Origin of the sequence: Streptomyces sp. NPDC093252 (assembly GCF_040683675.1) — a bacterium.
GTDB lineage: Bacteria > Actinomycetota > Actinomycetes > Streptomycetales > Streptomycetaceae > Streptomyces.
Genome location: NZ_JBFBEM010000011.1, coordinates 100188 through 157858, shown reverse-complemented (window position 1 = coordinate 157858; position 57671 = coordinate 100188). Strand labels below are relative to the sequence as shown.

44 protein-coding genes, 5 pseudogenes and 1 riboswitch are annotated in these 57671 nt (G+C 72.3%); of the genes and pseudogenes, 38 read left to right on the top strand and 11 right to left on the bottom strand.

Annotated features, from left to right (window positions below):
* Positions 1–30: 30 nt before the first annotated feature.
* From lepB (AB0O01_RS23585) to AB0O01_RS23480, 22 genes and pseudogenes are all read left to right on the top strand, one after another.
* Complete coding sequence (lepB, locus tag AB0O01_RS23585) at positions 31–795, top strand: signal peptidase I (RefSeq protein ID WP_365316172.1); 765 nt, start codon at positions 31–33, stop codon at positions 793–795.
* Positions 796–833: 38 nt separating this feature from the next.
* Entirely contained in the window at positions 834–1925 is a 1092-nt protein-coding gene (gene lepB, locus AB0O01_RS23580) for a signal peptidase I (protein WP_365316448.1), read from the top strand.
* The gene (lepB, locus tag AB0O01_RS23575; RefSeq protein ID WP_365316171.1) at positions 1813–2817 is read left to right on the top strand and encodes a signal peptidase I; all 1005 of its coding nucleotides are present in this window, start codon (positions 1813–1815) and stop codon (positions 2815–2817) included. The genes lepB (AB0O01_RS23580) and lepB (AB0O01_RS23575) overlap by 113 nt, the downstream gene beginning before the upstream one ends.
* 148 nt (positions 2818–2965) lie before the next feature.
* Positions 2966–3712 (top strand): signal peptidase I, encoded by a 747-nt coding sequence (gene lepB, locus AB0O01_RS23570; RefSeq protein WP_365316169.1) that lies wholly within the window; start codon positions 2966–2968, stop codon positions 3710–3712.
* The gene (locus AB0O01_RS23565; RefSeq protein ID WP_365316167.1) at positions 3702–4229 is read left to right on the top strand and encodes an NUDIX hydrolase; all 528 of its coding nucleotides are present in this window, start codon (positions 3702–3704) and stop codon (positions 4227–4229) included. The genes lepB (AB0O01_RS23570) and AB0O01_RS23565 overlap by 11 nt, the downstream gene beginning before the upstream one ends.
* A gap of 56 nt (positions 4230–4285) precedes the next feature.
* Entirely contained in the window at positions 4286–4594 is a 309-nt protein-coding gene (locus AB0O01_RS23560) for a DUF2469 domain-containing protein (RefSeq protein WP_003965949.1), read from the top strand.
* A 138-nt stretch (positions 4595–4732) separates the two neighbouring features.
* Positions 4733–5095, top strand: a complete 363-nt coding sequence (locus tag AB0O01_RS23555) for a YraN family protein (RefSeq protein WP_365316165.1) — start codon at positions 4733–4735, stop codon at positions 5093–5095.
* Position 5096: 1 nt separating this feature from the next.
* Positions 5097–6722, top strand: a complete 1626-nt coding sequence (locus AB0O01_RS23550; protein ID WP_365316163.1) for a YifB family Mg chelatase-like AAA ATPase — start codon at positions 5097–5099, stop codon at positions 6720–6722.
* 176 nt (positions 6723–6898) lie between these two features.
* A pseudogene (locus AB0O01_RS23545) lies at positions 6899–7588 on the top strand (DNA-processing protein DprA); the annotation flags it as partial.
* A 67-nt stretch (positions 7589–7655) separates the two neighbouring features.
* Entirely contained in the window at positions 7656–8852 is a 1197-nt protein-coding gene (locus AB0O01_RS23540) for a site-specific integrase (RefSeq protein WP_365316161.1), read from the top strand.
* Positions 8845–11328, top strand: a complete 2484-nt coding sequence (locus AB0O01_RS23535; RefSeq protein ID WP_365316159.1) for a site-specific integrase — start codon at positions 8845–8847, stop codon at positions 11326–11328. Before AB0O01_RS23540 ends, AB0O01_RS23535 begins: the two co-directional genes overlap by 8 nt.
* 35 nt (positions 11329–11363) lie before the next feature.
* Positions 11364–11867: pseudogene (locus AB0O01_RS23530) on the top strand (DNA-processing protein DprA); the annotation flags it as partial.
* A gap of 313 nt (positions 11868–12180) precedes the next feature.
* On the top strand, positions 12181–13026 hold the full coding sequence (whiG, locus tag AB0O01_RS23525; RefSeq protein ID WP_365316157.1) for an RNA polymerase sigma factor WhiG: 846 nt from the start codon (positions 12181–12183) through the stop codon (positions 13024–13026).
* Positions 13027–13178: 152 nt separating this feature from the next.
* Entirely contained in the window at positions 13179–13742 is a 564-nt protein-coding gene (locus AB0O01_RS23520) for a helix-turn-helix domain-containing protein (protein ID WP_365316446.1), read from the top strand.
* 636 nt (positions 13743–14378) lie between these two features.
* Positions 14379–14729 (top strand): annotated as a pseudogene (locus AB0O01_RS23515) (IS5 family transposase); the annotation flags it as partial.
* A gap of 267 nt (positions 14730–14996) precedes the next feature.
* Positions 14997–15302 (top strand): annotated as a pseudogene (locus tag AB0O01_RS23510) (transposase); the annotation flags it as partial.
* 544 nt (positions 15303–15846) lie between these two features.
* Complete coding sequence (locus tag AB0O01_RS23505; RefSeq protein WP_365316444.1) at positions 15847–16848, top strand: LacI family DNA-binding transcriptional regulator; 1002 nt, start codon at positions 15847–15849, stop codon at positions 16846–16848.
* Positions 16849–17414: 566 nt separating this feature from the next.
* A complete protein-coding gene (locus tag AB0O01_RS23500) occupies positions 17415–18704 on the top strand; it encodes an extracellular solute-binding protein (protein ID WP_365316155.1) in 1290 nt (429 codons plus the stop codon).
* A gap of 47 nt (positions 18705–18751) precedes the next feature.
* Positions 18752–19696: a sugar ABC transporter permease gene (locus AB0O01_RS23495; protein ID WP_365316442.1), complete on the top strand. Its 945-nt coding sequence runs from the start codon at positions 18752–18754 to the stop codon at positions 19694–19696.
* Positions 19693–20514, top strand: coding sequence for a carbohydrate ABC transporter permease (locus tag AB0O01_RS23490; RefSeq protein ID WP_365316152.1), 822 nt, complete (start codon positions 19693–19695; stop codon positions 20512–20514). The genes AB0O01_RS23495 and AB0O01_RS23490 overlap by 4 nt, the downstream gene beginning before the upstream one ends.
* A 238-nt stretch (positions 20515–20752) precedes the next feature.
* Complete coding sequence (locus AB0O01_RS23485) at positions 20753–23680, top strand: glycoside hydrolase family 2 TIM barrel-domain containing protein (protein ID WP_365316439.1); 2928 nt, start codon at positions 20753–20755, stop codon at positions 23678–23680.
* Positions 23677–26406, top strand: coding sequence for an alpha-mannosidase (locus tag AB0O01_RS23480; protein WP_365316151.1), 2730 nt, complete (start codon positions 23677–23679; stop codon positions 26404–26406). The genes AB0O01_RS23485 and AB0O01_RS23480 overlap by 4 nt, the downstream gene beginning before the upstream one ends.
* 108 nt (positions 26407–26514) lie before the next feature.
* Here AB0O01_RS23480 and AB0O01_RS23475 read toward each other — a convergent pair.
* Positions 26515–27096: pseudogene (locus tag AB0O01_RS23475) on the bottom strand (M23 family metallopeptidase); the annotation flags it as partial.
* Positions 27097–27369: 273 nt separating this feature from the next.
* Between AB0O01_RS23475 and rpsB the strand changes: the two are divergent.
* From rpsB to AB0O01_RS23415, 12 genes are all read left to right on the top strand, one after another.
* Positions 27370–28338: a 30S ribosomal protein S2 gene (rpsB, locus tag AB0O01_RS23470; protein WP_365316149.1), complete on the top strand. Its 969-nt coding sequence runs from the start codon at positions 27370–27372 to the stop codon at positions 28336–28338.
* A 200-nt stretch (positions 28339–28538) separates the two neighbouring features.
* Positions 28539–29375, top strand: a complete 837-nt coding sequence (gene tsf, locus AB0O01_RS23465; protein WP_365316147.1) for a translation elongation factor Ts — start codon at positions 28539–28541, stop codon at positions 29373–29375.
* A 222-nt stretch (positions 29376–29597) separates the two neighbouring features.
* The gene (pyrH, locus tag AB0O01_RS23460) at positions 29598–30356 is read left to right on the top strand and encodes a UMP kinase (RefSeq protein WP_355742704.1); all 759 of its coding nucleotides are present in this window, start codon (positions 29598–29600) and stop codon (positions 30354–30356) included.
* Between the two features lie 148 nt (positions 30357–30504).
* Positions 30505–31062 carry a ribosome recycling factor gene (gene frr, locus AB0O01_RS23455; protein WP_020128692.1) on the top strand — a complete coding sequence of 186 codons (558 nt, stop codon included), beginning with the start codon at positions 30505–30507 and terminating at the stop codon, positions 31060–31062.
* Positions 31062–32321, top strand: a complete 1260-nt coding sequence (locus AB0O01_RS23450; RefSeq protein ID WP_365316144.1) for a phosphatidate cytidylyltransferase — start codon at positions 31062–31064, stop codon at positions 32319–32321. Before frr ends, AB0O01_RS23450 begins: the two co-directional genes overlap by 1 nt.
* A gap of 103 nt (positions 32322–32424) precedes the next feature.
* Entirely contained in the window at positions 32425–33123 is a 699-nt protein-coding gene (locus tag AB0O01_RS23445) for a hypothetical protein (RefSeq protein WP_365316143.1), read from the top strand.
* Positions 33124–33201: 78 nt separating this feature from the next.
* Positions 33202–34308 (top strand): 23S rRNA (adenine(2503)-C(2))-methyltransferase RlmN, encoded by a 1107-nt coding sequence (gene rlmN, locus AB0O01_RS23440; protein ID WP_365316141.1) that lies wholly within the window; start codon positions 33202–33204, stop codon positions 34306–34308.
* A 37-nt stretch (positions 34309–34345) separates the two neighbouring features.
* Positions 34346–34466, top strand: a riboswitch (TPP riboswitch).
* A 99-nt stretch (positions 34467–34565) separates the two neighbouring features.
* Positions 34566–35663 (top strand): thiamine ABC transporter substrate-binding protein, encoded by a 1098-nt coding sequence (locus tag AB0O01_RS23435; RefSeq protein WP_365316437.1) that lies wholly within the window; start codon positions 34566–34568, stop codon positions 35661–35663.
* Entirely contained in the window at positions 35639–37312 is a 1674-nt protein-coding gene (locus AB0O01_RS23430; RefSeq protein ID WP_365316139.1) for an iron ABC transporter permease, read from the top strand. The genes AB0O01_RS23435 and AB0O01_RS23430 overlap by 25 nt, the downstream gene beginning before the upstream one ends.
* Positions 37313–37335: 23 nt before the next feature.
* Positions 37336–38457 carry an ABC transporter ATP-binding protein gene (locus AB0O01_RS23425; RefSeq protein WP_365316435.1) on the top strand — a complete coding sequence of 374 codons (1122 nt, stop codon included), beginning with the start codon at positions 37336–37338 and terminating at the stop codon, positions 38455–38457.
* Positions 38458–38673: 216 nt separating this feature from the next.
* Positions 38674–39483 (top strand): maleylpyruvate isomerase family mycothiol-dependent enzyme, encoded by an 810-nt coding sequence (locus AB0O01_RS23420; RefSeq protein WP_365316138.1) that lies wholly within the window; start codon positions 38674–38676, stop codon positions 39481–39483.
* Between the two features lie 27 nt (positions 39484–39510).
* Entirely contained in the window at positions 39511–40356 is an 846-nt protein-coding gene (locus AB0O01_RS23415) for a GNAT family N-acetyltransferase (protein WP_365316136.1), read from the top strand.
* Between the two features lie 70 nt (positions 40357–40426).
* Here the strand turns inward: AB0O01_RS23415 and AB0O01_RS23410 are convergent, their stop codons facing one another.
* The 5 genes from AB0O01_RS23410 to AB0O01_RS23390 all read right to left on the bottom strand — a co-directional run bounded on the left by AB0O01_RS23410 (position 40427) and on the right by AB0O01_RS23390 (position 45840).
* A complete protein-coding gene (locus tag AB0O01_RS23410) occupies positions 40427–41134 on the bottom strand; it encodes an LAETG motif-containing sortase-dependent surface protein (RefSeq protein WP_365316134.1) in 708 nt (235 codons plus the stop codon).
* Between the two features lie 476 nt (positions 41135–41610).
* A complete protein-coding gene (locus AB0O01_RS23405; protein ID WP_365316132.1) occupies positions 41611–42891 on the bottom strand; it encodes a hypothetical protein in 1281 nt (426 codons plus the stop codon).
* The gene (locus tag AB0O01_RS23400) at positions 42873–43697 is read right to left on the bottom strand and encodes an ATP-binding cassette domain-containing protein (RefSeq protein ID WP_365316130.1); all 825 of its coding nucleotides are present in this window, start codon (positions 43695–43697) and stop codon (positions 42873–42875) included. The genes AB0O01_RS23405 and AB0O01_RS23400 overlap by 19 nt, the downstream gene beginning before the upstream one ends.
* Before the next feature lie 251 nt (positions 43698–43948).
* The gene (locus AB0O01_RS23395) at positions 43949–45313 is read right to left on the bottom strand and encodes an aspartate aminotransferase family protein (RefSeq protein WP_365316128.1); all 1365 of its coding nucleotides are present in this window, start codon (positions 45311–45313) and stop codon (positions 43949–43951) included.
* A 20-nt stretch (positions 45314–45333) separates the two neighbouring features.
* Positions 45334–45840, bottom strand: coding sequence for an Lrp/AsnC family transcriptional regulator (locus AB0O01_RS23390; RefSeq protein ID WP_362758735.1), 507 nt, complete (start codon positions 45838–45840; stop codon positions 45334–45336).
* 193 nt (positions 45841–46033) lie between these two features.
* On the opposite strand from AB0O01_RS23390, the gene AB0O01_RS23385 reads away from it, so the two are divergent.
* Both AB0O01_RS23385 and AB0O01_RS23380 read left to right on the top strand, forming a co-directional pair.
* Entirely contained in the window at positions 46034–47470 is a 1437-nt protein-coding gene (locus AB0O01_RS23385) for a gamma-aminobutyraldehyde dehydrogenase (RefSeq protein ID WP_365316126.1), read from the top strand.
* Positions 47471–47668: 198 nt separating this feature from the next.
* Positions 47669–48856, top strand: a complete 1188-nt coding sequence (locus AB0O01_RS23380) for a spermidine/putrescine ABC transporter substrate-binding protein (protein WP_365316124.1) — start codon at positions 47669–47671, stop codon at positions 48854–48856.
* A gap of 16 nt (positions 48857–48872) precedes the next feature.
* On the opposite strand, the gene AB0O01_RS23375 is transcribed toward AB0O01_RS23380, so the two are convergent.
* From AB0O01_RS23375 to AB0O01_RS23355, 5 genes are all read right to left on the bottom strand, one after another.
* Complete coding sequence (locus AB0O01_RS23375; RefSeq protein WP_365316123.1) at positions 48873–49538, bottom strand: TetR family transcriptional regulator; 666 nt, start codon at positions 49536–49538, stop codon at positions 48873–48875.
* An 85-nt stretch (positions 49539–49623) separates the two neighbouring features.
* Positions 49624–50382, bottom strand: a complete 759-nt coding sequence (locus tag AB0O01_RS23370) for an SDR family NAD(P)-dependent oxidoreductase (RefSeq protein WP_365316122.1) — start codon at positions 50380–50382, stop codon at positions 49624–49626.
* Positions 50382–51563: an acyl-CoA dehydrogenase family protein gene (locus tag AB0O01_RS23365; RefSeq protein ID WP_365316120.1), complete on the bottom strand. Its 1182-nt coding sequence runs from the start codon at positions 51561–51563 to the stop codon at positions 50382–50384. The genes AB0O01_RS23370 and AB0O01_RS23365 overlap by 1 nt, the downstream gene beginning before the upstream one ends.
* A 210-nt stretch (positions 51564–51773) precedes the next feature.
* Positions 51774–52346 carry a TetR/AcrR family transcriptional regulator gene (locus AB0O01_RS23360; protein ID WP_365316119.1) on the bottom strand — a complete coding sequence of 191 codons (573 nt, stop codon included), beginning with the start codon at positions 52344–52346 and terminating at the stop codon, positions 51774–51776.
* Positions 52347–52667: 321 nt separating this feature from the next.
* On the bottom strand, positions 52668–53576 hold the full coding sequence (locus tag AB0O01_RS23355; RefSeq protein WP_365316118.1) for a LysR family transcriptional regulator: 909 nt from the start codon (positions 53574–53576) through the stop codon (positions 52668–52670).
* Positions 53577–53749: 173 nt separating this feature from the next.
* On the opposite strand from AB0O01_RS23355, the gene AB0O01_RS23350 reads away from it, so the two are divergent.
* Together AB0O01_RS23350 and AB0O01_RS23345 are read left to right on the top strand one after the other, a co-directional pair.
* Complete coding sequence (locus tag AB0O01_RS23350) at positions 53750–55048, top strand: MFS transporter (RefSeq protein WP_365316116.1); 1299 nt, start codon at positions 53750–53752, stop codon at positions 55046–55048.
* 146 nt (positions 55049–55194) lie between these two features.
* Entirely contained in the window at positions 55195–57426 is a 2232-nt protein-coding gene (locus tag AB0O01_RS23345) for a SpoIIE family protein phosphatase (RefSeq protein WP_365316115.1), read from the top strand.
* The last annotated feature ends 245 nt before the right edge of the window (positions 57427–57671 follow it).

Sequence of the window (57671 nt, the reverse complement as noted above, 5' to 3'; positions counted from 1 at the left end):
CACGGCCGGGCCGGATAGCATCTGGCCCCGATGGACACCGAAGCACAGCACACGGAGCGCGACCGCTCCTCCCGCCCCTCCGAGCCAGGGTTCACCACCCCGGACACCGAGGGACCGGAGGGACGGTCGCGTTTCGCGTTGCCCACCCGCCGGCGCCGGACCCCCGCCGCCGAGGACGAAGGCGTCCACACCGGTCTGTCGTACTGGCTCCCCGGCGGCCGGATCAGCCTCACCCTGCTGATCTGTCTGCTGTTCCTGCTGCTCCTGAACACTTTCGTGGTGCGGCCGTTCGAAATCCCCAGTGGATCCATGACACCGGAATTGAGGATCGGCGACCGCGTTCTCGTAAACAAGGTGGCGTACCGTTTCGGTGCCGGGCCGGAGCGCGGGGACATCGTCGTGTTCGACGGCACGGAGTACTTCGGGGACGCGGACTACATCAAGCGCGTCGTGGGCGTGGGCGGGGACCGCGTGGTCTGCTGCGACACGGAGGGGAGGATCGAGGTGAACGGCCGGCCGGTCGACGAGTCCGGGTTCCTGCACCCCGGTGACAGTGCCTCCTCGGTGCCCTTCGACGTGGTCGTGCCCGGCGGACGGCTGTTCCTCCTCGGCGACCACCGCAGCGCCTCCAGCGACTCCCGGGACCGGCTGGGCTCGCCCGGCGGCGGCATGGTGCCCGTGGACCGGGTCATCGGCCGGGCCGACTGGATCGCCTGGCCCGCCGCGCGCTGGACCCGGATCACCCGCCCCGACGCCTACGCGGACGTACCCGCGCCGGACGGTGCCCATGGGTGACGACGCCTACGCGGATCCACCCGCGCCGGGCGGTGCCCATGGGTAACCGCGGCAAACCGCGCGGGGCGTCCGGCGGTCCCGCCGACCATCTGCTGCCCACCGGCACCCGCCGCACCGCCGCCCCCGGCGCCGGACGGACCCGCGCGGAGCGGCGCAGGCTCCAGCGCAAGGTCAAGCGGCGCCGCCGCCGCTCGGCGATCAAGGAGATCCCGCTCCTCGCGGGGGTCGCCGTACTGATCGCCCTGGTGCTGAAGACGTTCCTGGTGCAGGCGTTCGTGATCCCGTCCGGCTCCATGGAGCAGACCATCCAGGTCGGCGACCGGGTGCTGGTGGACAAGCTCACGCCCTGGTTCGGCTCCCGGCCCGCGCGCGGGGACGTGGTGGTGTTCAAGGACCCCGGTGGCTGGCTCCAGGAGGAGCAGGCCGCCCAACCGGAGGACGACCCGATCGTCGTCAAGCAGGTCAAGGACGCCCTCACCTTCATCGGGCTGCTGCCCTCGGACGACGACAAGGACCTCATCAAGCGGGTCGTCGGGGTCGGCGGCGACCGGGTGCGGTGCTGCGACGCCCAGGGCCGGGTGACGGTCAACGGCGTCCCCCTCGCCGAGGGCGACTATCTGTATCCCGGGAACGCACCCTCCGAAACCCAGTTCGACATCACCGTCCCCGAGGGGCGGCTGTGGGTGATGGGCGACCACCGCTCGAACTCCGCCGACTCCCGCGCCCACCAGGACACCGACCACGGCGGCACCGTCTCCGAGGACGAGGTGGTGGGCCGTGCCATGGTCATTGCCTGGCCCTTCAACCACTGGTCGGCCCTGGACGAACCGAAAACGTACGCATCCTTGACCAACTCGGTGCCCGGGGCGACCGCCGCTCCACCGCTGTCGCATAGGGTTGCCTTCTACGATCCGAAAGCAATCCAGCTCCCGACCCCTGCGGAACTCCCGCTCGTTATGGGAGTGGTGGGCCTGCGCCGCGCATGGGGCAGGCGGCGGCACAGAGTGAGGAGTTGGCGTGGGGGATGTGGCGGTTGGCGCACGGTCCGGACACGACGGCGAGGAGCACCGCGGACATCCCGTGGAAGCGTCCGCCCAGGCCGACAGCGGCGCCGTGACCTCCGGGAATGAGGACGGCGCGGGCGCCCGGCAGCAGCCGCCCGGCCCCGCGGGCCCGGAGGGCCCCGCCGGACCCCCGGCCGGCGACCGGGAGGCGGACGGGACACCCCCGGCGCCCCGCAAGCCCCGTTCGTTCTGGAAGGAACTGCCGATCCTGATCGGTATCGCGCTGGTGCTGGCGCTGCTGATCAAGACCTTCCTGGTGCAGGCGTTCTCGATCCCCTCCGACTCGATGCAGAACACCCTCCAGCGGGGTGACCGGGTGCTGGTGGACAAGCTCACCCCCTGGTTCGGCTCCGAGCCGGAGCGCGGCGAGGTCATCGTCTTCCACGACCCGGACAACTGGCTGGCCGGCGAGCCGACCGCCGATCCGAACGCCCTCCAGACCTTCCTGAGCTGGATCGGCCTGATGCCGTCCGCCGAGGAGAAGGACCTCATCAAGCGGGTCATCGGCGTCGGCGGCGACACCGTCTCGTGCCAGGGCACCGGCCCGGTCATGGTCAACGGCAAGGCGCTCGACGAGCCCTATGTGTACCCGGGCAACACCCCGTGCAGCATGGACGACCAGGGCGGCCAGTTCTCGGTGACGGTCCCCGACGGCTTCGTCTGGGTGATGGGCGACCACCGCCAGAACTCCCGCGACTCGCGCTACAACACCGCCGACAAGCACAAGGGCATGGTGCCGGTGGACGAGGTCGTCGGCCGGGCCATCGTCAAGGCGTGGCCCATCAACCGCTGGGGCACCCTGCCGGTTCCGGACACCTTCGACCAGCCGAACCTCGGCGACCCGGCGCCCAGCGCCGCCGCGGGCCTGACGGCCGCGCCCGGCGCGCTGGCGCTCACCGGGGTGGTGCCGGTGGTGTGGTGGCAGCGCCGCAGGCACACGCCGGAGCCGACCCGCTGACCCGGACGCCGCGCACCGAGCCGACCGGCTGACGCGAACACCGCGCACCTGAGCTGTGCGGACGGGGCCCTCGTGAGCGTACGGGGGCCCCGTCGGCGTGTCCGGGACGGGCTGACCGGGGCCGGTACCGCGGGTAGGGTGCGGGTCCATGGGTGGCGAGAGCACGACAGGTACGGCCCCGGGAGCGGGCGGGCGGACCGGGCAGGTGCTGTCCGGGCTGGCCGTGGCGCTGGGGCTGGTGCTGTTCCTCGGCGGGTTCGGCTGGGCGGCGGTGGTGTACCGGCCGTACACCGTGCCCACGGGGTCGATGGCGCCGACCATCGGCGTCGGGGACCGGGTGCTCGCGGAGCGGGTCGACGGCGCCCAGGTACGGCGGGGCGATGTCGTGGTGTTCAAGGACGCCACCTGGGCGGACGCGCCGGTGCTCAAGCGGGTCGTGGCGGTGGGCGGGGACACGGTGGCCTGCTGCACCGACGGCAGGCTCACCGTGAACGGTACGGAGATCGAGGAACCGTATCTGCCCGACGACGGGCCCGCGGGGGCGGCGGACTTCCCGACCGTGACCGTGCCCGAGGGACGGCTGTTCCTGCTCGGCGACGAACGGCACAGCTCGCTGGACTCCACGGCCCATCTGACGGACGCGGCGAGCGGCACGGTGGCCCGGGACGCGGTCACCGCGCGGGTGGACGCCGTCGTCTGGCCCGTGGACGGGATGCTGGAGCGGCCGTCCGGGTTCGCGGCACTGGGCGCGCTGTCGGATCCCGGGCCGCTGCGGACGATCGTGATCCTGGCCGTGGGCGGGGCGGTGCTGGTGCTGGCGGGGGCGGCGTACGGGCCGGTGGCGAAACGGGTGGCGGGACGGTCGTCCTGGGCGGGGGCCGCGCGTGTCGGGTGAGGCTGCCGAGGACACCTACCGGGGCGGACTGCGCCGGGTCGCGCGGGTCGTGCTGCTGGATCCGCAGGACCGGATCCTGCTGCTGCACGGCCATGAGCCGGACGATCCCGGCGACGACTGGTGGTTCACCCCGGGCGGGGGTGTGGAGGGCGACGAGACCCGGGAGCGGGCCGCGCTGCGGGAACTCGCCGAGGAGACCGGGATCACGGAGGTCGAGCTGGGGCCGGTGCTGTGGCGGCGCCGGTGCTCCTTCCCGTTCGCCGGGCGGCGCTGGGACCAGGACGAGTGGTACTACCTGGCACGGACCGAGCGGGCCCTGGCACCGGCCGGGCGGGAGGGGCTCGCCCTCACCGAGCTGGAGCGGCGCAGTGTGGCGGGAGCGAGGTGGTGGACGTGTCAGGAACTGACCCGCTCCCATGAGACGGTGTACCCGACCAGACTCGCCGGGCTGCTGCGCAGACTGCTCGACGAAGGGCCCCCGCCCAGCCCCGAGATCCTTGACACGGAAATCGTCTAGAGGCTCCCGTGACTGGCGCACAATGGTGGGATCGCACGGCTGAAGGGGAACATGCCATGAGCGCCGAGGACCTCGAAAAGTACGAGACCGAGATGGAGCTGAAGCTCTACCGGGAGTACCGCGATGTCGTCGGTCTGTTCAAATACGTGATCGAGACCGAGCGGCGTTTCTATCTCACCAATGACTACGAGATGCAGGTGCACTCGGTCCAGGGTGAGGTGTTCTTCGAGGTGTCGATGGCGGATGCCTGGGTGTGGGACATGTACCGGCCGGCCCGGTTCGTGAAGCAGGTCCGGGTGCTCACGTTCAAGGACGTGAACATTGAGGAGCTGAACAAGAGCGATCTGGAGCTGCCGGGCGGGTGAGGCCGGGGTGGACTCGTGACGTCGGTGAGGTGGGTGTCCCTCGTGTGGGTGACGGAGATATCCACAACCGGCCGGTAACACACCAAGATCCACTTCTTGGGTGGCGGTGCGTGATCGTTGGCGCCAGGAGGTGCCGACATGAACGCACGAGACGCACTCGGCAAATACGGCGAGGACCTGGCCGCGCGGCGGCTGACCGAGGCCGGTATGACGGTCCTGGAGCGCAACTGGCGCGGTGGCAGGACCGGGGAGATCGACATCGTCGCGCGGGACGGGGACGTCCTGGTGGTCTGCGAGGTCAAGACCCGCAGGGCGGGTCCCTACGAGCATCCGATGGCGGCGGTCACCCCGGTCAAGGCCCGGCGGCTGCGCGGGCTCGCCCAGCGGTGGACGCAGGAGCACGGGGGAGCGCCGCCCGGCGGTGTCCGGATCGACCTCATCGGCGTGGTCCTGCCCGAGCGGGGCGCCCCGGTGGTCGAGCACGCGCGGGGGGTGGCCTGAGATGGGGTTCGCGCGTACGTGCTCGGTGGCCCTGGTGGGGGTGGAGGGCGTCGTCGTCGAGGTCCAGGCGGACCTGGAGCCCGGCGTCGCCGCGTTCACCCTGGTGGGACTGCCCGACAAGAGCCTGACGGAGAGCCGGGACCGGGTCCGGGCGGCGGTGGTGAACTCGGGCGGTGAATGGCCGCAGAAGAAGCTCACCGTCGGACTCAGCCCGGCATCGGTGCCCAAGGCGGGATCGGGCTTCGACCTGGCCGTGGCCTGCGCGGTGCTTGGCGCCGCCGAACGCATCGACCCCCGGGTCCTCGCCGACATCGTGATGATCGGCGAACTGGGGCTCGACGGACGGGTACGGCCCGTGCGGGGCATCCTGCCTGCGGTGCTGGCCGCCGCCGACGCCGGATACGAACAGGTCGTGGTGCCCGAGTGCGCCGCCGCCGAGGCGGCCCTCGTCCCCGGGATCTCCGTCCTCGGGGTGCGCAGTCTGCGGCAGCTCATCGCCGTCCTCGCCGACGAGCCCGTGCCCGAGGAGGCCCCGGACCAGCCGGGCCGCCCCGATCCGCTGTGGGCCGGGCTGCGGATGCCGGGGACCGGGGAGGCGACCGGTGTGCACAGCGTCGGCGCCGGTCAGCACGACGCCGGGCACGACCTGGCCGACGTCGTGGGCCAGACGTCGGCGCGCACGGCGGTGGAGGTCTCCGCCGCCGGGGGCCACCACCTCTTCCTGGAGGGCCCGCCCGGAGCGGGCAAGACCATGCTCGCCGAGCGGCTGCCCGCGATCCTGCCCCCGCTCGACCGGCAGGCGTCCCTGGAGGTCACCGCCGTGCACTCGGTGGCGGGACTGCTGCCGACCGGCAAACCCCTGGTCGACACCGCCCCCTACTGCGCCCCGCACCACTCGGCGACCATGCAGTCGCTCGTCGGCGGCGGACAGGGCGTCGCCCGGCCCGGAGCGGTCTCGCTCTCCCACCGGGGAGTTCTCTTCCTGGACGAGGCCCCGGAGTTCAGCGCACAGGCGCTCGACGCGCTGCGGCAGCCGCTGGAGGCCGGGCATGTGGTGATCGCGCGCAGCGCCGGGGTGGTGCGCTTCCCGGCGCGGTTCCTGATGGTGCTGGCCGCGAATCCCTGCCCCTGCGGTCGGTTCTCCGTCACCGGCGACCTGTGCGACTGCGCGCCGTCCGCGATCCGCCGCTACCAGGCCCGGCTGTCGGGGCCGCTGCTCGACCGGGTCGACCTGCGGGTCGAGGTCGACCGCGTCACCCGCGCGGAACTGCTCGACCGGGGTACGCGGGGCGAGTCCACGGCGACCGTCGCCGACCGGGTCCGGACCGCCCGGGAGCGGGCCGTGCTCCGGCTGGCCGGCACCCCGTGGCGCACCAACAGCGAAGTGCCGGGCCGCGAGCTGCGCACCCGCTGGCATCCCGCGCCGGGCGCGATGGACGAGGCCGAGCGCAGCCTGGACCGGGGCTCGCTGACCGCGCGGGGCCTGGACCGGGTGCTGCGGGTCGCCTGGACCGTCGCCGACCTGGTCGGCCACGACCGCCCCACCGCGATGGACGTCGCCCTCGCGCTGCAACTGCGCACGGGTGTTCCCCGGGGGGTGCCGATGGCGATCGGGGCGTTGACGTGAGCGCCGAGCCGGGCGCCTCTGGCGACGGTGGGGCGCCTGTGGGTGTCGACGGTGGGTCGAGTGCCGGAATTGCTGCCGCAGGGGCGGGTGTCGGTGGTGCTGAAGGGGCGGGTGTCGGAGGCACCGGGGAGCCGCTTCCCAGCGGTACCGGTCGCCTCACCCCCGCCATCGCACCCATCACCGTCCCCGAGGCTGCCCCCGAGGCCGTCCCCGAGGTCGCCCCCGAGCCGGACCCCGACCTTCTCGACCGGGTGTTTCTCACTCGGGTGGTCGAGCCGGGGGACGAGGTCGCCGGGCGGTGGGTGCGGGAGTTCGGGGTGCGGGAAGTGGCGCGGCGGCTGCGGAGCGGGCGGGCGTTGCCGGGGGTGAGCGCGCGGCGGTGGAGCGGGTTGCGGGCGCGGGCCGGACACGCCGAGCCGGAGCGGGATCTGGCGGTGGCGCGGGCCGCCGGGGTGCGGTTCGTGAGTCCGGGGGAGGGCGAGTGGCCGGGGCAGTTGGAGGATCTCGGTGACGCCCGGCCGCTGGGTCTGTGGGCGCGGGGACCGGCGAATCTGCGGATATGGGCGCTGAAGTCCGTCGCGCTGGTCGGCGCCCGCGCCTGCACCGGATACGGGGCGCACATGGCCGTCACCCTCGCCTCCGGGCTGGCCGAACGCGGCTGGGTCGTGGTCTCCGGCGGGGCCTACGGCGTCGACGGCGCCGCCCACCGGGGTGCGCTCGGCGCGGGCGGGGCCACCGTCGCCGTCCTCGCCTGCGGGGTCGACCGGCCCTATCCGCGCGGGCACACCGAGTTGATCACCAGGATCGCGGAACAGGGCCTGGTCGTGGGGGAGTTGCCGCCGGGCGACCATCCGACGCCGAGCCGGTGTGTTAACTGCACTAAGCATCTCTGATCATGAAGCGAGATGATCTCCGCTCGTAAGGAAGTGTGTGTTGCAAGACCTCCATCGCCAGCTGATCGAGGGCCAGGCCGATGTGCCCCGCGTCGGCTCAGTCGTCGAACTGGAATCCATACCTCGGTACGCCGTCGTGGATCCTGACGGGGCCCTCGTTGCCCCGGTCGTTCCGTACCTTCGGGGTCTCACCCTGGACGACAACCGGCCGCTGACCATCAAGAGCTACGCGTACGACCTCCAGCGCTGGTTCCGGCTGCTGTGGTTCCTCGGGGTCCCGTGGGACCGAGCGACCGAGGCAGAGGCGTCCGCGCTGGTGGGCTGGCTTCGAGTGGCCCCGAACCCGCAGCGGCGCCGCCGAAGCCCCGACGCTCCACGCCCCGGCTCGGTGAACCCCCGCACGGGCAAGCCCTACCTCGGGGCGGGATACGCGCCCAGGACGATCAACCACTGCTTGACCGTCGTCTGCAGCTTCTACGCCTACCACCGGCACTACAACCGGGGTCCGCTGGTCAACCCGGTGCCCGAGTCGGTGGCCCAGCGCCGGGCCCTTGCGCACAGAGCCCCGGACGGTGAGGTGCCCACGTTCCGGCGGGCCCGGCTGCGGCAGCGCGTCCGGCAGACCGATCCCCGGTCAATTCCCGACGCGATGTGGGACGAGCTCTTCGAGGCCATGACCTGCGACAGAGACAGAGCGGCCGTCCTGCTCTACGTCTCCAGCGGCTCCCGGGCCAGCGAACTCCTCGGGGTCACTCCCGGTGACATCGACTGGGCCAAGCAGCTGATCTACGTGGTCACCAAGGGCACCGACGAGCGCGAGGCCGTCCCCGCGAGCCCCCAGGCCCTGACCATTCTGGCCGCCTACCTCGACAGCATCGGCCTCCCGCTGGCCCACGAGCCGGTCCTCCGCACGCTGCGAGGACCGGACCGGCCGCTGACCTACTGGGCGATGCGGCGGGTCTTCCAGCGCGTCAACGAGAAGCTCGGCACGAACTGGACCCTGCACGACCTGCGGCACACGGCCGCGAACCGCATGGCCAACGACCCCAACCTGACCCTGGCCCAGGTCCGCGCGATCCTGCGGCACACCGACCTGGCGACCACCGGTGGCTACCTGAACGCCCGCGTCGAGGACCTCTTCGACGCCCTCCAGGCCCACTACAACCGGCCCCGGGTCCAGCGGATCTTCTCCGCGGGCTACGACCCCGACGACATCAAGGCGGTGTTCGGTGCCTAGCCGCACGACAGTCGAGACCTACACGGTCCGCAACCGACGCACGGACTACTCCGAAACGCCCAGGGAGAAGGTGCCGACGCGCTTCAGCAGTGCCTCGGTGAAGGCTGCGCCGGCGCCGCGGCCCGAGAAGCCCCCGGCGCCCTTCGGGGACCTGTCGAGGGCCGGCATTACCGAGTTGTGTGATCTTGCCGGGGTGGTCTGGCCGGGACAGTCACGGTCCGGGGCGGAGAAGCGCCGAGCCGGCATCCGGATGTTGTTCCGGCACTTGGCGGACCTGCCCGGGGACACCTGGCAGGAGCGTTGGGAGGCCAGCGGCTTCAACGACGAGAATGCGACACCGGTCAGAGTCCTGGGACGTCAGGAGGTCAGCTACGACAGCAGCAACCTGACCTCTGCACTGAGGATGGTGTTCGCGGCACGGATCGTCCAGCCCTCGCTCTCCGGGTTCCGGGCGAACAAGTTCCTCGACTACGCCGAGCCGTTCCGCCAGGTCCAGAAGGACCCTAGGCTGGACGAGTTCTTCAACACCGTCGACGCTCAGCGGCATCTCACGGCGGTGCACCGGCACCGGGCGAAGTACGACCTGGCCTGCGCATTGACCACGCAGGGCATCAATCTGGAGCATCTGACGCCTTCGGCTCTGCTGCACTACTCGCTGGAGAACAAGCGCCTGGGCCTGACGCACGGCGCGAACAAGGACAACACCAGGTTCGCGGCCCTGGGCGCCTGGGAGATCCTGCACAAGATGGAGCACTTCCCTCCCGGGACGGCCCCGACCCTGCGGACGTTCATCTACAACGGCCAGCGGAGCGTCGAGGAACTCGTCGATCTCTACGACATCAAGAACGCCGGGGTCCGCCAGCTCCTGATCGACTACCTGGTCCGGCGCCGATCGGACACGGACTACGTCACGCTCCAGGGTCTTGCCCGCCATCTGGCAGGCCACTTCTGGTCCGTCATCGAGGAGATCAGCCCCGATCAGCAGGACCTCAACATCGGCCAGGAGATCTACGACCAGTGGCGGGCCGAGATCCAGTACTGGCGCCGGAAGGGCAAGACCGACCGGACCAAGGTCCGCAAGGACACCGCATCTCTGCTGCTGGCCGTCCGCGGCCTCTATGTCGACCTCCACAGCTGGGCCGTCGCTGAGCCGGAATGCTGGGCCCAGTGGGTGGCCCCCTGCCCGATCCTGCCCCGGGACCTGAAGGGTTTCGGCAAGCGGCGCCGTGAGGTCAACCGGCGGATGGCAGACCGCACCCGGGTCCGTCAGCCCCTGCTGCCGGTTCTCGTCCGGCACGTCGAGGAGCGTTACGAGCGGCTGGCCAGCCTGCTGGAGGCTGCCACCCCGGTTCCGCTCGGCGAGTCCTTCGAGCACCAGGGCCGCCGCTTCACACGCACCAATTCCAGGGAGGACAGACGCCGGGCGAAGATCCTTGCTGAGCCGACCGTCCGCGTCACCGACGACGACACCGGCGAACTGATTCACGTGACCATGGCCGAGGACTCGGCCTTCTGGGAGTGGGTCGCCGTCGAGGTCCTGCGGCACAGCGGCATCCGCGTCGAGGAACTCGTCGAGCTCACGCACCTCAGCATCCGTCAATACGAGCGGCCCAACGGAGAGGTCATCGCCCTCCTGGTCGTCGCGCCCTCGAAGAGCGAACGCGAGCGCGTGATCCCGATGTCGGCCGAGCTGTTCCACGCGGTCGCCCAGATCGTCCGCCGGCACACCCGCAATGGCAGGGCGATTCCGCTCGTCAGCCGTTACGACGGACATGAAAAGACCTGGTCAGAAGCTATGCCGTTCCTCTTCCAACGGCAGATCGGCACCGTTCGCGGAGTCATCGCTCCCTCCACGGTCCTCAACATGATCGGACGCAGCTGCGAGGAGATCGCCGAAACGGACCCGGCCTTCGCCGGCACCAAGTTCACCCCGCACGACTTCCGCAGGCTCTTCGCGACCGACATCGTCAACGGCGGCCTGCCGATCCACATCGGCGCGGCCCTGCTCGGACACCTGAATCTCCAAACAACTCAGGGCTATGTCGCGGTCTTCGCCGAGGACATCGTCAAGCACTACCAGGAGTTCCTGAACCACCGCCGGGCTCTGCGGCCCGAGCACGAGTACGTCGACGTCACCACCAAGGAGTGGGCGGAGTTCGAGGAGCACTTCGACAAGCGCAAGGTCGAACTCGGCAACTGTGCTCGGCCTTACGGATCACCTTGTCAGCATGAACACGCCTGCATCCGATGCCCGATGCTGCAGGTCAACCCCAAGATGCTGCCGCGGCTCGCTGAGATCGAGAAGGACCTGATCCTCCGCCGGAAGCGAGCAGAGGACGAACAGTGGCTGGGCGAGATCGAGGGAATCGACATGACCTTGACCTTCGTTCGCACCAAGCAGGCCGACGCCGCCCGTCTCTCACACCGGCCACCTGTCTCCCTTGGAATCCCGACTACTCGTCCCCAGTCCGACTGACTGCCGTGATCGTCTCGCTTGACTTAGTGCAGAGAAGGTTCATCCTGCGCAACCGCGTGATCGCGGCCCTCACCCGGGGCACGGTCGTCGTGGAGGCGGCGTACCGGAGCGGGTCGCTGGTGACCGCGCGGGCCGCGGGCCGGCTGGGGCGGCATGTGATGGGGGTCCCCGGTCCGGCCACCAGCGCGCTGTCCGCCGGAGTGCACGAGTTGCTGCGCGGCGGGGCGGAGCTGGTGACCGACGCCGCCGAGGTGGTCGAACTGGTCGGCGACATGGGCGAGCTGGCTCCCGAGCGGAGCGGTCCGGTGCTGCCGCGCGATCTGCTGGCGCCCGCCACCCGCCAGGTCCTCGCGGCGCTGCCCGCCCGCCGGGCGGCCCCGGCCGGGGAGATCGCCCGCGGCGCGCAGACCACGCCGGACGACACGATCGCCAGACTGTACGAACTCAAGGCACTCGGGTTTGTCGAACGACACGGCGACGGCTGGAAGTTGACACGCCAGGCGGTGAGGTCCGTCGATGACGGTTCACGCCCCGGGTGACGGGAGGTGTTCGGCCGTCCGGGGGAAGGTGGAATTCCTTGGGAAAAGGCGCAGTTGACCGGATTTCATGATCGCGGTGAGTGATCGTGATGACCCCGTGGAGCGCCGAACGGAACGTCTCTGCGCACCGCGCGGGCCCCGCCCTTCGCACACCGCGACACTCCAGTCACGCTACGCTCACAAGGATCCGGTGCGTACCGGCCATCGACCGACATGATCCACGGCTGTCCCAGCCGCCCCGGCCACCCCCGGGCCGGCGGCACCCCAGGCACCCTCCGTACGAGCTTCACGGCAGAACGGCACAAGGCGACGAATGCCCCAGCACACCTCCGGGTCCGACCGGGCGGCGATCCCCCCAGCCGCCCGCGAGGGTGACGGCACCCGACCGCCCGCGCCCTCGACGCTCGACGAGCTGTGGCGCTCGTACAAGACGACCGGTGACGAGCGGCTGCGGGAGCAGTTGATCCTGCACTACTCGCCGCTGGTGAAGTATGTGGCGGGCCGGGTGAGTGTGGGACTGCCGCCCAATGTGGAGCAGGCGGACTTCGTGTCGTCGGGGGTGTTCGGGCTGATCGACGCGATCGAGAAGTTCGACATCGACCGGGAGATCAAGTTCGAGACCTACGCCATCACCCGGATCCGGGGCGCGATGATCGACGAGCTGCGGGCGCTGGACTGGATCCCGCGGTCCGTGCGGCAGAAGGCGCGCAATGTGGAGCGGGCGTACGCCACGCTGGAGGCGCGGCTGCGGCGCACCCCGAGCGAGGTGGAGGTCGCGGCGGAGCTGGGCATCGCGGTCGATGAACTGCACGCGGTGTTCAGCCAGTTGTCGCTGGCCAATGTGGTGGCGCTGGAGGAGCTGCTGCATGTCGGCGGCGAGGGCGGCGGCGACCGGCTGAGCCTCATGGACACCCTGGAGGACACGGCCGCCGACAACCCGGTGGAGGTGGCGGAGGACCGGGAGCTGCGGCGGTTCCTGGCGCGGGCGATCAACACCCTGCCCGAGCGGGAGAAGACCGTGGTGATGCTCTACTACTACGAGGGGCTGACCCTCGCCGAGATCGGCAATGTGCTCGGTGTCACCGAGAGCCGGGTCAGTCAGATCCACACCAAGTCCGTGTTGCAGCTCCGGGCGAAGCTGGCCGGATTCGGGCGCTGAAGCCGTTCGGGCACCGGCCGGGGCGGTGGCGGGGGAGGCTTCCGGGCGGGGCGGGTGCGCCGGTCGGGCCACCGGAGGGTGGGGTGAGCCACTCCCGAACCGGGGGGACCGTCCGTAAAGTGGATGCCGTGCCAAGGATTCGAGCGGCCTCCGTGGCCGAGCACCGGTCGATGCAACGAGCCGCCCTGCTGGACGCGGCCCGCTCCCTGCTGTCCGAGGGCGGTACGGAGGCGCTGACCTTCCCGGCCCTCGCCGAGCGCACGGGGCTGGCGCGGTCGTCCGTGTACGAGTACTTCCGGTCGCGGGCGGCGGTGGTCGAGGAACTGTGCGCGGTCGACTTCCCCGTCTGGGCGGCGGAGGTCGAGGCCGCGATGGCGGCGGCGGACGGGGCCGGGGTGAAGGTCGAGGCGTATGTACGCAAGCAACTGGAGCTGGTGGGGGACCGGCGGCACCGGGCCGTGGTCGCCATCTCGGCGAGCGAGCTGGACGCCGGGGCGCGGGAGAAGATCCGGGCGGCCCACGGCGGCCTGATCGCGATGATCGTCGAGGCCCTGGCCACCCTGGGCCACACTGAGCCCCGCCTCGCCGCGATGCTGCTCCAGGGCGTGGTCGACGCGGCCGTCCGCCGGATCGAACTGGGCGCGGCGGAGGAACCGGACGTGATCACGGAGGCGGCGGTGGGGATGGTGTTGCGGGGGGTGGTGGCCGGGGGGTGAGCCTCGCGGCAACCTGGCCGAGTCACGTGGGCCGGGCTGCCCTGGCCCGGAGCCACGCCCGCCGAGCCAGGCTGGCCGGGAGCCGGGAGCCGGGAGCCGGGAGCCGGGAGCCGGGAGCCGGGAGCCGGGAGCCGGGAGCCGAGCCATGTTGGCCGGGGGGCGAGTGATGCTGGCCGGGGGCCCAGCCGCGCTGGCCGTTGGACGGGGGTCGGGAGCGCGGGGCAGCCCTCAGCTTTCAGCGCCGGGCGTCGGATCGGGAGCCTCGGGTACCGAGACTCCAAGTTCCGGGGCTGAAGCCTTCGGGCCGCCGTGCTTAGGGGGCGAAGTCTTCGGACCTGCGGGTCCCAAGGCTGTGAGCGTCGGGTTCCCAGACTCCAAGCTCCGAGCCCCAAGCCTCCGGGCCCCAAGCTTCAGGGCCGAAGCCCTCGGGCCCCAGGTGTCAGGGCTGCGAGCCTCGGGTTTCCAGACTCCAAGCTCCGCAGCCGAAGCTCTCGGCCCCAGGTCAGGTCCCAGGGCCGCGAGTTCCGGGTCCCCAGATCCCAAGCTCCGGGGGTGGAGCTTCCGGGCCGCCTAGGCCGTGTCTGATGGCTCTTGTCCGGAGGGTGGATCTGCTGCTGTTCCGGGCAGGAGTCTGGCATGGTGCGTCGGCATGAACTGACCGATGCGCAGTGGGAGCTGGTTGCTTCGTTGCTGCCCGGAGTGGGTGCGCCGGGTGGGCGATGGGCGGACCACCGGACGGTGGTCAACGGGGTCCTGTACCGCACGCGGACGGGGATTCCCTGGCGTGACCTGCCCGAACGGTACGGGCCGGTGCAGACGGTGTACGAGCGTCACCGCCGATGGTCGGCCGACGGGGCCTGGTCGGGAGTGCCCGGTGTCCTGCAGGGCGGTGCCGATGCCACCGCCCTGGACAAGGACGGTTCGTGGGCGGTGAACGCCGATTCCACCACCTGCCGGGCCCACCGGCACGCTGCCGGAGCCCGCCACCGCCCTCCGTCCGACCACCCCGAAAAGGGGGAGGCGCGCGTGAGGACGGGGATGGCCGTGAGGCGTTGGGGCGCTCCCGGGGCGGGCTGACCTGCAAGGTCCATCTGCCGGCGGACGACCGCTGCCGTCCCCTGGTCTGGCTCACCTCGCCCGGCCACCGCGGGGACAGCCCGATGTTCATCCCGCTCATGGAGGCCCTGAAGGTGGCCCGCACCGGGACCGGACCGCCCCCGCACCCGGCCCGACCGGGCCCGCGGGGACAAGGCGTACTCCAGCCGCGCCAACCGCTTCTACCTGCGCAGACCCCATATCAAGGCGACGATCGCCCAGCCGGGGGACCAGCGGGCGAACCGCCGCCGACGCGGCTCGGCCGGAGGGCGTCCGCCGGCCTTCGACCGCGAGCAGTACCGCCGACGCAACATGGTCGAGCGCTGCGTCGGCAAACTGAAACAGCACCGCGCCGTCGCGACCGGATACGACAAACGCGACTACATCTTCCACGGCACCCTGGCCACCGCAGCCCTCGTCATCTGGCTCCGCGACCTCGCCAAAGAGCCGTCAGACACGGCCTAGTTCCAGGGCCGAAACCGCCAGGTCTCAGGGCCCTGGGCCTCGAGCCTTGGGCCCTGGGGCTCACATCCTGGAAGCCCCGGGGCACCACAGACCCCCGCCGCCCCACCCCTCGATCCGGCTCCGCCCGCCCTCCCCTCCGATCCGTCACTGGTGTCGAACGACCCCCGACGCCAGCCGCGTCCGGCGAACCCGGCCGTGAGGCGCCGCCTGGAATGCCCACCCGCCCCGGCGTCGCATCCCCTGGTACCGGCCCGGCGCGGACCGGACTCTGCCCACCCGCCCCGGCGTCGCATGTCCCGGTACCGTCCCGGCGCGGACCAGCCACCGCCTGCCCGCCCCCGCGTCGCATCTCCCGATACCGACCCGGCGCGGACCAGCCACCGCCTGCCCGGCGCAAGCCGCCCGCGCTCGCCCAGCCCGGTACCGGTCCAGGGCGCGGCGTCCCGGAGTGGCGCGATCTGCCCCGGCGCCGGATCGCCTCGTGGCACAGGCATACTCGATCCCCGGCGGGCGCACCGGCGTCGGCACGGTCCGGAGGTATGCGATGACGCAGTCGGGGGCGCAGGCCCGCAGGGTGACGATCGACGATGTCGCCCGGCATGCGGGAGTGTCCCGGCAGACGGTGTCCCGCGCGCTGAACGACAAGGGCGAGATCGGGGACGCGACCAAGCAGCGCGTGCTGGACTCGGCTCAGGAACTCGGCTACCGGCCCAGCCGGTTCGCGCGCGGGCTGGTGCGCCAGGACACCACCAGCATCGGACTGGTCATCCCGGATCTGCGCAACCCGTTCTTCACCGAGGTCGCCGCCGCCGCGCTGGAGGCGGCCCGCACCCGGGGCTGGCATGTCGTCGTCTACGACACCGCCGACAGCCCCGACGAGGAGCGCGGGACGCTGGAGGTGATCGGGTCGCAGGTCGACGCGGTCGTCGGGTACTTCAGCCGCCCCGAGGACGAGATCGACCGGCTGGTCCGAGGGGTGCCGGTGGTGCTCATCGGGCGGGAGGCGCCCGCCGCGAGGTTCAGCTCGATCGTGGTCGACGGCAGCGAGGGCGTCGAACGGGCGGTGGGGCATCTGGTGTCCGCCGGGCACCGCCGGATCGGCATGATCGACCATGCCGGGCGGGCCGAGCCGAGCATCCGGCACGCCTGGTACGAGACCGCGCTCGCCGCCCACGGGCTGGAGCCGGGGCCGGTACGGCGGGCCGCGCAGAGCGTGGCGGGTGGCGAACGGGCGCTGGAGGAACTGCTCGCCGAGCATCCGGACGTCACCGCCGTGTTCACCTTCAACGACATCATCGCCATCGGCGCGCTCAGGGCCGGGCGGCGGCTGGGGCGGCGGATTCCGCAGGACCTCGCGGTGGTCGGCTTCGACGGACTTCAGCTCGGCGCGCTGGTCGAACCCGCGCTCACCAGCGTCGCCCTCGACGCCCACCGCCTCGGCACGCTCGCCGTCGAGCAGGCGGCCCGGCTCCTCACCGCGACCGGCCCGCTCGACCCGGAGTCGGAGACCGTCCGGGCGGAACTGTGCGTGCGGGAGTCGGCGTAAGGGTTGCTGGCCGGGTTCGAACCGGGGGGAGGCGGAGGGGTCAGGCCGCCCGACGCGGGGCGCGGGCGGGCGCCCCCCGCCAGGCGCGTACCGGTGGCCATTCCCACCCCTGACCCCCGCAAGCAACCCCACACCCGCCCTCAAACACCCACACGCCCCCAGGTGACCCGCACCACAGCTCCTCATCCCTCTTCCCTCATACGCTCACCAGGCGGAGCAGCCCATTCCGGATCCCCTGCACCAACCCCGCCCCGCCGCCTCACCGCCCCGCCTCCCCACCGCTGCCAGTGCCACCCGCCGCCCCGGCCGCCAACCCGCCCCGCCGCCTCACCGCCCCCGGCGCCAGCACCAACCCCGCCCCGCCTCTCCGCCGCCCCCGGCGCCACCCCCGCCCGCCTCCGCCCCTCCCCGGCACCAACCCCGGCCGCGACTCCCAACCCCACCCCCTCACCCACCCCCCCTGTGAATCACCCCCCCACCCTTGACACACCCCCCACCCCAGAAACAGACTCCAACGCAATTCGTGAGCGCTCACGGGAGCGCTCACGGCTTTCGGAAGGGTCCCGATGACGCTGACTCGACGAAGGCTGCTGGCCGGCGCGGGCGCCCTGGGCGCGACCGCGTTCGGGGCCAGTGCCTGCGCAAGCCCGGCCACCGCCAGATCGGGGCACATCACGCTCTGGTACACCTACAACGGCCTGTCGGACCAGGTTCTCACCGCCGCCACCGAGCGCTTCGCGGCGGACCGGTTCGCCCTCTCGCAGGTGAGCGGCGATCTCACCCAGCGGCTGCTGGCCGCGCTGGCCGGGAACGCCTACGTGCCCGACATCACCATGATCGGCGACAACATCTCCCGCTACTTCGCCGACAGCGACCGCTTCGTCGATCTCAACGGGCTCGGCGCGCGGGATCTGGCCGACCGCTATCTGCCCTGGAAATGGCAGGCCGGAGCCACCCCGGACGGCTTCCAGCTCGGCTTCCCCATCGACATCGGGCCCGCCGCTCTCTACTACCGCGAGGACGTCTTCGCTCAGGCCGGGCTGCCCAGCGCTCCGGAGGAGGTGGCCGCCGCGGCGCCCACCTGGGAGGCGTACTTCACGCTCGCCGAGGAGCTGAAACGGCGGCTCCCGGGGCGGTATGTGATCACCGACACCAAGATGGTGTTCACGTACTCGATGGCCCAGCAGTCGCGGAAGTACTTCGACCCCGAGAACCACTACCTGGACGACCAGTCCCATGTCCGCGAGGCGTGGGACCGGTCGGTGGAGGCGTACCGGCGGCGGCTGACGGCCGGGTTCGCCGGGTCGCAGAGTGCCAACGGGCAGTCCGTGGACCGGCACGCGGCCTGGGTCGGCGGTCAGGAGGCCGGTTTCGTCAGCGCCTCCTGGATCACCGGGGAGCTGAAGCAGTCCGCGCCGGACACCGCCGGGAACTGGCGGGTGTGCCCGCCGCCGGGCGGGCCCGGCAACCAGGGCGGCTCGTTCCTCGCGATCACCCGCGCCTGCCCCGATCCGGGGGCCGCCTTCGCCATCCTGAGCTGGCTCCAGAACCCGGCCAACCAGACCACCAACTACCTCGACATCGGGCTGTTCCCGTCCAGTCCCGAGGCGGTCCGGGACCCGGGGATCACCGCCGGTGACCCGTTCTTCGGCGGGCAGTCGGCGGTCCAGGTGTTCGCCGGTATCGCCGACCGGGTGCGGTACGCGTACTTCAGCCCCTGGGACATCACCATCAGCGACACCTACACCGACGAACTGACCAACGTGGAGCTGGGCGGCAAGGACCCCGAGCAGGGCTGGAACGACGCCCGGACCCGGATCGAGCGGCTGCTCAGGCGGCAGGGGGTGCTGTCGTGACAGCGTTGTCCGAGTGGTCCGGGCTGCCCGAGCCGGACCCGACCGTCGTGGGCCGGGGTGCCTCCGCCGACGCCGCCGCCGCCGCGCGCAGGCGCCGCCGCCGGCGGTATCTGCCGCAGTACGTCGCCGTCTCCCCGTTCTTCCTGCTCTTCGCCGCCTTCGGGCTCTACCCGGTGCTCTACTCGCTCTTCCTCGCCTTCCAGCGATGGGACGGGGTCGGGCCGATGGAGTACGTGGGGATCGAGAACTTCCGGTTCCTGCTCACCGACGATCTGTTCTGGACGTCGATCGGCAACACTCTGATCATCTGGGTGATGTCGACGGTCCCGATGACCGTCCTCGCGCTACTGATCGCGCTCGGCCTGAACTCCTCCATCCGCTTCAAGGGCGCCCTGCGCATCGCGTACTTCATGCCCAATGTCACCTCGATCGTGGCGATGTCCCTGGTCTTCGGGTCGGTCTTCAGCGGGCAGTTCGGCGTCCTCAACTGGTTCCTCGGGCTGTTCGGCATCGACGGGGTGCCCTGGCTGACCGACCCCTGGGCGATCCGCTGCGCCATCGCCCTGATGATCATCTGGCGCTGGACCGGCTACAACGCGATCATCTTCCTCGCCGGACTCCAGTCCCTGCCCGGCGAGGTGTACGAGGCGGCGCGGATCGACGGGGCCGGTCCGGTCCGGACGTTCTTCGCCATCACCCTGCCGCTGCTCCGCCCGGTGCTGCTGTTCTCGCTGGTCATGTCGGCGATCGGCGGGATGCAGACCTTCGCCGAGGCCCAGGTGCTGCTCGGCGACCGCGGCGGCCCCGGCTCCGCCGGACTGACCATGGTTCTCTACTTCTACGGCACCGCCTTCGCCGACAACGACTTCGGCTACGGCGCCGCCATCGCCTGGGGCATCTTCGTGGTCGTCGTCCTCTTCTCCATCCTCAACTGGCGACTGGTGACCCGGTCCGAGCGCGGCCAGGTCACCCCCAAGGAGGGCGGCCGATGACCACCCGCGGACGGATCCTGACGTACGCCGCCCTGCTGACCGGCGCGCTGATCACCCTCTTCCCCTACTACTGGATGGCCGTCATGGCCTCCAACACCACCGGGGACATCTACTCCGCACCGCCCAAGCTGATCCCCGGCGACCGGCTCTTCCACAACGTGGGCGAGGTCTTCTCCCGGATCGACTTCTTCGGCTCGCTGCTGAACACCCTGATCGTGGCGATCGCGACCACCCTCGCCGTGCTGTTCTTCGACTCGCTCGCCGCGTTCACCTTCGCCAAGTACACCTTCCCCGGCAGCAAAGTGCTCTTCGGGCTGCTGCTGGCCACCTTCGTGGTGCCGACCCAGCTCGCCGCGATCCCGCAGTTCTCACTGATGGCCGAGCTGGGCTGGGTGGGCAGCCTCAAGGCGCTCATCGTGCCCGCCGCCGCCAACGCCTTCGGCATCTTCTGGATGCGGCAGTACATCTCCGGCGCCCTGCCCGACGAGATCCTGGAGGCCGCCCGGATCGACGGCTGCGGCTTCTTCCGCACCTACTGGTCCGTCGCCCTGCCGATGCTCCGCCCCGCCCTCGCCTTCCTCGGTATCTTCGCTTTCGTGAACGCCTGGAACGACTTCCTGTGGCCGCTGGTCGTCCTCATCGACTCCCGGCACATCACGCTCCAGCTCGCCCTGGCCCAGCTCAACGGCCTGTACGTGACCGACTACAGCGTCGTCATGGCGGGCACCCTCGTGGCCGTCGTGCCCCTGCTGATCGTCTTCCTCTTCGGCGCCCGGCACTTCGTCCGGAACATCGCCGCGGGCGCCCTGAAGGGCTGAAGGGAATCCTGTGCCACCGCCCCTGTTCTCCCCGTCCGGTTCCTCCCCCGCCCCCAGCGGTACGCCGACCGGCCCCGAGCCCCCGCACGTCCCCGCCCCCGAGCCCCCGCACCTCCAGGACCCCGAGCCCCCGCACCTCGACAACCCCGAGCCTCCGCATCTCCGCCACCCCGAACCCCCGCACCTCCCCGCCCCCGAGCCCCCCTACCTCCACGACCCCGCGCCCGGACGGGGAGCGCTGCCGCCGCGGGCTGCCTTCCGCTCCGACGCCGCCGCGCTCAGCCTCAACGGCCCCTGGCGCTTCCGGCTCTCCCCCTCCGCCGCCGCGGCACCGGACGGCATCGAGCACGACTCCTACGACGACTCCACCTGGCACGCCCTGCCGGTCCCCGGCCACTGGCAGCTCAACGGCCACGGCCGCCCCGCCTACACCAACATCCGCTACCCCTTCCCCGTCACCCCGCCCGCCCCGCCCTCCGACAACCCCACCGGCGACCACCGCCTCACCTTCGACCTCCCCGACGACTGGCCCGCCGGCCCCGCCGTGCTCCGCTTCGACGGCATCGACTCCTGCGGCCGGATCTGGCTCAACGGCACCGAACTCGGCATCACGACCGGCAGCAGGCTGCCCTCCGAGTTCGCCGTCGGCCCGCTGCTGCGCCCGCGCGGCAATGTGCTCGCCGTCCGCGTCCACCAGTGGTCCGCCGGAAGCTATCTGGAGGACCAGGACATGTGGTGGCTGTCCGGGATCTTCCGGGACGTCACCCTGCTGGCCCGCCCCGACGGCGGCGTCCGCGACTACACCCTCCAGGCGGACTACGACCACACCACCGGCCTCGGCACCCTCCGCCTCGACGCCGACCCCGGCGTCCGCGTCACCGTCTCCGCACTCGGCATCGACGCCCTGCCCGCCGGGCAGCCTGCCGAGGTGCCCGTACAGCCCTGGAGCGCGGAGAGCCCCCGCCTCTACGACGGCGAGGTCCACACCGCCGCCGAACGCGTCCCCGTGCGCGTCGGCTTCCGCACCGTCGCCATCGAGGACGGCGTCCTCAGGGTCAACGGACGGCGGATCGTCTTCCGGGGCGTCAACCGGCACGAGTTCCACCCCGAGCTGGGCCGGGCGCTGCCCCAGGCGTGGGCCGTCGCCGACATCGAGCTGATGAAACGGCACAACGTCAACGCCGTCCGCACCAGCCACTACCCGCCCGACCCCGGGTTCCTCGACCTGTGCGACCGGTATGGGCTGTGGGTGATCGACGAATGCGACCTGGAGACCCACGGCTTCTCCGAACTCGGCTGGCGCGACAACCCCAGTGACGACCCGCGCTGGGCCGCCGCCTACCTCGACCGCATGACCCGGACCGTCGAACGCGACAAGAACCACCCCTCCGTCATCATGTGGTCGCTCGGCAACGAGGCCCACACCGGCCGCAATCTCGCCGCCACCGCCGACTGGACCCGCCGCCGCGACCCCGGCCGTCCCCTGCACTACGAGGGCGACGCGGACTGCGCGTACGTCGATGTGCACAGCCGGATGTACACCCCGCACGAGGACGTCGACCGGATCGGGCGCGGCGAGCTGGGCTCCCCGCGCAGCCGGGAACTCCCCTTCATCCTCTGCGAGTTCGCGCATGCCATGGGGACGGGGCCGGGCGGCCTGGTCGAGTACCGCGACCTCTTCGAACGGCACGAGCGCTGCCAGGGCGGCTTCGTCTGGGAGTGGCTCGACCACGGCATCGCCCGCCACGACGACCGGGGCCGCCCCTACTTCGCCTACGGCGGCGACTTCGGCGAGCCGCTGCACGACGGCAACTTCGTCATCGACGGCATGCTCCACCCCGACCGCACCCCCTCACCCGCGCTCATCGAATTCGCCAAGGTCTTCGAACCGGTCCGGATCACCGCCGCCCCCGGCGGACTGCGGATCACCAACCTCCACGACTGCGTCCCCCTCGACCACCTCACCTTCGACTGGACCCTGGAGGAAGAAGGCACCGAGATCGCCGGGGGCACCCTCGACGTCCCCGCGCTCCCGCCCGGCGCCGCCGCCGATCTCGCCCCGCCCCCGCTCCCGGCCACCACCGCCGAGAGCTGGCTCACCGTCCGCGCCCGGCTCGCCGGGGACACCGCCTGGGCGGCGGCCGGACATGTGGTCGCCTGGGGCCAACTCCCCATCACCCCCGCCCCGCCCCCGCCCCCACCCGCCTCCGACGCCCCCGTCCGCACGGCCGACACCGAAGAGACCTCCGGCCCCGCCAAGACCTACGGCACTGCCAAGACCCCCGACACCCCCGGCACCGAGCGGCCCGCGCTGCGGCCCGCGCCGCGGCCCGCCCTGCGGCTAGGCCCCGGCCGCTTCGACGCCCGCACCGGACACCTCACCGCCCTCGGCGCCCTCCCCGCCGACGGCCCCCGCCTCGACCTGTGGCGGGCCCCCGTCGACAACGACCGGGCCGCCGACGCCCCCGAGGAGCAGACCTGGCGGGCCGCCGGACTCCACCGGCTCCAGCACCGCCTTCTCGACCTCGCCACCGACGGCACCACCCTCCTCGTCCGCACCCGCGTCGCCCCCGCCGGACTCGCCTTCGGCATGCGCGCCGACTACCGCTGGAACGCCGACCCCGGCCGGCTGCGGCTGCGGCTCGACGTCGAACCCGAGGGCGACTGGCCCTGTACCCTGCCCCGGCTCGGCCTCAGGATGGCCCTGCCCGGCACCCTCGGCACCGCCGAGTGGTTCGGCCGCGGCCCCGGCGAGGCGTACGCCGACTTCCGGCAGGCCGCCCGCGTCGGCCGCTTCACCACCACCGTCGACGCCCTCCAGACGCCCAATGTCTTCCCCCAGGAGAACGGCAACCGGCTCAACGTCCGCCACCTCCTCCTCACCGGCCCCGACGGCACCGGGCTGCGGATCGACGGCGAACCCCACTTCGCCTTCACCGCCCGCCGCTGGACCTCCGAGGACCTCGACGCCGCCCGCCACACCACCGATCTCGTCCCCTCCGACCACCTCCACCTCAACCTCGACATCGCCCAGCACGGCCTCGGCACCGCCGCCTGCGGCCCCGGCGTCCTGCCCCACCACCGGCTCCACCCGCACCGGGCGAGCCTCGTCCTCACCTTCACCCCGCTCCCCGCGCCCCACGACAGCGAGGCCCCCACGCCATGACCGACACCCCCGACGTCCGCCTCGTCCCCCACACCCACTGGGACCGCGAGTGGTACGAGCCCTTCCAGCGGTTCCGGCTGCGCCTGGTCGACCTCCTGGACGAGGTCCTCGACCGCGCCGAGGCCGACGACCGCTTCCGCTTCACCCTCGACGGCCAGATGGCCGCCGTCGACGACTATCTGGAGGTCCGCGGCGAGCACCGCGACCGGATCGCCGCACTGGTCCGCGCGGGCCGCCTCGCCGTCGGCCCCTGGCAGATCCTGCTGGACGAGTTCCTCTGCTCCGGCGAGAACATCGTCCGCAACCTGGAACTGGGCCTGCGCCGCGCGGATGAACTCGGCGGCTCCATGGCCGTCGGCTACCTCCCCGACATGTTCGGGCACTGCGCCCAGATGCCGCAGATCCTCGCCGCCGCCGGCCTCGACCACGCCTGCCTCTGGCGCGGCGTGCCCGACGGGGTGCCCGGCCACGCCTTCCGCTGGCGGGCCCCCGACGGCAGCTCCGTCCGCACCGAGTACCTCGCCGGGGGATACGGCAACGCCGCCTATGTCTTCGCCGACCCCGGGCACTTCGCCGAGCGGATGACCGCCCTCGGCCACCGCCTCAAGCCGTCCTTCGGCACCGACCCCGTCCTCGCCATGTACGGCACCGACCACTCCGCGCCGGTCGGCTCCCTGGTCGACCTGGTCGCCGGACTCGACCCGACCGAGGTCGACGTACGGATCGTCACCCTGGACGACTACATCCGGGGCCGCGACCCGCACGACCGGGCGCTGCCGGTCGTCGAGGGCGAGCTGCGCAGCCACGCCCGCGCCAACATCCTGCCCGGCGTGCTCTCCGTGCGCCCCCACCTCAAGCAGGCCATGGGCCGCGCCGAACGGCTGGTCGAGCGGTACGCCGAGCCGTTCGCCGCGCTCTGGTCGCACGAGTGGCCCGAGCGCTTCCTCGACCTGGCCTGGTGGCGGCTGATCGACGCCTCCGGGCACGACTCCGTCACCGGCTGCGGCGTCGACGAGACCGCCGTCCAGGTCCACGCCCGGATCAGCGAGGCCGAGCACCTCGGGCAGGCCGTCCGCGACCGGGTCGCCGCGGGACTGGCCCGCCGGGTCGCCCGGGACGCCGTCCTCGTCCTCAACCCCACCCCGGCCGAACGCGAGGACCTGATCACCGTCGACATCGAGGTCCCCGGCGACTGGGACGCGATCGGTGTCGAACTCGCCGACGGCACCCGGCTCCCCGCCCAGACCGAGCACCGCGCCCCGCGGGTCCTGCTGGAGGAGCGCCACCCCGGCGCCGCCCTGCCCGCCTTCCTCCCCCGCATCCACGGCCGGGAACTCTTCGGCGCCGAGATCACCCACTGGACCTGCGACCCCGGCCGCCGCATTCTCGCCTTCACCGTCGCCCGGTACGGCGGCGACACCCCCTTCGACGTGGCCGCCGTCCGCACCGCCGTCACCGGCGCCGACGGCGAGTGGACCGTCCGCATCCTGCGCGCCCCCCACCGCACCCTCACCTGCGCCGCTCGCGTCCCCGCGCTCGGCTGGACCTCCCTGCGGGTGACCCGGGGCGAGGTCCCGGTCCCCGCCCCCGTCCACCGCGACGGCCGCACCCTCAGCAACGGCCTGGTCACCGTCACCGTCCGGGACGACGGCACCCTCCGGGTGGTCTCCCGCGACGGCACCGTCCTGGACGGCGTCGGCCGCCTCACCGACGGCGGCGACCGCGGCGACACCTACAACTACGCCCCGCCCGCCACCGACACCCTGGTCGACACCCCCCGCGCGGTCCGCGTCACCCCGCCCACCGCCGAGGGCCCCCTGCGCACCGCGCTCACCGTCGAACGCGTCTACGACTGGCCCGCCGCCGTCGACCGCGACGCCGACCGGCGCACCGCCGACACCCGGCCCGGCACCGTCCTCATGGACGTCGAGCTGCGGGCCGGTGAGCCCTTCGTCCGGCTCGGTCTCACCCTCGACAACGCCTCCCTCGACCACCGGGTCCGGCTCCACATCCCGCTGGCCCGCCCCGCCGCCACCTCCAGCGCGGAGGGACAGTTCGCGGTCGTGGAACGCGGCCGGACCGCCGAGGGCGGCTTCAGCGAACACCCGCTGCCCACCTTCCCGGCACACGGTTTCGTCGCCGCGGGCGGCGCGGGCCTGCTCCTCACCCAGGCGTCCGAGTACGAGCTGCTCGACCGGGAACTCGCCCTCACCGTGCTCCGCGCCACCGGCTGGCTCAGCCGCAACGTCCACCCCTACCGCGAGGAGCCCGCGGGCCCGCAGATCGCCACCCCGGCCGCCCAGATGCCCGGCGTCACCACCGTCTCCCTCGCCGTTCTCCCGCACGCGGGCGACTGGCGGTCGGCCGCCCTGCCCGACGCCGCCGAGCGCTTCCGCCACCCGCTGCACGCCACCCCGGGCACCGGCGACCCCTCCGCGCCGCCCGCCCGCGCCGAGGGCCTCACCGTCGAGGGCGCCACCCTCACCGCCCTGCGCCGCCGGGGCGACGCCGTCGAGGCCCGGATGGTCGCCCTGAACCCGGAACCCGGCCGCGCCCTGCTGCGGGGCCCCTTCACCGATGCCCACCGCACCGACCTCCTCGGCCACGCCACCGGCCCCGACACCGGTCCCGTCCCGGGCGCCGCACCGGGGTCGGCGGAGCTGGCGCTGCGCCCGTGGGAGATCGCCACGGTCCGGCTGACCGGGCTGACGACCACGCGTGCCTGACGGGGCACGCCGTCCGGCGGGCGCCCCGCCCGGTTCCCCGCCCGGTTCCCCGCCCGGCGGGGCTTCCCCTTCCGGGGCCCCGGGGTGACCGGCGCGCCCAGGGGTGTCCCCGGGCCCCGCCACCGGCACTCCGTGCACCGGCAGCAGCCGTGGCCGGATTCCGCCCTTGAGGTGGGCGGGCAGCAGCGACAGGGGGTTCAGATAGGTCTCCGCGCGGCGCAGCCCCCAGTGCAGACAGCGGGCCGCGCAGTGCGAGGGGCCGGTGGCCTCCAGGGTGCCCAGCGGGGTGCCGGCCGCCACCCGGTCGCCCGCGCGGAGCGCCGCCCGCACCGGCTCATAGGTGGTCCGCAGCGGCGGGACCCCCGTGCCCGGGTGCTCCACCGTGATCACGCCCTTGCCCCCGACCCGCCCGGCGAAGGCCACCCGCCCCGGGACCGGGGACCGCACCGGGGTACCCGCGGGCGCCCCCAGATCCACCCCGCGATGGCCTCCCCCGTACCGCGTCAAGGGCGGATCCCAGCCACGCAGCACCCGGGGCGGGTCGCCCACCGGCCAGCCGGCCGCGCGCACCGGAACCGGCGTCGGCGGGCTCGCCCCGGCCACGCCGGGCAGCAGCACCGGCGCCAGGGCCAGGGCCAGGGCCAGCACCATCAGCAGCAGGGCGCCGACCGGGCGCCGGGAGGCGGTCATGCCTCCACGCTCGCCGATCTCCGCGATCCCCGCCGGGACCTGTGCACAACTCCGGGGTTGTGGACAACGGCGTCACCCGGTGCCTCGCGGGTCCCGTACACTTCTGGTGGCGACCCGGGCCACCGGGTCGACTTCGCACGCCCCGGCACGGCGACCGGAAACGGTCCCGGTCAGCGCCCCTCGGTCCCTCGTGGCACGGCGCGTCAGCGGGCGTCAGGCGCGGAAGCCGTCCGGCATCCGCGGCACAACCGAGAAATCAAGGAGAACACGGCCATGGCCGTCGTCACGATGCGGGAGCTGCTGGAAAGCGGCGTCCACTTCGGTCACCAGACCCGCCGTTGGAACCCGAAGATGAAGCGCTTCATCTTCACCGAGCGCAACGGCATCTACATCATCGACCTGCTCCAGTCGCTGTCGTACATCGACCGCGCCTACGAGTTCGTCAAGGAGACCGTCGCCCACGGCGGCACGGTCATGTTCGTCGGTACGAAGAAGCAGGCGCAGGAGGCCATCGCGGAGCAGGCCACCCGCGTCGGCATGCCCTTCGTCAACCAGCGCTGGCTGGGCGGCATGCTCACCAACTTCTCGACCGTCTACAAGCGCCTCCAGCGCCTCAAGGAGCTGGAGCAGATCGACTTCGAGGACGTCGCCTCCTCCGGTCTGACCAAGAAGGAGCTTCTCGTGCTCTCGCGCGAGAAGGCCAAGCTGGAGAAGACCCTCGGCGGTATCCGCGAGATGTCCAAGGTGCCCAGCGCCGTCTGGATCGTGGACACCAAGAAGGAGCACATCGCGGTCGGCGAGGCCCGGAAGCTCAACATCCCGGTCGTCGCCATCCTCGACACCAACTGCGACCCCGACGAGGTCGACTACAAGATCCCGGGCAACGACGACGCGATCCGCTCCGTCACCCTGCTCACCCGGGTGATCGCCGACGCCGTCGCCGAGGGCCTCATCTCCCGCTCCGGTGTCGCCACCGGTGACAAGGGCGAGAAGGCCGCCGGTGAGCCGCTCGCCGCGTGGGAGCGCGAGCTGCTGGAGGGCGAGAAGAAGGCCGACGAGGCAGCCCCCGCCGCCGCTGAGGCCCCTGCCGCCGCTGAGGCCGCCGCTGCCGACGCCCCGGCCGAGGCCGCTGCCGAGGCCCCCGCCGAGGACGCGCCGGCCGCCGAGGCCCCCGCCGCCGAGGAGGCGCCCGCCGCCGCCGAGGCCCCCGAGGCTCCCGCCGCGGACGCCGAGCAGGGCTGATCCCCCAGCCATGTCGACGGTGGGGGCGGTGCTCATGAAGTCCGCCCCCGCCGTTCACCCGTAGGCCGGCACACCGTTCGCGGGCCCCTGCACCCGGGGAACCGGTTCCCCGCGCACCAGGGCGCCGCGGACCGTGCGGACCTTCGATCTTCCAGACGTTCGAGAAGATCTCCCAGACTTCGAGAAAGACTCACAGACTCATGGCGAACTACACCGCCGCCGACGTCAAGAAGCTCCGTGAGCTGACCGGCGCCGGCATGATGGACTGCAAGAAGGCCCTCGACGAGGCCGACGGCGATGTCGACAAGGCCGTCGAGGCCCTGCGCATCAAGGGCCAGAAGGGCGTCGCCAAGCGCGAGGGCCGCTCCGCCGAGAACGGCGCCGTGGTCTCGATCATCGCCGACGACAACTCCTCCGGCGTCCTGGTCGAGCTGAAGTGCGAGACGGACTTCGTCGCCAAGGGCGAGAAGTTCCAGGCCGTCGCCCAGACCATCGCCGAGCACGTCGCCAAGACCTCCCCGGCCGACCTGGCCGCGCTGCTCGCCTCCGAGATCGAGGCCGGCAAGACCGTCCAGGCGTACGTCGACGAGGCCAACGCCAACCTCGGCGAGAAGATCGTCCTGGACCGCTTCGCGGTGTTCTCCGACGGCTTCGTCGCCGCGTACATGCACCGCACCATGCCCGACCTGCCCCCGCAGATCGGTGTCCTGGTCGAGCTGGACAAGCCGAACGCCGAGGCCGCCAAGGGCGTCGCCCAGCACATCGCCGCGTTCGCGCCGCAGTACCTCTCCAAGGAGGACATCCCGGCCGACGTGGTGGAGAACGAGCGCCGCATCGCCGAGGAGACCACCCGCGCCGAGGGCAAGCCCGAGGCCGCGATCGCCAAGATCGTCGAGGGCCGCGTCAACGGCTTCTACCGGGACGCCACCCTGCTCGGCCAGGCGTACGCGCTCGACCCCAAGAAGTCCGTCCAGAAGGTCCTGGACGAGGCCGGTGTCACCCTGAAGCGCTTCACGCGCATCAAGGTCGGCATCTGAGTCCGTCCGCGTCCGTAACCGCGATCGACGCGCGATCCCCGGCGGAATCCCGCTAGGGTCGACGGGAGCCGTCCGCGCCACCCGCGCACTGCGTCCCGCACGCGCGCGTCGCGGACGACGGCAGATCTGACGAGGAGGCCATTGCCGCGCATGGGAGCCACCACCCCCCACCGGCAATGGCCTTCTTGGTATGTGCACCATGTGAAAGAGGCGGGATAACCGATGACCACCAAGGCCCAGAAGAGCGACGACGGCAAAGTACGCGGCCGGTTTCTGCTGAAACTCTCCGGAGAGGCATTCGCCGGTGGCGGGGGCCTCGGTGTCGACCCGGACGTGGTGCACAAGATCGCCCGCGAGATCGCCGCGGTCGTCCGGGACGGCGCCCAGATCGCCGTCGTCATCGGCGGCGGCAACTTCTTCCGCGGCGCCGAACTCCAGCAGCGCGGCATGGACCGGGCCCGCTCCGACTACATGGGCATGCTGGGCACCGTCATGAACTGCCTCGCCCTCCAGGACTTCCTGGAGAAAGAGGGCATCCAGTCCCGGGTGCAGACCGCCATCACCATGGGCCAGGTCGCCGAGCCCTACATCCCGCTGCGGGCCGTGCGCCATCTGGAGAAGGGCCGGGTCGTGATCTTCGGCGCCGGTATGGGCATGCCGTACTTCTCCACCGACACCACCGCCGCCCAGCGCGCCCTGGAGATCGACGCCGAGGCCCTGCTGATGGGCAAGAACGGCGTCGACGGGGTGTACGACTCCGACCCGAAGACCAACCCGGACGCGGTCAAGTTCGACGCGCTCGGCTACGGCGAGGTCATCACCCGCGACCTCAAGGTCGCCGACGCCACCGCCGTCACCCTGTGCCGTGACAACAAGCTGCCGATCCTGGTCTTCGAGCTGCTGACCGAGGGCAATATCGCGCGGGCCGTCAAGGGTGAGAAGATCGGCACGCTGGTGGGCGACCAGGACAGCCGGGCCTGACCGGGGGACGACCCCGCCGGGCACGGACCCCGACCGGAGGATGGACAATGACCGGACCCTCGGGAACCGTGCAGCAACAAGACGCGACGCAGCCGGCCGCCCACTCGCGGACGCGGCCGGGCCGACTCTCAACACGCAGGAGCAAGTGGTGATCGAAGAGACCCTCCTCGAAGCCGAGGAGAAGATGGAGAAGGCCGTCGTCGTCGCCAAGGAGGACTTCGCCGCGATCCGCACCGGCCGGGCCCACCCCGCGATGTTCAACAAGATCGTGGCGGACTACTACGGGGCGCCCACCCCGATCAACCAGTTGGCCTCGTTCTCCGTGCCGGAGCCGCGGATGGCTGTCGTCACCCCGTTCGACAAGACCGCCCTGCGCAATATCGAGCAGGCGATCCGCGACTCCGACCTCGGGGTCAACCCCAGCAACGACGGCAACATCATCCGGGTGGTGTTCCCCGAGCTGACCGAGGAGCGCCGCCGCGACTACATCAAGGTCGCCAAGGGCAAGGGCGAGGACGCCAAGGTGTCCATCCGCGCCGTGCGCCGCAAGGCCAAGGACGCCATCGACAAGCTGATCAAGGACGGCGAGGTCGGCGAGGACGAGGGCCGCCGCGCGGAGAAGGAACTCGACGACACCACCGCCAAGTACGTCGCCCAGGTGGACGAGCTTCTCAAGCACAAGGAAGCGGAGCTGCTCGAAGTCTGATGGACAACTCTTCCTGGGGGGCACCGACCGGGCCCGGACAGACCGGGTACTGGGGGCCCACCGAGCACGGACCTGTCCAGGGGGCTGCCCCGGCGGGTCCCGCGTACGATGCGCAGCAGGCGCAGCACACTCGCCCCATGCCCATCGTGCCCGACCTGCCCGCGTACGGCGGTGACCAGGATGAGGACCGGGGGACCGCTCGACTGGGCGGCCCCCTGTTCCGTGACCAGATGTACCGCGACGACCAGACCCCTCGCGACGGCCGGCCGTACCGCGACGAGCCGTACCGCGACCAGATGCTCCACGACCAGATGCTTCACGACCCGACGTCCCGCGACCCGATGTTCCGCGACGAGACCCCGTCGGCGCAGCCCCCTGCGGCGGTGCCGCAGAATCCGGAGCCCATGCCCGACGCCCCGCAGCCGGCGCCCGCACCGCAGAAGAAGAACGCGGGCCGGGACCTGGGTGCGGCCATAGGGGTCGGGGTCGGGCTCGGCGCGGTCATCCTGGCCTCGCTGTTCTTCGTCAAGGCCGCGTTCATCGGGGTGATAGCGGTCGCCGTGGTGGTCGGGCTGTGGGAACTGACCCGGCGCCTGGACGAGCGCAAGGGCATCAAGGCGCCGCTGGTGCCGCTGGCGGTGGGCGGCGCGGCCATGGTCGTCGCCGGGTATGTGCGGGGCGCCGAGGGCGCCTGGGTGGCGATGGCGCTGACCGCGCTCGCGGTGCTGGTCTGGCGGATGACCGAACCGCCGGAGGGCTATCTCAAGGACGTCACCGCGGGCGTCTTCGCCGCGTTCTACGTGCCGTTCCTGGCGACCTTCGTGGCGATGCTGCTGACCGCCGACGACGGCCCGCAGCGGGTGCTGACGTTTCTGCTGCTCACCGTCGTCAGCGACACCGGGGCGTACGCGATCGGCTGGCGGTTCGGCAGCCACAAGCTCGCCCCGCGGATCAGCCCCGGCAAGACCCGCGAGGGCCTGCTCGGCGCGGTCGCCTTCGCCATGGTGGCGGGCGCGCTGTGCATGGAGTTCCTGATCGACGGCGGCGCCTGGTGGCAGGGCCTGCTCCTCGGCCTCGCGGTCGCGGCCAGCGCCACCCTCGGTGACCTGGGCGAGTCCATGATCAAGCGGGACCTGGGCATCAAGGACATGGGCACGCTGCTGCCGGGTCACGGCGGGATCATGGACCGGCTGGACTCGCTGCTGCCGACGGCGCCGGTGGTGTGGCTGCTGATGGTGGTGTTCGTCGGCTCCGGCTGAGTCCCGGGCGGCGTCTTCGGCTGCTTCCTGAGTGAACGTTTGCTCCACCCCTCCGGGTCCTCCCTATGATCGCCGTCACGGGGACCGGGAGGGGTGGAGCCGTATGTGGGCCAGACGCCGGGCGGCGCGGCAGGAGCGGCTGGAGCGGGCGGCGGCCGAGGCGCTCCAGGAGTTCGATCAGAGTCTGCGCACCACCCTGGCCTCCGTCGACGACGCCCACCAGGGCCTGCTGGAACTGCGCGAGGAACTCGCCCGCGAGGTGGCGGACACCAGGGCGATGCTCGGCCGCGACGACGGACTGCCGGCCGAACCGGCCCAGGACGATCTGGCGGCGGGCGACGAGGCCCTCACCCTGCTGGACGAGGTGTCCGCGCAGTACACGGGCGTCCGGGTCCGGGTCGTCGGCAAGGGCTTCGAGGACCGGGCCACACTCATCCCCCTGATGGAGGAACTGGTCGACTTCGTGGAGACCATGCCGGACATCGGCGACCGGGTGGTCGGCGCCGCCGAGGCGGTGATCGCGCTGCGCGAGGGGCTGACGCGGACCCGGGCGGACCTGGCGCCGCTGCGGGCCCGGATCCACCCCGCGCACCGGGCCGCCGAGGACGAGCTGGCGGCGACCCGCGGCACCCCCGGCTGGCATGTCCGCCAGGTCGCCCTCGCCACCCTCGGCGACCGCCTCACGGCCCTGGAGCGGGGCCGGGTCCGGCCGACGGCGGACGAGACCGTAACCGACCACTACCGCCGCCTCGAACGCGATCTCGCGGCCCTGCGCGACGAGATCGCCCAGGCACCCTCCTGACCTGCGGCGATACCGCCCGGCCGGAGTTATCCACAGGCCGCCTGGGGCGGCCCGGGAGTCTGCGACACTGGTAGGGCCATGCCTAAGCCCGGAGAACTCACCTTTGTCGCGCCGCGCGGAGCCAAGAAGCCGCCGCGGCATCTCGCCGATCTCTCGCCCGCCGAGCGCAAGGAGGCGGTGGCGCAGATCGGGGAGAAGCCCTTTCGCGCCAAGCAGCTCTCGCAGCACTACTTCGCGCGGTACGCGCACGAGCCCGAGCAGTGGACGGACATCCCCGCCGGGTCCCGTGAGCGGCTGCGCGAGGCGCTGCTGCCGGAGCTGATGACCGTCGTCCGGCATCTGTCGACGGACGAGGGGACGACCCGCAAGACCCTGTGGCGGCTGTTCGACGGGACGCTGGTGGAGTCGGTGCTGATGCGGTACCCGGACCGGGTCACCATGTGCATCAGCTCGCAGGCCGGATGCGGGATGAACTGCCCGTTCTGCGCCACCGGACAGGCCGGGCTGGACCGGAACCTGTCGACCGCCGAGATCGTGCACCAGATCGTCGACGGCATGCGGGCGCTGCGGGACGGGGATGTGCCGGGCGGGCCCGCGCGGCTGTCCAACATCGTCTTCATGGGCATGGGCGAGCCGCTCGCCAACTACCGGCGGGTCGTCGGGGCCATCCGGGCGCTGACCGATCCGGCGCCGGACGGTGTGGGGCTGTCCCAGCGCGGGATCACCGTGTCGACGGTCGGGCTGGTGCCCGCCATCCACCGGTTCGCCGACGAGGGCTTCAAGTGCCGTCTGGCCATCTCGCTGCACGCGCCCGACGACGAGCTGCGCGACACCCTGGTGCCGGTGAACACCCGCTGGAAGGTCCGCGAGGTGCTCGACGCCGGGTTCGGATACGCGGAGCGGTCCGGGCGGCGGCTGTCCATCGAGTACGCGCTGATCCGGGACATCAACGACCAGGCGTGGCGGGGCGACCGGCTCGGGCGGCTGCTCAAGGGGCGGCCCGTGCATGTGAACCTGATCCCGCTGAACCCGACACCGGGGTCCAAGTGGACCGCCTCCCGGCCCGAGGACGAGAAGGCGTTCGTGGAGGCCATCGCCGCCCATGGGGTGCCGGTGACTGTCCGGGACACCCGGGGGCAGGAGATCGACGGGGCGTGCGGTCAGCTCGCGGCCACCGAGCGGTAGAGTCTGACGTCGTACATCCGTACATATCTTCATACTCGTAATCCGGCAGGGGAGCGCCACAGCGCTGAGAGTGCGGCAGCCGTCAGGACACGGTGGGCCGCAGACCCTCTGAACCTCGCCCAGGTCATTCTGGGTAGGGAGATCGGTCGTCACTCATGCTGTTGCGCCCTGCCCGGGAACCCGTCTCGTCGGTCCCGGGCGGGGCCGCGTCTCTTCCTGGTCACCCAGGAGGACATTCAGTGAGCATCACTCGTCAGATGAGCAGCAGGGTCAGAACGGTGGCCGCGGTCGGCGCCGGGCTCGGGATGGTCACGCTGGCCGCCTGCGGTTCGGGGGCGTCCGGCTCCGATGCCGGGTCGGCATCGGGCGGCGGATCGAAGACCGTCACGCTGATCAGCCATGACTCCTGGGCCGTGTCCAAGGAGGTCCTCGCCGACTTCCGGGAGCGGTCCGGGTACACGGTCAAGGTCCTGGAGGACGGGGACGCCGGTACGGCGGTCAACAAGGCGATCCTCACCAAGGACAACCCGCAGGGCGATGTCTTCTTCGGCGTCGACAACACCCTGCTCTCCCGCGCCCTGGACAACGGCCTCTTCCAGCCGTACGAGGCCAAGGGCGCCGACACGGTCGAGCCCGCCTTCCGCGCCGACGCCACCGGAAACCGGGTCACGCCCGTCGACACCGGCGACATCTGCGTCAACTACGACAAGGCGTACTTCGCCGAGCGCGATCTCGACCCGCCCCGCACCTTCGACGATCTGGTGAAGCCGCAGTACAAGGACCTGCTGGTCACCGAGAACGCCTCCACCTCCTCGCCCGGCCTCGGCTTCCTGCTCGGCACGGCGGCGAAGTACGGCGACGACGGCTGGCAGGGGTACTGGCAGAAGCTCACGGACAACGGCGTCAAGGTCGTCGACAGTTGGGAGACCGCCTACAACCAGGAGTTCTCCGGCTCGGCCGGTGGCAGGGCGGCGGGCGGTGACCGGCCGCTGGTGGTGTCGTACGCCTCCTCGCCGCCCGTCGAGGTGGTGTACGCGGATCCGCAGCCCAAGGACGCGCCGACCGGGGTCGCCGACGGCACCTGCTTCCGGCAGATCGAGTACGCGGGGCTGCTGAGCAACGCGGAGAACGCCGAGGGCGGCAAGGCGCTGCTGGACTTCCTGATCGGCAAGGAGTTCCAGCAGGACATGCCGCTGAACATGTTCGTGTACCCGGTGGTCGAGGGCGCCCAGGTGCCCGAGGTGTTCAGCCGGTACGGGCCGCGGATCGCCGACCCCGAGACCATGGACGCGGCGAAGATCGCCGACCACCGGGACGACTGGGTCAAGGCATGGACGTCGCTGGTACTGAAGTAGCGCGCTCCCCGAGGGCCCGGCGGGGGCTGGTCCGGCTCGCGCTGCTGGTCGTGCCCGCCGGGTTCTTCGGGGTCTTCTTCGCCTATCCCGTCGCCGCGATCCTCACCCGGGGGCTGCGGGTCGACGGGGTCTGGCAGGCGGGGCGGGTCTGGGAGGTGCTGGGGGAGTCCGGCGTCCGGCAGGTGCTCTGGTTCACCACCTGGCAGGCGCTCGCCTCCACCGCGCTGACTCTGCTGATCGCCCTGCCCGGCGCCTATGTCTTCGCCCGCCTCGACTTCCCCGGCAAGCAGGTGCTCCGGGCGGTGGTCACCGTGCCGTTCGTGCTGCCGACGGTGGTGGTCGGCACGGCGTTCCTGGCGCTGCTCGGGCGCGGCGGGCTGCTGGACGAGTGGTGGGGCGTCCGGCTGGACACCACCGTGTGGGCGATCCTGCTGGCGCATGTCTTCTTCAACTACGCGGTCGTCGTCCGGACCGTGGGAGGGCTGTGGGCGCAGCTCGATCCCCGGCAGGAGGAGGCGGCGCGGATGCTCGGGGCGTCGCCCCTGGCCGCCTGGCGGAGGGTGACCCTGCCGGCGCTGGGACCGGCGGTGGCCGCCGCCGCGCTGATGGTGTTCCTCTTCACCTTCACCTCGTTCGGGGTGGTGCAGATCCTCGGCGGGCCCACCTTCGCCACCCTTGAGGTGGAGATCTACCGGCAGACCTCGCAGCTCTTCGATCTGTCCACGGCGGCCGTGCTGACGGTCGTCCAGTTCGCGGCGGTGGGCGGCATCCTCGCCGTGCACGCCTGGACCGTGCGGCGGCGGGAGAGCGCGCTGCGGCTGGTCGACCCGGCCGGGACCGCCCGGCGTCCGCGCGGCGCCGGGCAGTGGGCGCTGCTCGCCGGGGTGCTGGCGGTCGTCGTCGCGCTGATCCTGCTGCCGCTCGGGGTGCTGGTGCGGCGCTCGCTGGAAGGGTCCGGGTTCGCCTACTACCGGGCGCTGGCCTCGGCGGAGTCCGAGGTGTTCCTGGTCCCGCCGATCCACGCCATCGGCAACTCGCTGGCGTACGCCGCCGTCGCCACCGTCATCGCGCTGCTGGTCGGCGGGCTGGCCGCGGCGGCGCTGGCGCGGCGGGACGCGGGGCGGCTGGTGCGCGGGTTCGACGCGCTGCTGATGCTGCCGCTCGGGGTGTCCGCGGTGACCGTCGGCTTCGGGTTCCTGATCGCGCTGGACGAACCCCCGCTGGATCTGCGGGCCACCTGGATCCTGGTGCCGCTCGCCCAGGCCCTGGTGGGGGTGCCGTTCGTGGTGCGGATCATGCTGCCGGTGCTGCGGGCGGTGGACGGGCGGCTGCGGGAGGCGGCGGCGGTGCTCGGGGCGTCCCCGTGGCGGGTGTGGCGGGAGGTGGATCTGCCGCTGGTGCGGCGGGCGGTGCTGGTCGCGTCGGGGTTCGCGTTCGCGGTGTCGCTGGGCGAGTACGGGGCGACGGTGTTCATCGCGCGGCCGGACCAGCCGACGCTGCCGGTGGCGGTCGCCAAGCTGGTGGCCCGCCCCGGCGAGCTGAACTACGGCCAGGCGATGGCCCTTTCGACGATTCTGATGCTGGTGTGCGCGGTGGCCCTGGTGGTGCTGGAGCGGCTGCGGACCGACCGGAGCGGGGAGTTCCTGTGATGTCGGCGCGGAAGGGGGCGGCGGTGCCGCTGCTCGGGGTGGAGGGCGTGACCGTGCGGCTCGGGGGGCGGGCCGTGCTGGACGCGGTGGACCTCGCGGTCGCCGGGCACGAGGTGGTGTGTGTGCTGGGGCCGAGCGGGAGCGGGAAGTCGACGCTGCTGCGGGCGGTCGCCGGGCTCCAGTCGCTGGACGCCGGGCGGGTGCGGCTGGAGGGGCGCGACCAGTCGGGGGTGCCGGCGCACCGGCGGGAGATCGGGCTGATGTTCCAGGACCATCAGCTCTTCCCGCAGCGGGACGTGGGCGGCAACGTGGCGTTCGGGCCCCGGATGCGGGGCGCCTCGCGGGGGGAGCAGCGGGCGCGGGTGGCGCGGTTGCTGGAGCTGGTCGGGCTGCCCGGGGCCGCCGGGCGGGCGGTCGCCGAGCTGTCCGGGGGCGAGCAGCAGCGGGTCGCGCTGGCGCGGGCGCTGGCGCCGGACCCCCGGCTGCTGATGCTGGACGAACCGCTCGGGCAGCTCGACCGGTCGCTGCGGGAGCGGCTGGTGGGGGAGTTGCGGGAGCTGTTCGGGCGGCTGGGGACGACCGTGCTGGCCGTCACCCACGACCAGGGCGAGGCGTTCGCCCTGGCCGACCGGGTGGTGGTGATGCGGGACGGGCGGATCGCCCAGTCGGGGACGCCGCTGGAGGTGTGGCAGCGGCCCGCCGACGCCTTCGTGGCCCGCTTCCTCGGCTTCGAGAACGTGGTGGCGGGGACCGTGAGCGGGGAGATCGCGGCCACGCCGTGGGGGAAGCTGCCGGTGGGCGCGGGGGCGGCGCAGGGGGAGGTGGAGCTGCTGGTGCGGCCGGGGGGTGTGCGGCTGGTGGGGGCTGCGGGGGGCGGCGGGCGGTTCGGGCGGGCGGGGGATGTCCCGGGGGAGCGGCCCGGGATCGGTGGAGCCGCCGGGGACGGTGGGGACGCCGGGGGCGGCGGGCTGCGGTGCGCGGTGGTGGCGCGGACCTTCCGGGGCACCCATGTCGCCGTACGGCTGCGGCCGGAGGGGGTGGACGCGCCGGTGCTGGAGGCGGCGTGCGCGCTGCGGGACGCGCCGGGGGTGGGGGAGGCGGTGGGGGTGGAGTTCGACCCGGAGGATGTGGTGGTGCTGGGGTGAGGTGCCGGGCCGGGCTTGCGGTGTTGGGGTGAGGTGCCGGGCGGGATGTGTGGTGCCTGGGGGAGTGCTCGGCGGATGTCGTGGTGCCGGGGTGAGGCGCCGGGCCGGGTTGGTGGTGCCGGGGTGACGTGCTCGGTCGGGTTGGTGGTGCTGGGTGGGGGGCGGTCGGCTGAAATCGTGGTGAGCGGTCGGGCTGCCCGGTCGTAGGGTGCGCGCATGACGCTTCTCGCCTTTGACCGGTATTGCGATGAGATCGCCCTCCAGGTGGCGCGGTTCGCGGAGCTGGTGACCGCGCCCGGCACGGATCTCACCGCCACCGTCCCGACCTGCCCCGACTGGACCGTGGAGGAGCTGACCCGGCACATGGGCGAGGCCCTGCGCTGGGTCGAGGTGACCGTACGGACCCGGGCGGAGCGGGAGGTGGAGTCGCAGGACGTGCCGGACGGGGCCGGGCCCGCGGCGCGGGGGGACGCGGCGGCGCTCGCGGCGTGGTTCACCGAGGGCGGGGAGAAGACCGTACGGACCCTGCGCGAGGCCGGGCCGGAGGCGGGGGTGTGGGGGTGGGCCGGGGTGCACACGGCGGCGTTCTGGGCGCGGCGGATGACCCATGAGATCACCGTGCACCGGGCCGACGCGGCGTTGGCGGTGGGGGCGCCCTACGAGGTCGCCGGGGAGGTGGCGGCGGACGCGATCGACGAGTGGCTGGAGATCGTGACGTTCGTGCAGCGCACCGATCCGCACGACGCGGCCCGGGAGTTGCGCGGCGCGGGGCCGGACGGGACGCGGTCGATCCATCTGCACGCCACGGACGCGCCCGGCCTGGACGCGGAGTGGCTGATCGAGCTGGGCGCGGACGGCGTGGCGTGGCGGCGCGGGCACGAGAGGGCGACGGTGGCGGTGCGGGGCCCGCTGACCGCGGTGCTGCTGGCGTTCTACCGGCGGGCGCCGCTGGACGGGGGAGAGGTCGAGGTGCTGGGGGACCGGGCGGTCCTGGACTTCTGGTTGGAGCGCGCCACTTTCGGATGACGGCGGTCTGGGGAATGATCTCCGCCCATGGGTCTGGACGCATGGCACACGGCAGAGGGCATTGATCACTTCCTGGCGCGGACGGGAGACTTCCTGCGCTCGCGCCCCGGGATGCACACCACGGCGCTGACGGTCACCGAGAAGATGCGGGTCGAGGGCGACGAGGGCGCCTCCCTGGGCTGGCTGGAGAGGGACGGCGAGGTCCGCGGGATCTACTACCGGGTCTCCCCCGAGCGCGGGGTCAGCCTCACCCCGCTGGCCCCCGAGGACACCGAGGGCCTCGCCGAGCACCTCCTCGGACTCGGCCGTCCCCTCCCGTACGTCACCGCCGAGCGCGCCACCGCCCGTGCCTTCACCGAGGCGTGGGGGCGGCGGACCGGGGCTGCGGCGGACATCCGGGTCGAACTCGGGCTCTACCGGCTCGGCACGCTGACACCGCCCGACCCCTTCCCCGAGGGGAGCGCCCGGCCCGCAGGCGACGCCGATCACGAGCACGTCATGCAGTGGTGCCGGGAACTGGCCGCGTACTTCGGCGAGGAGGTCACCATCAACGCCGAGACCTGGGCGAGCACCCGCTTCGGGGAGAAGACGTACCTGTACTGGGTGGACCCGGACGGTGTCCCGGTCTCCATGGCCGGGGCCAATCCCCTGATCGGGGGTCAGGTCCGGGTCGACCCCGTCTACACGCCCGAGCATCTGCGCGGCCGGAGCTACGGCGGCGCGGCGACGGTGGCGGTGAGCCGGGCCGCGCTGGACGCCGGTGCCGAGGAGGTCGTCCTCTACACCAATCTGGCCAACCCGACCAGCAACGCGCTCTACCAGCGGCTGGGTTACCGGTCGATCGCCGAGTTCGCGGTGTACGACTTCGCCTGACCGGCGCAGGCGCGGCCCGCTCCCCGGTGGCTCGGGGGAGCGGGCCGCGCCCGTTCGGCGGGTGTGCGGATCAGCGGCTGTCGCCCGCTCCCCGGCGGCGGAAGCCGAGGAAGACCGCGCCACCGCCGACGACGACCAGCGCCGCGGCGATCCCGGCGATCATCCCGGTGTTGGAGTCGGCGCCGGTCTCGGCGAGGTTGGACTGCCCGGCGGCGGGGGACGGCGCGTTGCTCGCCGACTCATCCGGCGCGGGGGCGCTGCTGCTCTCCTGGGGGGCGGACGGCGTCGGCGCGGGCGTCTCGGACGCGGCCGGGGGAGTGGATTCCGGCGCCGACTCCGAGGGGGTCGGGGTGGGCGTCGGGGTGGGAGTGCTGTCCGTCGCGCAGGCGGTGGACGGGGTGACCAGGTTCGGCTTGATGTCCTCGTCGACCTGGTCGCCTGCCTTGACGTGGACGCGGTACTCCGCGTTCGGCTTCCAGTCCTCCTCGAAGGTGATGGTCACACCCTCGCGGGAGCCCTTCACCTCCTGGCTGCCGACCAGCTTCTCGTCGGCGCCGTTGTTCTCCCGGTAGACGGTGACCGTGGCGGGCACTCCGGTCGGGTCCTTGTCGGTGACGGTGATGACACCCTTGGTGCCGTCGCAGATCGCGGCGGCGGAGAACTCACTGATGTCGCAGGCGAGTGCGGTGCCCGCGGCGCTGAGCGCGAGTGCGGCCGAGGCGGCGGCTACACCGAGGGCACGCACGGAACGCCGTGCGGTGCGGCGGGATATGGACACATTTGTCCTTAAGGGCTCTGTAAATGCGGGGGGTTGAGGGAACTGCCGTGAAGGCCGTGCCCCCATCAGGCTCATAGAGTTATAAGCGTCCCTTAAGGAGCGTCAATCCCCGTGTCCGTTTGATCCGCCCACTTTTCGATGTCTTTACGGAGTCCAAGGTTTGACGAGGTGTCGGCCATAGCCTCCCGCGCCCCGGGTGCTCAGCCCGCCACCGCCGCCGGGTCCATCCAGACGACCTCCCAGGTGTGGCCGTCGAGGTCGTCGAAGGCGCGGCCGTACATGAAGCCGTGGACAACCCAGCTCGGTGAAGAGCGCCTTCGACGCGCCGAGGTCGCGCACGGGCAGGTTCACGAAAATCATCTGCTGGTACATCCGGGTCTCTCCCATCGGGCCACTGTGCGGTTCGGTGGGACAGACCCGGGGCCGCCGGGACACTCATCGGTGTCCGGGGCGGGGCCGCGCGGCTGCCTGTGCCGTCAGCGCAGCAGGGGCTGGGCCGCCAGGTGGGCCACCAGCAGGGTCAGCGGGCCGAACAGGGCCAGCAGCGCGCCCGCGCGCAGGGCCGCCGCGCCGCGCAGGGTGGTGGCCGGGGCGCCGAGCCGCAGCAGCGCGGCGGTGGTGTCGGCGCGGGCGTGCCGGGCCTCGACGGCCGCGGTCGCCAGGGTGGCCAGCGCGCAGCCCGCCACCAGCAGCGCCCCGAGCGTGGTGAGCGGGCCGAAGACCGGCTCGTCCGCGCCACCGGGACCGTGCAGCGCGGCCGTCGCGAACGCCGCCGACGCCACCGCGCAGACCACGCCCAGCGGGCGCCCGATCCGCCCCGACTCGGCCATCAGCACCCGCCCCGCGAGCAGCCGCAGCGCACCCGGCCGCACGGTCTGGAGCAGCCGTCCGCACAGATGGGTCAGCCCCGGTCCGGCGAGCGCCAGGCCCACCGCGGTGAGCGTCCAGCCGATCAGCACGCCGACCGGGCCCGCGCGCAGCCCGCCCGGCAGGGTGGCCGCCGCGCCGCCGGGCGCGACCCGGGTGGCGTACGCCTCCACCGCGAGGCCCGCCGCCAGCACCGCGACGCCCCAGGGCAGGCCGGTGGGGACGGGGAGTTCGGCGGCGGGGGGTGCCGCTGCCCGCTCCCGGGGTGCTGCCCGCTCCGGGGGTGCCGTCGGCGCCGGTGGTGCCTCGGTCGTCTCCGGGCGCTCGGCCGTCCGCCGGATCCTGAAGCGGCTCAGGGCCGCCCGGCCGACGGCGCCGCGTTCGCCGGGGCGCAGCACCAGGGCGGTGGCCAGGGACGCGATGAGCGGGACGACGGCGAGCAGGGTCAGGGCGGCGGGCAGCGGCAGGGGCAGCCCGGCGGCGAGGGACTCGGCGGCGGCCCCGTCGAACGGCATTCCGTTCAGGTCGCCGCGCAGATGCAGGAAGAACAGCAGCGCCAGCATCGAGCCCAGGGTGGTGGCGAGGGCGGTGGTGGTCGCCGAGATCGCCATCAGCCGGGCCGGGCCGAGCCCGATCGCGGACAGCCCGGGCCGGGGCAGGGTGCCGGGGTCCGTCCGGGCCACCGCCACCGCGAACTGCACGGTCGCCGCGACCGGCACCAGGCACCAGGCCAGCCGCAGCGCCGAGCCGCCCGCGTCGCCGGGGTGGCCCAGGGCGTGGCCGAGGGTGCACAGCAGCAGAAATCCGGTGCCCCCGGCCGCCGCCGCGACCAGCAGCCTGCGCAACTGGACGGCGGGGCGGCCGGCCCGGCTCAGACGGACAGCGAGCACGCGGCGCGGCCCTCCTCCGACTCGTCCGGCGCGTCCGCCGGGTCGGCCGGGTCCGCCGTGCCTGCCGGGTCCGCCGGGTCCGCCGTGTCGGTCACGACCGTCCCGTCGTCCGCCGGGAGCTGGAGGGTGTGCACCCGGCGTCCGTCGAGCAGGGCGACCGTGCGGTCGGCGAGCGCGGCGGTCTCGGCGTCATGGGTGGCCAGCAGCACCGTGATGCCGTGCGAGCGGGCCGCCGTGGTGAGGGTGCGCAGCACATGGGCGCGGTCGGCGCGGTGCAGGGGCGCGGTCGGCTCGTCGGCGAACAGCACCGAGGGGGCCGGGGCCAGCGCGCGGGCGATACAGGCGCGCTGCCGCTCGGCCTGCTGGAGCTGGTGCGGATAGCGGCGGGCCCGGTCGCCGATGTCGAGCCGCTCCAGCCACTCCAGGGCGGCGGTGCGGGCCCGGCGCCTGCTGGTGCCGCGCAGCATCAGCGGCAGCGCCGCGTTCTCCCAGACGGTCAGCTCCGGGACGAGGACGGGGGCCGGGTCGATCCAGCCGAACCGGTCGCGGCGCAGCCTTTCCCGGGCCAGCGGGCCCATGGTGTGCACCGGGACGCTGTTGAACCAGACCTCGCCCCGCCGGGGCCGGGCCAGTCCGGACAGACAGCGCAGCAGGGAGGTCTTGCCGCTGCCGCGCGGGCCGCCGACGGCGAGGATCTCGCCCTCCCGGACACCGAGCGAGACCCCGCTCAGCGCCGGGGAGCCGTCGTCGTGGGTGAAGTGCAGGGAGCGTGCCCACAGCACATCGTTGTCCGGCGGGGCCTCCATGGGCGTACACCTCTGTTCGGCTGGTCTGCGAATCCCCGGTCCCCCACGGGGGCCCTGTGGTCCCCTCCCGTGCCGTCTTCCCCCGGGCGGGGGAACGAAGGCTGGGCCGATCGGTCACTGGGCACGCTAGGGACTCGGCCCGCCGGGGCCGGACAGCACGCGGCCCCGGGCCGCCGTTTCTCACTCGAACGGACGGCACCGGGGCCGGGATGATCATCCAGACGGAAGATCACAAACCATGCGGGGCGGGATCAGAGCTTGGTCCACGCCTCCGTCAGGGTCGCGCGCAGGATCTGCTCGATCTCGTCGAAGGTCGACTGGTCGGAGATCAGCGGCGGGGCGAGCTGGACGACCGGGTCGCCGCGGTCGTCGGCCCGGCAGTACAGGCCGTTGTCGTACAGCGCCTTGGAGAGGAAGCCGTACAGGACGCGCTCGGTCTCCTCGTCGTTGAAGGTCTCCTTGGTGGCCTTGTCCTTCACCAGCTCGATGCCGTAGAAGAAGCCGTTGCCGCGGACGTCGCCGACGATCGGCAGGTCGTGCAGCTTCTGGAGGGTGGAGAGGAAGGCGCCCTCGTTGTCCAGCACGTGCTGGGTGAGGTTCTCGCGCTCGAACAGGTCGAGGTTGGCGAGGCCGACCGCCGCGGAGACCGGGTGGCCGCCGAAGGTGTAGCCGTGCAGGAAGGTGTTGTCGCCCTGGTAGAAGGGCTCGGCGACCTTGTCGGAGACGATGCAGGCGCCGATCGGGGAGTAGCCCGAGGTCATGCCCTTGGCGCAGGTGATCATGTCCGGTACGTAGCCGAACTTGTCGCAGGCGAAGATCGTGCCCAGGCGGCCGAAGGCGCAGATGACCTCGTCCGAGACCAGCAGCACGTCGTACTGGTCGCAGATCTCGCGGACCCGCTGGAAGTAGCCGGGCGGGGGCGGGAAGCAGCCGCCCGCGTTCTGCACCGGCTCCAGGAAGACCGCGGCGACCGTCTCCGGGCCCTCGAACAGGATCTGCTGCTCGATCTGGTCGGCGGCCCAGCGGCCGAACGCCTCGGGGTCGTCGCCGTGGATCGGGGCGCGGTAGATGTTGGTGTTCGGGACCTTGTGGGCGCCCGGGACCAGCGGCTCGAAGGGGGCCTTCAGCGCCGGGAGGCCGGTGATGGACAGGGCGCCCTGCGGGGTGCCGTGGTAGGCGACCGCACGCGAGATGACCTTGTACTTCGTCGGCTTGCCCTGGAGCTTGAAGTACTGCTTGGCCAGCTTCCAGGCGGTCTCGACGGCCTCGCCGCCACCGGTGGTGAAGAAGACCTTGTTGAGGTCGCCGGGCGCGTGGTGCGCGAGGCGCTCGGCCAGCTCGACGGCCTTCGGGTGGGCGTAGGACCACACCGGGAAGAACGCCAGCTCCTGCGCCTGCTTGGCGGCGGCCTCGGCCAGCTCGACCCGGCCGTGACCGGCCTGGACGACGAAGAGACCGGCGAGCCCGTCGAGGTAGCGCTTGCCCTTGTCGTCGTAGATGTAGGTGCCCTCACCCCGCACGATCGTGGGGACGGGGGAGTTCTCGTACGACGACATGCGGGTGAAGTGCATCCACAGGTGGTCGTAGGCGCTCTGGCTGAGGTCCTTGGTGCTCACGGTTATCGGGTCCTCACGGGTTATCGGGTTCCCCACATATAGGTCTGCTTCTTGAGCTTCAGATAGACGAAACTCTCGGTGGAGCGCACTCCGGGCAGGGCCCGGATGCGTCGGTTGATGACATCGAGCAGATGGTCGTCGTCCTCGCAGACGATCTCCACCATCAGATCGAACGAGCCCGCGGTCATCACCACGTACTCGCACTCGGACATGGCCGTCAGTGCCTCGGCCGCGGCCTCCACGTCGCCCTCGACGTTGATGCCGACCATCGCCTGCCGGCGGAAGCCCACGGTGAGCGGGTCCGTCACGGCGACGATCTGCATCACGCCCTGGTCGAGCAGCTTCTGGACGCGCTGGCGCACCGCCGCCTCGGACAGGCCGACGGCCTTGCCGATCGCGGCGTACGGCCTGCGGCCGTCCTCCTGGAGTTGCTCGATGATGGCGAGGGAGACATCGTCCAGGGTGGGACTGCCGTTCCCGGTCCTGGACTGACTGGAGCCCCTGGGCTCTGCGCTTCGACTGGCCACGAGCCTCACTGTGCCCGAGGTATCGACCGTTTCGCAAGAGCTGAGCGATGAATTTCGTTGTTCTTGGGGTCTGAGTGTGCGGATTTCGCAGGTTCGGTGCGGCGGGGGGTGTTGAAACCGTGGGGCTACCGATTACGCTGGGTGTCTCAGGGACTGGACACCCACACGGGTACACACACTTGGAGGGCCGGAAGTGAGCACCGAGCTGCGTCGTCTGCGCAACTACATCGACGGGGAGTTCCGGGACGCCGCCGACGGACGCACCACCGAGGTGGTGAACCCGGCGACCGGCGAGGCGTACGCCACCGCGCCGCTGTCCGGGGAGTCCGACGTCGACGCCGCGATGGCCGCCGCCGCGGCGGCGTTCCCGGCGTGGCGGGACAGCACCCCGGCGGAGCGGCAGCGGGCCCTCCTGAAGATCGCCGACCTCTTCGAGGAGCGCGCCGAGGAACTCATCGCGGCCGAGGTGGAGAACACGGGCAAGCCCATCGGGCTCACCCGCACCGAGGAGATCCCGCCGATGGTGGACCAGATCCGCTTCTTCGCGGGGGCCGCCCGGATGCTGGAGGGCCGCTCCGCCGGTGAGTACATGGAGGGCCTCACCTCCATCGTCCGCCGCGAGCCGGTCGGCGTCTGCGCGCAGGTCGCGCCCTGGAACTACCCGATGATGATGGCCGTCTGGAAGTTCGCCCCGGCGCTCGCCGCGGGCAACACCGTGGTGCTGAAGCCGTCCGACACCACCCCGGCGTCCACCGTGCTGATCGCCGAGATCATCGGCTCCGTCGTCCCCAAGGGCGTCTTCAACGTCATCTGCGGCGACCGCGACACCGGGCGGCTGATGGTCGAGCACCCCACCCCGGCGATGGCCTCCATCACCGGTTCGGTCCGCGCCGGCATCTCGGTCGCCGAGTCCGCCGCGAAGGACGTCAAGCGGGTCCATCTGGAGCTGGGCGGCAAGGCGCCGGTCGTCGTCTTCGAGGACGTCGACATCGCCAAGGCCGTCGAGGACATCGCCACCGCGGGCTACTTCAACGCGGGCCAGGACTGTACGGCCGCCACGCGCGTGCTGGTCCAGGAGTCCGTCCACGACGAGTTCGTCGCCGCGCTCGCGGCTGCCGCCGCGGCCACGAAGACCGGGCAGCCGGACGACGAGGATGTGCTGTACGGCCCGCTCAACAACCCCAACCAGCTCGCCCAGGTCTCCGGCTTCATCGACCGCCTTCCGGCCCACGCCAAGGTGCAGGCCGGTGGCCACCGGGTCGGCGAGACCGGGTATTTCTACGCGCCGACCGTGGTGTCGGGGCTCCGTCAGGACGACGAGATCATCCAGAACGAGGTGTTCGGGCCGGTCATCACGGTCCAGTCGTTCACGGACGAGGCGCAGGCCGTGGAGTGGGCCAACGGCGTGGAGTACGCGCTGGCGTCGTCGGTGTGGACGAAGGACCACGGGCGCGCGATGCGGATGTCCAAGGCGCTGGACTTCGGGTGCGTGTGGATCAACACGCACATTCCTCTGGTGGCGGAGATGCCCCACGGGGGGTTCAAGAAGTCGGGGTACGGCAAGGACCTTTCCGGTTATGGGTTCGATGACTACACGCGGATCAAGCATGTGATGACGTCCCTGGGCTGATCAGTCCCGGGAGGGGTTGGGTGGTTGAGCCATCGCGGGGGACTGCGGGCCGGTTGTGGCTGGTCGCGCAGTTCCTCCCCCAGAGGGGGTACCCCCAGCGCCCCTTGAGGGCGTCTTCGACAAGGTGTCTTGTACGGCCCCGTCCGCTTGACGCTGCGTCTGTTGTTTGGGGTCCCGGCGGCGGCGCATGCTGCGGGGATGGTGGTTATGAACTCTTCCGGGGTGTCCCGTCGGACTCTGTTGCGCGGGGTCGGTGGGGGTGCCTTGCTCGGGGCGCTCGCCGGGTGCGGGGTGCCCGCCGCCTATGTCGCGCCGGGGGACCGCGCCGGGGCCGACCGCTCGGCGCGGGATCAGCGGCTGGTGTTCGCCAACTGGCCGCTCTACATCGACACCGACGACGAGGACAGCGCCCGACGGCCCACTCTCGACGCCTTCGAGAAGCGGACCGGGATCACCGTCGACTATGTCGAGGAGATCAACGACAACGACGAGTTCTTCGGCAAGATCAGCCCCTCCCTGATGAACCATCAGGCCACCGACCGCGACCTCATCGTCATCAGCGACTGGATGTGCGCCCGGTTCGTCCGGCTCGGCTGGGTGCAGGAGATGGACCGCGCCCGGCAGCCCCATGTCACCCAGTATCTGGATCCGCTGCTGCGCTCGCCCGCCTTCGACCCCGGCCGCAAGTTCACCGTCCCCTGGCAGTCCGGCATCACCGGCATCGCCTACAACCGGCGGCGGCTCGGCCGGGAGATCCGGCACGTCTCGGACCTCTGGGCGAAGGACCTGAAGGGGCGGGTCACCCTGCTGTCCGGGCTGGACGAGGCGTTCGCGCTGCTGATGCTGGGCAACGGCGTCGACATCACCCGCTGGACCGCCCGCGACTTCGACCAGGTCTGCGACCAGGTCGACCGGCAGGTGCGCAGCGGGCAGATCCGCCGCTTCACCGGCAACGACTACATCAAGGACCTCTCCAGCGGGGACGTCCTCGCCTGCCAGGCGTACTCCGGCGATGTGATCCAGCTCCAGGCCGACGACCCCGACATCGAGTTCGTCGTCCCCGAGGAGGGCGCCGAGCTGTGGGCCGAGTCGCTGATGATCCCCAACCTCGCCGCCCACAAGGCCAACGCCGAGCGGCTCATCGACTACTACTACGAGCCCGAGGTCGCCGCCGAACTGGCCGCGTGGGTCAACTATGTGTGCCCGGTCCCGGCCGCGCGCGATGTCCTCGCCTCCTCCGGCGACGAGGAACTCGCCGCCCTCGCCGAGGACCCGCTGATCTTCCCCGACGACGCGATGCGGGCGCGCCTGTCCATCGCGCGGGACATCACCTCGCAGGAGCGGGTGGAGTTCGGGAAGCGGTGGAACGCGATCGCCGGGTTGTGAGGGCGGGGCGGTTGCGTTATCGGTCCTGGTCCTGAGCTTCCTGGGCCGTTGCCGTCAGCAGCAGGGCCGTCAGGCGCTCCAGGCGCGGGGCGAACTCCACGGGGGTGTGGGCGAACGCCGGGTCCTCGGCGTAGAGGCGGGCCAGGGTGTCCGGGGGGTTGGCGGTCTGCCACAGGGAACCCGCCATCCCCGTCACCCCGGCGATCACATCGACGGCCCCGGGCCGGGTGAGGCCCGGCAGGGCGGTGGTGAGGGCGCCGATCAGGCGGTCGACGGCCTCGAAGGTGGTGACCTTGAAGGCGCGGACCTCCTGCTGCGACACGCCCCGCTCCAGATGGAGGGGGGCGTGGGCGAGCAGATCGCAGAACAGGGGGCGGTCGGCGAGCGTGCCGGCCAGGGCGGCGGCGATCTCGCGCGGATCGGCCGGGCCGGTCAGCCGGTCCTCGACCGCGTCCGCCCAGTCCTGCCAGGACTGGGCCGTGAGCAGCAGGAACACCGCCTCCCGCGACTCGAAGTAGCGCAGTACGGCCGACTTGTGCACCCCCGCCTCGGCGGCCAGGTCGGTGAGGGTCACCGCCCGTACGCCGTCGCGGCGCCCCAGCGTGGCGGCGGCGTCCAGGATGTCCTGGCGGCGCCGTTCCTTGTGCTCGGGGCGCCGGGCCCGCTGGAACGAGGTGGTCATCCGGGTAGTTTAGCGCAACAAGGTTGCGTTGTGTGGTTCTCCCGGTCCCGGCCCCGGCGACGGTCCCGGTCGTTCCGCTGCCGGGTCAGCGCGGAGCCATCCGCAGGGCTCCGTCCATGCGGATGGTCTCGCCGTTGAGGTAGTCGTGCTCGATGATCGCGAGGGCGAGCTGGGCGTACTCGTCGGGGCGGCCCAGACGCTGCGGGAAGGGCACCCCGGCGGCGAGGGAGGCACGGAACTCCTCGGAGATGGTGGCCAGCATCGGGGTCTCCACGATGCCGGGGGCGATGGTGCACACCCGGATGCCGTACTGGGCGAGGTCGCGGGCGGCGGGCAGGGTCAGACCGACGACGCCGCCCTTGGAGGAGGAGTAGGCGGCCTGCCCGACCTGGCCCTCGTAGGCGGCGACCGACGCGGTGTTGACGATGACGCCGCGCTGGCCGTGCTCGTCGGCCTCGGTCCGGGCGATGGCCTCGCCCGCCAGCGCCAGGACGTTGAAGGTGCCGATCAGATTGACCTGGATCACCTTGGCGTAGAGGGCGAGGTCGTGCACGCCCTTCTTGCCGAGGATCCGCATCGAGGGCGCGATACCGGCGCAGTTGACCGCGGTGCGCAGCGGGGCGCCGCTCCCGGCGGCGGTGGCGACCGCCTCCCGGACGGCCTCCGGGTCGGTGATGTCGGTCGTGAGATAGGTGATGCTGCCGGGGCCGGTGTCGCCCGCGTCGCCCGCCGTGAGGTCCAGGACGAAGACCTGGGCCCCCTGCTTGGCGAGGGCCGCGGCGGTGGCGGCCCCCAGCCCGGACGCTCCGCCGGTCACGATCGCGGCGGTCTGGTCGATGCGCATCAGTTCTCCTGGTTCCGGACCCGCAGGTCGCCTCGGTCGTCGTGCTTCAGTCCGCGGCCGATGATCAGCCGCTGGATCTGGTTGGTGCCTTCGAAGATCTGCATGACCTTGGCCTCGCGCATATAGCGCTCGACCGGGAAGTCACGGGTGTATCCGTAGCCTCCCAGCACCTGGACCGCGTCCGTTGTGACCTTCATCGCGTTGTCGGTGGCGACGAGTTTGGCCACCGCGGCCTCGGTGCCGAACGGCAGCCCCTGGTCCCGCAGCCGGGCCGCGGCGAGGGTGGTGGCGCGGGCGGACTGGACGGCGGCGGCCATGTCCGCGAGGACGAAGAGCAGGCCCTGGTGGTCGATGATGGCCTGCCCGAACGTCTCCCGCTCGCGGGCGTAGCGCACCGCGTGGTCCAGCGCGCCCTGGGCGAGCCCGACCCCGACGGAGGCGATGCCGAGCCGCCCGGAGTCCAGTCCGGCGAACGCGATGCGCAGGCCCTGGCCCTCCGCGCCGATCCGGCGCCGGGCCGGGATCCGGACGTCCTCCAGTTGGATCGTCGCGGTGGCGGAGCCGGTGAGGCCCATCTTCCGCTCGGGCGGGTCGGCGATCAGACCGGGGGTGCCGGCCGGGACCAGGAAGCAGGAGATGCCGTGCGAACGGTCCTCGGAGGTGCGGGCCATGACGGTGTAGAAGTCGGCGTGGCCGCCGTGGGTGATCCATGCCTTGGCGCCGTTCAGCACATAGTCGCCGCCGTCGCGGACGGCCCGGGTGCGCATGGCGCCGGGGTCGGAGCCCGCGTGCGCCTCGGACAGGGCGTAGGCGCCGAGCAGTTCACCGCCGAGGAGGTCGGGGAGCCACTCCCGCTTCTGCTCCTCGGTGCCGAAGGCGGCCAGCGCGTAGCAGGACAGCGCGTGCACGGAGACGCCGACCGCGACGCTGGACCACACCGACGCGATCTCCTCCAGGACCTGGAGGTAGATCTCGTAGGGCTGGTCGCCGCCGCCGTACTCCTCGGGGTAGGGCAGGCTCAGCAGCCCGGCGCGGCCGAGGGTGCGGAAGACCTCGCGGGGGAACCGCTCCTCGGCCTCGGCCTCGGCGACCCGCGGCGCGAGTTCCTTCGCGGCCAGCTCACGGGTCAGCCCGATCAGGTCGACGGCTTCCGGCGTGGGGAGTGTACGGGTGGCGGGCATGGGGTCCCCCGGTCCTGGGTCCTGGCACTGGGCCGGTGTGGTTGGTCGCTGGGTTATTGATACTCGAAGCGATACAACAGTATCGCTTGAGGTACGGTGACGCCATGCTGCCCCGCGCCGGATCCACGGGTGCCCTCGCGGGCCTGCTCAAGGGGCAAGGGGCAAGGAGTAAGGAGTGGGTGCGCGACCCCGACGGGGCCGGTGACCGGGTCAGGGGGAGACGGCGTGCACGATCAGCGACGCCAGCTCCGCGTACGCCTCCGAGTCGGTGAGGCCGGTGCGGGTGGCGATCTCGCCGCGCTGGATCTCCTGCATCGTCGCGGCGACGACCTCCCCCACGAAGGCCGCGTGCACATCGCGGAAGGCGCCCGCCGCCACGCCCTCGGTGATGAGCTGCCGCAGACGCTCCGCCGCGATCCGGGTGTTGGCCTCATAGACCTCGCGGGCCGGTTCGAAGGCGGCCATGTCGTCCAGGAACCGCCGGGACAGCGGCTTGAGCTGCCCGGCCACCGCGTTCAGATAGACCACCACGCGCTCCGAGGGCGCCGAGGCGTCCGCCACCTGCTGCTCGACGACCTTGGTGGCCTCGCGGAAGTAGTGCTTCACCGCCTCGCGGACCAGTTCCTGCTTGCTGCCGGCCAACTGGTACAGCGTGGTCTTGGAGCAGCGCAGCCGCTCGGTCAGTTCGTCGAGGGTGAAGGACGCGAAACCCTCCGCCGCCAGCAGCGCCACCAGCCGTTCCAGCAGATCGGTCTGGCGTGCGGTACGGCGTCTCGACGGCATGCGCTCAGCGTAACCGCCGGGCGGGGAGGCGGGCGGTCGAGGCCGCCGGGGCGGGTGGCGGTTACGGGGTCCCGGTGAGCAGCGGGGCGTAGAGCCCGCCGCGAATCCGCCGCGAATCCGGTGAGGAGGGCGGTCGGGGCGGCCCGGTCGCGTTCCGTCGGGCTCGTCCGGGGCGAGGCCGTTCTCCAGGACCCGGATCTCCAAGCGCGACGTGCCCGAGGAGCACGTCGGGGCCGCCAGCCGCGTCGAGTTCGGCGGCGGCGATCCGGGCGACCGTCTCGCGCGGGCGGCCCCGCCCTCAGCCGGTACCCCGCCCCGCCCTCAGCCCGCCCCCCGCCCCTCCGGCGCCGGATACTCCCTCCGTACCAGGTCGATCAGCGCGCGCGCCGCCGCCGACGGGCGCCGGTCCGACGCCGTCACCAGCGAGGTGACGAAGAGCGGCTCGGGCCGGACCGGGCGCAGCCCGACCCCGCCGCGCGAGCCCGCCGCCAGGGTCGCCGTCAGGAAGGCGAACCCGAAGCCCGCGCGGACCAGTTCGACCACCGTCGGCACATCGGCCACCTCCACGCCCACCGTCCGCCCGATCCCCGTCCGCCGGAACAGCCGGTCCGCGCTCAGCCGGATGCCCCAGCCCTCGGGGAAGTCCACGAACGGCAGGCCGTCGAGTTCGGCGAGGCCGATGGCGTCGCGGGCGGCGAAGGGGTGGTCCTCCGGACAGGCCAGCAGCATCGGCTCGGAGGTGAGGGGATGGACCGTCAGCCCCGCCGGATAGTCACCGGGCAGCGCCGCGAACGCCAGATCCAGACGGCCGTCGAGGACCTGGGCCACCAGCTCCACCGAACCGTTCTGCGCCGCGCCCGGCACGATCCGTACCCGCGGGTGCTCGCGGTGGTAGCGGGTCAGCAGCCCGGCGAAGTCGATCATCGTCATCGCGTGCATGATCCCGACCCGCACCGAGCCCCGCACCCCGCCCCGGACGGCGGCCACCGCGTCCCGGGCCGACTCGGCGGCCAGCAGTACCGCCCGCGCCTCCGGCAGCAGCGCCCGGCCGGCGTCGGTCAGCCGCACATGGTGGGTCGAGCGGTCGAACAGCCGGCTGTCCAGCTCGCGCTCCAGCGACCGCACCGACACCGACAGCGCCGACTGCCCCAGATACAGCCGCGCCGCGGCCCGGGTGAAGCTGCTCTCCTCCGCGACCGCCACGAAGTGCTCCAGATGCCGAAGCTCCACGGTTCCCTCCGGTGCCGGACCCGGCCTGACCTGCACCGCTTGTCATGCATGGCATCAATGACAGCGATGCGATCTTTTCGTTGGACAGCATAACCATCCCGGAGCACTCTGTGGGTGCAGGCCGTGACGACGACGCGCGGCAATCACCCCGCCTCCCGCAAGGGGAATCCCTCATGGCATCCCTCATGGCACCCCTCACGACGTCCGTCAGCGGCGCGAGCGACACCCGCACCCCACCGTCCCCCCAGGACTCCGGCACCCCCACCGGCAGCCGGCACCACTCCTTCGGCTTCTGGGCCGCCACCGCCGCCTTCCTGGTCACCATGGGCTTCTCGGCGGTCCCGACCCCGCTCTACGTGCTCTACCAGCGGCGCGACCACTTCTCCACGCTCACCGTCACCCTCGTCTTCGCGGTGTACGCGGTCGGCGTCATCGCCAGCCTCTTCCTGGCCGGGCATCTCTCCGACCGCTTCGGCCGCAAGCGGATGCTCGTGCCCGCGCTGCTGCTCGGCACGGCCGCCTCGGTGATCTTCCTGTTCGAGCCGGGTCTCACCGGCCTGGTCGTCGCCCGGATCATCAGCGGTGTCGCCATCGGCCTGACCACCGCGACCGCCACCGCCTATCTCGCCGAACTGCATCTGCGCGCCCGTCCGTCCGCCTCCCCGCACCGGGCCCAGGTCGTCGCCATCGCCGCCAACCTCGGCGGGATCGGCTTCGGCCCGCTGGTCGCCGGGTTCCTCGCCCAGTACGCCCCCGATCCGCTGAGGCTGCCGTTCCTGGTCTTCGGTGCCGCGCTGCTGGTGCTGGCCGTGCTGATCGCGGTGGCGCCCGAGACCGTCGACCGGCCCCGCCCCGCGCCCCGCTACCGGCCGCAGCGCATCGCCGTCCCGGCCCCGGCGCGCGGGCTGTTCCTCGCCGCCACCGCCACCGCGCTGGCCGCTTTCTCGGTCTTCGGTGTCTTCACCTCGCTGGCCCCGGGCTTCCTCGCCGCGACCCTGCACCAGGAGTCGCACGCCGTCGCCGGAGCAGTCGCCTTCGCCGCCTTCGCCGCGGGTGCCGGTGCCCAGGTCGCGCTGAGCCGCGCCGACCTGGCCACCACCCTGCGCACCGGCCCGTTCCTGCTGCTGCCCGGACTCGTCCTGCTGGTCACGGGCATGTGGCTGCCCAGCCTCGCGGTCTTCGTGATCGGCGGGGTGCTGACCGGAGCGGGCAGCGGGCTGGCCTTCCGGGGCGGGATGGGCGCCGCCGGTTCCGCCGCCCCGCCCGAGTCCCGGGCCGAGGTGCTCGCCGGGTTCTACCTGGGCGCCTACATCGGGCTGTCGGTGCCCGTGGTGGGCCTGGGGGTGGCCACCCAGTTCGTGTCGGCCAAGGTGGTCATGCTGGGCTTCGTGGTGCTGGTCTCCGCCGCCACCCTGCTGTCCACCCGCATGGTCCTGTCCCGGCAGGCCCGGGCCACGGCCGGGCGGTCCTGAGCGGGGAGCCGGGAGCCGGGAGCCGGGAGAGGCCGGGAGTGGGGAGAGGGGCGGTCCTGGGCCGGAGCCTGGCGCCGGGAGTCCGTCGCCGGATCGACAGAACACACCAGGGCGTACATGTGCATGTCGGGCATAGCATGGAACGCATGGAAGGCGATCCCAGCCCGCGCGACGAGCGGCGCCGGGCCCTGCTGGACGGGCAACGGGACATGTCTCTGGCCCAGACCCTGCGCGGCGTCCATGTGGCGCTGAGCCCCGCGACCAGCACCATCTACCTGGTGACCGGCAGTGCCGGTCACCACGTGGATGGTCAGGGTGTGACCCCGATGCTGCTGCCCGCGATGTCCGTCGACACCCTGCTCGGCTTCACCATCACCCCGGGCATGCCCTGCGACGACACCCGGTTCGCCACCGCCATCGCCCACTGCGCCGGCCGCCCGGTCCAGTGGGACGAGGCCCGTATCCGCGACCTGATGCGCGGCGAGCCCGCGGTCTTCCAGTTCGTGCCCTACGCGATGAATGTGATCTCGGTGCCGATCCGCACCCAGCGGCGCCGCTTCGGCGCGCTCACCCTGCGCTGGGCCCCGCCCCGCGCGACCGGCGACGAAACCGTCGAGTACCTCATCATCGCCGCCGAGCGGCTCGGCCTCGAACTGGAACGGCTGGCCGGACAGGGCGCCCGGATGGAACCGCCCCCCGCGCCGGTCTTCATCCCCGAGACCGTCGACGAACCCTGGGGACCGGCCTCCAGCACGGGCTTCCTCTACCGCTTCCAGCGGCTCGCCACCGGCCTCACCTCCGCCACGACCGTCCGGGACGTCCTCGCCACCGCCCTGACCGAGGTGGTCCGGCCGTTCGGCGGGCGGTCGATGGCCCTGTGCCTGACCGAGCGGGGACGGCTGCGGGTCGCCGGGTCCGCCGGGTTCTCCCGTTCCGAACTGCGCGGCCTGGACGGACTCGTCCTCACCGGACGCTCCCCGGAGGCCGACGCCACCGTGGGACTGCGGATGCTGTTCCACCCGTCCGCCACCGACCTCCACCGCGCCTACCCCGGGCTGGACCGCTACGACGACGACCGGTGCGCCTGGCTGTTCCTGCCGCTGATCGCCGACGGCCACGCGGCCGGCTGCTGCGTCCTGGCCGCCGAGCGCCCCGGCGTCCTGCACGACGCCGATCTCTCCGCCCTCATGATCATGATGGGTCAGGTCGGCCAGTCCCTCCAGCGAGCCCGCGCCTACGAGCGCGAGCACCTCATCGCCCGCAGCATGCAGCACGGCCTGCTGCCCCGCACCCTGCCGCACCTCCCCGAGATCGTCTCCACCGCCCGCTATCTCCCGGCCGACGTCGGCGCCGAGGTCGGCGGCGACTGGTACGACATGATCCGGCTGCCCGGCGACCGGGTCGGCCTGGTCATCGGCGATGTCGAGGGCCACAGCCTGGAGGCCGGCGGCACCATGGGCCAGCTCCGCAGCGCCGTCCGCGCCTACGCCACCGAGGGCCACGACCCCGCCGAGGTGCTGGTCCGCAGCAACCGGCTGCTCAGCGCGCTCGACACCAACCACTTCGCCACCTGCTGCTGCCTCTGGCTCGACCTCGCCACCGGCACCGCCACCCTGGCCTCCGCCGGGCACCCCGTCCCGGTCCTCACCGACGCCGAGGGCCGGAGCCTGAGCTGCGAGGTCCAGGTCGGCCCGCCGCTCGGCGTGGACGCCGAGTCGGACTACGTCCAGACCGAGTGCGCGCTGACCCCCGGCTCGGTCGTCGCCCTCTTCACCGACGGCCTGCTCGACCTCAGTCACCGGGACGTGGACACCGGCCTCGCCCGACTGAGCGCGACCCTCACCGGCGGCCGGCACGAGGACCTGGAGATCCTCGCCGACCGGCTCGTCGGCGAGACCGGCTCCGCCGCCCTGCGCGACGACGACCTCGCCCTGCTCCTGGTCCGCTACGACGGCCACAGCGAGAGCCCGTACGGCAGGGTCGCCCAGGTCTTCGTGCAGCGCCGCGACCTGCGCCATGTCGGACGGCTGCGGCACTATGTGCAGGATCTGCTGCCCGGCTGGGGGCTCGCCGGACTCCAGGACGAACTGGAGCTGCTGCTGACCGAGGTCGTCACCAACGCCCTGGTCCACGCCGACAGCGATGTGGACGTACGGCTGCGGGAGTACCCCGACCATCTGCGGGTCGAGGTCCGCGACAGCGACCCCCGGCCACCGCTGCTGGTCGCCGACCTGGGCCCCGGCGACACCGGCGACGCCGATGCCGAGTCCGGCCGGGGCATGCTCATCGTGGACGCCCTGGCCTCGTCCTGGGGCAGCTCCCCGGCGGGCCGGGGCAAGACCACCTGGTTCGAACTCGGCGTCCCACAACGCGGGTGAGGCCGAGGCCGTCCGGCCCTGGCCTCGATACCCGGGCCCCGCCCCGGTTCCCGGGCCCCGCCCCGGTTCCCGGGCCCTGTGCCGGTTTCCCGGTTCCGTGCCGGATTCCCGGGCGTGTCCCTGTTCCGGCTGTCTGGCCGCGTGCCGCTTTCCCGGGCCCTGTGCCGGTTTCCCGGTTCCGTGCCGGATTCCCGGGCGTGTCCCTGTTCCGGCTGTCTGGCCGCGTGCCGCTTTCCCGGGCCCTG

Excerpts from the sequence above, each read along its gene's own strand:
- lepB (WP_365316172.1), top strand. The coding sequence starts at position 31 with ATGGACACCGAAGCACAGCACACGGAGCGCGACCGCTCCTCCCGCCCC.
- lepB (WP_365316448.1), top strand. The coding sequence starts at position 834 with ATGGGTAACCGCGGCAAACCGCGCGGGGCGTCCGGCGGTCCCGCCGAC.
- lepB (WP_365316169.1), top strand. The coding sequence starts at position 2,966 with ATGGGTGGCGAGAGCACGACAGGTACGGCCCCGGGAGCGGGCGGGCGG.
- AB0O01_RS23560 (WP_003965949.1), top strand. The coding sequence starts at position 4,286 with ATGAGCGCCGAGGACCTCGAAAAGTACGAGACCGAGATGGAGCTGAAG.
- AB0O01_RS23555 (WP_365316165.1), top strand. The coding sequence starts at position 4,733 with ATGAACGCACGAGACGCACTCGGCAAATACGGCGAGGACCTGGCCGCG.
- AB0O01_RS23550 (WP_365316163.1), top strand. The coding sequence starts at position 5,097 with ATGGGGTTCGCGCGTACGTGCTCGGTGGCCCTGGTGGGGGTGGAGGGC.
- whiG (WP_365316157.1), top strand. The coding sequence starts at position 12,181 with ATGCCCCAGCACACCTCCGGGTCCGACCGGGCGGCGATCCCCCCAGCC.
- AB0O01_RS23505 (WP_365316444.1), top strand. The coding sequence starts at position 15,847 with ATGACGCAGTCGGGGGCGCAGGCCCGCAGGGTGACGATCGACGATGTC.
- AB0O01_RS23500 (WP_365316155.1), top strand. The coding sequence starts at position 17,415 with ATGACGCTGACTCGACGAAGGCTGCTGGCCGGCGCGGGCGCCCTGGGC.
- AB0O01_RS23490 (WP_365316152.1), top strand. The coding sequence starts at position 19,693 with ATGACCACCCGCGGACGGATCCTGACGTACGCCGCCCTGCTGACCGGC.
- AB0O01_RS23480 (WP_365316151.1), top strand. The coding sequence starts at position 23,677 with ATGACCGACACCCCCGACGTCCGCCTCGTCCCCCACACCCACTGGGAC.
- rpsB (WP_365316149.1), top strand. The coding sequence starts at position 27,370 with ATGGCCGTCGTCACGATGCGGGAGCTGCTGGAAAGCGGCGTCCACTTC.
- tsf (WP_365316147.1), top strand. The coding sequence starts at position 28,539 with ATGGCGAACTACACCGCCGCCGACGTCAAGAAGCTCCGTGAGCTGACC.
- pyrH (WP_355742704.1), top strand. The coding sequence starts at position 29,598 with ATGACCACCAAGGCCCAGAAGAGCGACGACGGCAAAGTACGCGGCCGG.
- AB0O01_RS23450 (WP_365316144.1), top strand. The coding sequence starts at position 31,062 with ATGGACAACTCTTCCTGGGGGGCACCGACCGGGCCCGGACAGACCGGG.
- AB0O01_RS23445 (WP_365316143.1), top strand. The coding sequence starts at position 32,425 with ATGTGGGCCAGACGCCGGGCGGCGCGGCAGGAGCGGCTGGAGCGGGCG.
- rlmN (WP_365316141.1), top strand. The coding sequence starts at position 33,202 with ATGCCTAAGCCCGGAGAACTCACCTTTGTCGCGCCGCGCGGAGCCAAG.
- AB0O01_RS23435 (WP_365316437.1), top strand. The coding sequence starts at position 34,566 with ATGAGCAGCAGGGTCAGAACGGTGGCCGCGGTCGGCGCCGGGCTCGGG.
- AB0O01_RS23430 (WP_365316139.1), top strand. The coding sequence starts at position 35,639 with ATGGACGTCGCTGGTACTGAAGTAGCGCGCTCCCCGAGGGCCCGGCGG.
- AB0O01_RS23420 (WP_365316138.1), top strand. The coding sequence starts at position 38,674 with ATGACGCTTCTCGCCTTTGACCGGTATTGCGATGAGATCGCCCTCCAG.
- AB0O01_RS23415 (WP_365316136.1), top strand. The coding sequence starts at position 39,511 with ATGGGTCTGGACGCATGGCACACGGCAGAGGGCATTGATCACTTCCTG.
- AB0O01_RS23400 (WP_365316130.1), bottom strand. The coding sequence starts at position 43,697 with ATGGAGGCCCCGCCGGACAACGATGTGCTGTGGGCACGCTCCCTGCAC.
- AB0O01_RS23380 (WP_365316124.1), top strand. The coding sequence starts at position 47,669 with ATGGTGGTTATGAACTCTTCCGGGGTGTCCCGTCGGACTCTGTTGCGC.
- AB0O01_RS23375 (WP_365316123.1), bottom strand. The coding sequence starts at position 49,538 with ATGACCACCTCGTTCCAGCGGGCCCGGCGCCCCGAGCACAAGGAACGG.
- AB0O01_RS23370 (WP_365316122.1), bottom strand. The coding sequence starts at position 50,382 with ATGCGCATCGACCAGACCGCCGCGATCGTGACCGGCGGAGCGTCCGGG.
- AB0O01_RS23365 (WP_365316120.1), bottom strand. The coding sequence starts at position 51,563 with ATGCCCGCCACCCGTACACTCCCCACGCCGGAAGCCGTCGACCTGATC.
- AB0O01_RS23360 (WP_365316119.1), bottom strand. The coding sequence starts at position 52,346 with ATGCCGTCGAGACGCCGTACCGCACGCCAGACCGATCTGCTGGAACGG.
- AB0O01_RS23350 (WP_365316116.1), top strand. The coding sequence starts at position 53,750 with ATGGCATCCCTCATGGCACCCCTCACGACGTCCGTCAGCGGCGCGAGC.
- AB0O01_RS23345 (WP_365316115.1), top strand. The coding sequence starts at position 55,195 with ATGGAAGGCGATCCCAGCCCGCGCGACGAGCGGCGCCGGGCCCTGCTG.